Annotated in this window: 58 protein-coding genes, 2 tRNA genes and 1 other annotated feature (1 of these 61 running past the window's edge); of the genes, 8 read left to right on the top strand and 52 right to left on the bottom strand. The window is 32.0% G+C overall.

The window, feature by feature from the left end; all coding sequences use genetic code 11:
- The 22 genes from ptsG to GXK57_RS17590 all read right to left on the bottom strand — a co-directional run.
- Positions 1-143, bottom strand: the 5' end (the start) of a protein-coding gene (gene ptsG / locus GXK57_RS17695; RefSeq protein WP_160678884.1) for a glucose-specific PTS transporter subunit IIBC. The gene continues 1,897 nt to the left of window position 1, outside the view; only the first 143 of its 2,040 coding nucleotides appear in the window; its start codon is at positions 141-143; its stop codon lies off the left edge, out of view.
- Between the two features lie 230 nt (positions 144-373).
- Positions 374-1,225: a PRD domain-containing protein gene (locus GXK57_RS17690; RefSeq protein WP_160678882.1), complete on the bottom strand. Its 852-nt coding sequence runs from the start codon at positions 1,223-1,225 to the stop codon at positions 374-376.
- Positions 1,226-1,649: 424 nt separating this feature from the next.
- Entirely contained in the window at positions 1,650-2,012 is a 363-nt protein-coding gene (rplL, locus tag GXK57_RS17685) for a 50S ribosomal protein L7/L12 (protein WP_128211263.1), read from the bottom strand.
- A gap of 50 nt (positions 2,013-2,062) precedes the next feature.
- Positions 2,063-2,566, bottom strand: a complete 504-nt coding sequence (gene rplJ, locus GXK57_RS17680; protein ID WP_160678880.1) for a 50S ribosomal protein L10 — start codon at positions 2,564-2,566, stop codon at positions 2,063-2,065.
- A 38-nt stretch (positions 2,567-2,604) separates the two neighbouring features.
- Positions 2,605-2,731: a sequence feature (ribosomal protein L10 leader region), on the bottom strand.
- 42 nt (positions 2,732-2,773) lie between these two features.
- Positions 2,774-3,463, bottom strand: coding sequence for a 50S ribosomal protein L1 (rplA, locus tag GXK57_RS17675; RefSeq protein WP_128211261.1), 690 nt, complete (start codon positions 3,461-3,463; stop codon positions 2,774-2,776).
- A gap of 58 nt (positions 3,464-3,521) precedes the next feature.
- Positions 3,522-3,947 (bottom strand): 50S ribosomal protein L11, encoded by a 426-nt coding sequence (rplK, locus tag GXK57_RS17670; protein ID WP_128211260.1) that lies wholly within the window; start codon positions 3,945-3,947, stop codon positions 3,522-3,524.
- 72 nt (positions 3,948-4,019) lie between these two features.
- Positions 4,020-4,541: a transcription termination/antitermination protein NusG gene (gene nusG, locus GXK57_RS17665; protein WP_128211259.1), complete on the bottom strand. Its 522-nt coding sequence runs from the start codon at positions 4,539-4,541 to the stop codon at positions 4,020-4,022.
- A 39-nt stretch (positions 4,542-4,580) separates the two neighbouring features.
- Positions 4,581-4,814 (bottom strand): preprotein translocase subunit SecE, encoded by a 234-nt coding sequence (secE, locus tag GXK57_RS17660; RefSeq protein ID WP_128211258.1) that lies wholly within the window; start codon positions 4,812-4,814, stop codon positions 4,581-4,583.
- Between the two features lie 34 nt (positions 4,815-4,848).
- Complete coding sequence (gene rpmG / locus GXK57_RS17655; RefSeq protein WP_128211257.1) at positions 4,849-4,998, bottom strand: 50S ribosomal protein L33; 150 nt, start codon at positions 4,996-4,998, stop codon at positions 4,849-4,851.
- A 164-nt stretch (positions 4,999-5,162) separates the two neighbouring features.
- Positions 5,163-6,359: an elongation factor Tu gene (gene tuf, locus GXK57_RS17650; protein WP_128211256.1), complete on the bottom strand. Its 1,197-nt coding sequence runs from the start codon at positions 6,357-6,359 to the stop codon at positions 5,163-5,165.
- Between the two features lie 61 nt (positions 6,360-6,420).
- Positions 6,421-6,496 (bottom strand) — tRNA-Thr (locus tag GXK57_RS17645).
- Between the two features lie 97 nt (positions 6,497-6,593).
- Positions 6,594-7,232, bottom strand: coding sequence for an RNA polymerase sporulation sigma factor SigH (gene sigH / locus GXK57_RS17640; RefSeq protein WP_160678878.1), 639 nt, complete (start codon positions 7,230-7,232; stop codon positions 6,594-6,596).
- A gap of 298 nt (positions 7,233-7,530) precedes the next feature.
- Positions 7,531-8,403 (bottom strand): 23S rRNA (guanosine(2251)-2'-O)-methyltransferase RlmB, encoded by an 873-nt coding sequence (gene rlmB / locus GXK57_RS17635; protein WP_243156464.1) that lies wholly within the window; start codon positions 8,401-8,403, stop codon positions 7,531-7,533.
- Positions 8,404-8,431: 28 nt separating this feature from the next.
- A complete protein-coding gene (thyX, locus tag GXK57_RS17630; protein ID WP_202127742.1) occupies positions 8,432-9,196 on the bottom strand; it encodes an FAD-dependent thymidylate synthase in 765 nt (254 codons plus the stop codon).
- 376 nt (positions 9,197-9,572) lie between these two features.
- Positions 9,573-9,989 (bottom strand): ribonuclease III domain-containing protein, encoded by a 417-nt coding sequence (locus GXK57_RS17625; protein ID WP_160678874.1) that lies wholly within the window; start codon positions 9,987-9,989, stop codon positions 9,573-9,575.
- Positions 9,990-10,037: 48 nt separating this feature from the next.
- Complete coding sequence (locus GXK57_RS17620) at positions 10,038-11,846, bottom strand: penicillin-binding transpeptidase domain-containing protein (RefSeq protein ID WP_160678872.1); 1,809 nt, start codon at positions 11,844-11,846, stop codon at positions 10,038-10,040.
- 161 nt (positions 11,847-12,007) lie between these two features.
- Complete coding sequence (locus GXK57_RS17615) at positions 12,008-13,261, bottom strand: glutamate-5-semialdehyde dehydrogenase (RefSeq protein ID WP_279285516.1); 1,254 nt, start codon at positions 13,259-13,261, stop codon at positions 12,008-12,010.
- A 212-nt stretch (positions 13,262-13,473) separates the two neighbouring features.
- Entirely contained in the window at positions 13,474-14,586 is a 1,113-nt protein-coding gene (proB, locus tag GXK57_RS17610; protein ID WP_160678870.1) for a glutamate 5-kinase, read from the bottom strand.
- Between the two features lie 392 nt (positions 14,587-14,978).
- Entirely contained in the window at positions 14,979-16,376 is a 1,398-nt protein-coding gene (gene cysS / locus GXK57_RS17605) for a cysteine--tRNA ligase (protein WP_160678954.1), read from the bottom strand.
- Positions 16,377-16,414: 38 nt separating this feature from the next.
- Positions 16,415-18,127, bottom strand: a complete 1,713-nt coding sequence (locus tag GXK57_RS17600) for a proline--tRNA ligase (RefSeq protein WP_160678868.1) — start codon at positions 18,125-18,127, stop codon at positions 16,415-16,417.
- Positions 18,128-18,599: 472 nt separating this feature from the next.
- A complete protein-coding gene (ispD, locus tag GXK57_RS17595) occupies positions 18,600-19,283 on the bottom strand; it encodes a 2-C-methyl-D-erythritol 4-phosphate cytidylyltransferase (RefSeq protein WP_160678866.1) in 684 nt (227 codons plus the stop codon).
- Between the two features lie 19 nt (positions 19,284-19,302).
- Positions 19,303-20,412 carry a PIN/TRAM domain-containing protein gene (locus GXK57_RS17590; protein WP_160678864.1) on the bottom strand — a complete coding sequence of 370 codons (1,110 nt, stop codon included), beginning with the start codon at positions 20,410-20,412 and terminating at the stop codon, positions 19,303-19,305.
- A gap of 366 nt (positions 20,413-20,778) precedes the next feature.
- Here GXK57_RS17590 and GXK57_RS17585 point away from each other — a divergent pair, with 366 nt between their 5' ends.
- Entirely contained in the window at positions 20,779-21,177 is a 399-nt protein-coding gene (locus GXK57_RS17585; RefSeq protein ID WP_160678862.1) for a DUF1573 domain-containing protein, read from the top strand.
- Positions 21,178-21,445: 268 nt separating this feature from the next.
- Here GXK57_RS17585 and disA read toward each other — a convergent pair whose 3' ends face one another.
- The 5 genes from disA to GXK57_RS17560 all read right to left on the bottom strand — a co-directional run bounded on the left by disA (position 21,446) and on the right by GXK57_RS17560 (position 27,147).
- Positions 21,446-22,510 carry a DNA integrity scanning diadenylate cyclase DisA gene (gene disA, locus GXK57_RS17580; RefSeq protein WP_160678860.1) on the bottom strand — a complete coding sequence of 355 codons (1,065 nt, stop codon included), beginning with the start codon at positions 22,508-22,510 and terminating at the stop codon, positions 21,446-21,448.
- Between the two features lie 16 nt (positions 22,511-22,526).
- Positions 22,527-23,888 carry a DNA repair protein RadA gene (gene radA, locus GXK57_RS17575; RefSeq protein ID WP_160678858.1) on the bottom strand — a complete coding sequence of 454 codons (1,362 nt, stop codon included), beginning with the start codon at positions 23,886-23,888 and terminating at the stop codon, positions 22,527-22,529.
- A 436-nt stretch (positions 23,889-24,324) separates the two neighbouring features.
- On the bottom strand, positions 24,325-25,092 hold the full coding sequence (gene nagB, locus GXK57_RS17570; protein WP_160678856.1) for a glucosamine-6-phosphate deaminase: 768 nt from the start codon (positions 25,090-25,092) through the stop codon (positions 24,325-24,327).
- The gene (locus tag GXK57_RS17565) at positions 25,089-25,811 is read right to left on the bottom strand and encodes a GntR family transcriptional regulator (RefSeq protein ID WP_160678854.1); all 723 of its coding nucleotides are present in this window, start codon (positions 25,809-25,811) and stop codon (positions 25,089-25,091) included. Before GXK57_RS17565 ends, nagB begins: the two co-directional genes overlap by 4 nt.
- A 61-nt stretch (positions 25,812-25,872) precedes the next feature.
- Positions 25,873-27,147, bottom strand: coding sequence for an MFS transporter (locus GXK57_RS17560; RefSeq protein WP_160678852.1), 1,275 nt, complete (start codon positions 27,145-27,147; stop codon positions 25,873-25,875).
- Positions 27,148-27,447: 300 nt separating this feature from the next.
- On the opposite strand from GXK57_RS17560, the gene GXK57_RS17555 reads away from it, so the two are divergent.
- Positions 27,448-27,675, top strand: coding sequence for a glutaredoxin family protein (locus tag GXK57_RS17555; RefSeq protein WP_128211240.1), 228 nt, complete (start codon positions 27,448-27,450; stop codon positions 27,673-27,675).
- 217 nt (positions 27,676-27,892) lie between these two features.
- Here GXK57_RS17555 and GXK57_RS17550 read toward each other — a convergent pair whose 3' ends face one another.
- The 3 genes from GXK57_RS17550 to GXK57_RS17540 all read right to left on the bottom strand — a co-directional run bounded on the left by GXK57_RS17550 (position 27,893) and on the right by GXK57_RS17540 (position 29,862).
- Entirely contained in the window at positions 27,893-28,702 is an 810-nt protein-coding gene (locus tag GXK57_RS17550; RefSeq protein ID WP_160678850.1) for a hypothetical protein, read from the bottom strand.
- A gap of 310 nt (positions 28,703-29,012) precedes the next feature.
- Positions 29,013-29,321 (bottom strand): hypothetical protein, encoded by a 309-nt coding sequence (locus tag GXK57_RS17545; RefSeq protein ID WP_160678848.1) that lies wholly within the window; start codon positions 29,319-29,321, stop codon positions 29,013-29,015.
- A 70-nt stretch (positions 29,322-29,391) separates the two neighbouring features.
- Positions 29,392-29,862: an NUDIX domain-containing protein gene (locus GXK57_RS17540; protein ID WP_160678846.1), complete on the bottom strand. Its 471-nt coding sequence runs from the start codon at positions 29,860-29,862 to the stop codon at positions 29,392-29,394.
- Between the two features lie 229 nt (positions 29,863-30,091).
- Here GXK57_RS17540 and GXK57_RS17535 point away from each other — a divergent pair, with 229 nt between their 5' ends.
- The 3 genes from GXK57_RS17535 (at position 30,092) to GXK57_RS17525 (ending at position 32,693) form a co-directional block, all read left to right on the top strand.
- On the top strand, positions 30,092-30,520 hold the full coding sequence (locus tag GXK57_RS17535; RefSeq protein WP_160678844.1) for a CBS domain-containing protein: 429 nt from the start codon (positions 30,092-30,094) through the stop codon (positions 30,518-30,520).
- A 243-nt stretch (positions 30,521-30,763) separates the two neighbouring features.
- Positions 30,764-31,330, top strand: coding sequence for a sigma-70 family RNA polymerase sigma factor (locus tag GXK57_RS17530; protein WP_160678842.1), 567 nt, complete (start codon positions 30,764-30,766; stop codon positions 31,328-31,330).
- On the top strand, positions 31,323-32,693 hold the full coding sequence (locus GXK57_RS17525) for a DUF4179 domain-containing protein (RefSeq protein ID WP_160678840.1): 1,371 nt from the start codon (positions 31,323-31,325) through the stop codon (positions 32,691-32,693). Before GXK57_RS17530 ends, GXK57_RS17525 begins: the two co-directional genes overlap by 8 nt.
- A gap of 41 nt (positions 32,694-32,734) precedes the next feature.
- Here GXK57_RS17525 and lepB read toward each other — a convergent pair whose 3' ends face one another.
- The 11 genes from lepB to GXK57_RS17470 form a co-directional block, all read right to left on the bottom strand.
- Positions 32,735-33,319 (bottom strand): signal peptidase I, encoded by a 585-nt coding sequence (lepB, locus tag GXK57_RS17520; protein ID WP_243156463.1) that lies wholly within the window; start codon positions 33,317-33,319, stop codon positions 32,735-32,737.
- Positions 33,320-33,544: 225 nt separating this feature from the next.
- Complete coding sequence (locus tag GXK57_RS17515; protein ID WP_243156462.1) at positions 33,545-35,329, bottom strand: M3 family oligoendopeptidase; 1,785 nt, start codon at positions 35,327-35,329, stop codon at positions 33,545-33,547.
- A gap of 399 nt (positions 35,330-35,728) precedes the next feature.
- Positions 35,729-37,099, bottom strand: coding sequence for an MATE family efflux transporter (locus tag GXK57_RS17510; RefSeq protein WP_160678838.1), 1,371 nt, complete (start codon positions 37,097-37,099; stop codon positions 35,729-35,731).
- 28 nt (positions 37,100-37,127) lie between these two features.
- Complete coding sequence (locus GXK57_RS17505) at positions 37,128-37,934, bottom strand: TrmB family transcriptional regulator (RefSeq protein WP_160678836.1); 807 nt, start codon at positions 37,932-37,934, stop codon at positions 37,128-37,130.
- A 528-nt stretch (positions 37,935-38,462) separates the two neighbouring features.
- Positions 38,463-39,923 carry an NADP-dependent glyceraldehyde-3-phosphate dehydrogenase gene (locus tag GXK57_RS17500; RefSeq protein ID WP_160678834.1) on the bottom strand — a complete coding sequence of 487 codons (1,461 nt, stop codon included), beginning with the start codon at positions 39,921-39,923 and terminating at the stop codon, positions 38,463-38,465.
- On the bottom strand, positions 39,923-40,153 hold the full coding sequence (locus tag GXK57_RS17495) for a glutaredoxin domain-containing protein (RefSeq protein WP_160678832.1): 231 nt from the start codon (positions 40,151-40,153) through the stop codon (positions 39,923-39,925). Before GXK57_RS17495 ends, GXK57_RS17500 begins: the two co-directional genes overlap by 1 nt.
- Positions 40,154-40,157: 4 nt before the next feature.
- Positions 40,158-41,096 carry a thioredoxin-disulfide reductase gene (gene trxB, locus GXK57_RS17490; protein WP_160678830.1) on the bottom strand — a complete coding sequence of 313 codons (939 nt, stop codon included), beginning with the start codon at positions 41,094-41,096 and terminating at the stop codon, positions 40,158-40,160.
- A gap of 495 nt (positions 41,097-41,591) precedes the next feature.
- Entirely contained in the window at positions 41,592-44,060 is a 2,469-nt protein-coding gene (locus GXK57_RS17485) for an ATP-dependent Clp protease ATP-binding subunit (RefSeq protein WP_160678829.1), read from the bottom strand.
- An 11-nt stretch (positions 44,061-44,071) separates the two neighbouring features.
- Entirely contained in the window at positions 44,072-45,109 is a 1,038-nt protein-coding gene (locus GXK57_RS17480; protein ID WP_160678828.1) for a protein arginine kinase, read from the bottom strand.
- An 11-nt stretch (positions 45,110-45,120) separates the two neighbouring features.
- Positions 45,121-45,639 carry a UvrB/UvrC motif-containing protein gene (locus GXK57_RS17475; RefSeq protein ID WP_160678827.1) on the bottom strand — a complete coding sequence of 173 codons (519 nt, stop codon included), beginning with the start codon at positions 45,637-45,639 and terminating at the stop codon, positions 45,121-45,123.
- A 19-nt stretch (positions 45,640-45,658) separates the two neighbouring features.
- Entirely contained in the window at positions 45,659-46,114 is a 456-nt protein-coding gene (locus tag GXK57_RS17470; RefSeq protein ID WP_160678825.1) for a CtsR family transcriptional regulator, read from the bottom strand.
- 195 nt (positions 46,115-46,309) lie between these two features.
- On the opposite strand from GXK57_RS17470, the gene GXK57_RS17465 reads away from it, so the two are divergent.
- Positions 46,310-46,942 (top strand): MBL fold metallo-hydrolase, encoded by a 633-nt coding sequence (locus tag GXK57_RS17465; protein WP_160678823.1) that lies wholly within the window; start codon positions 46,310-46,312, stop codon positions 46,940-46,942.
- A gap of 207 nt (positions 46,943-47,149) precedes the next feature.
- On the opposite strand, the gene GXK57_RS17460 is transcribed toward GXK57_RS17465, so the two are convergent.
- The 10 genes from GXK57_RS17460 to GXK57_RS17415 form a co-directional block, all read right to left on the bottom strand.
- On the bottom strand, positions 47,150-48,784 hold the full coding sequence (locus tag GXK57_RS17460) for a methyl-accepting chemotaxis protein (RefSeq protein WP_160678821.1): 1,635 nt from the start codon (positions 48,782-48,784) through the stop codon (positions 47,150-47,152).
- A gap of 383 nt (positions 48,785-49,167) precedes the next feature.
- The gene (locus GXK57_RS17455; RefSeq protein ID WP_160678819.1) at positions 49,168-49,338 is read right to left on the bottom strand and encodes a 4Fe-4S binding protein; all 171 of its coding nucleotides are present in this window, start codon (positions 49,336-49,338) and stop codon (positions 49,168-49,170) included.
- A gap of 98 nt (positions 49,339-49,436) precedes the next feature.
- Positions 49,437-49,640: a heavy-metal-associated domain-containing protein gene (locus GXK57_RS17450; protein WP_160678817.1), complete on the bottom strand. Its 204-nt coding sequence runs from the start codon at positions 49,638-49,640 to the stop codon at positions 49,437-49,439.
- An 11-nt stretch (positions 49,641-49,651) separates the two neighbouring features.
- Entirely contained in the window at positions 49,652-50,557 is a 906-nt protein-coding gene (locus GXK57_RS17445; protein WP_160678815.1) for a stage 0 sporulation family protein, read from the bottom strand.
- A 1-nt stretch (position 50,558) separates the two neighbouring features.
- The gene (locus GXK57_RS17440) at positions 50,559-51,488 is read right to left on the bottom strand and encodes a DNA polymerase III subunit delta' (RefSeq protein ID WP_160678813.1); all 930 of its coding nucleotides are present in this window, start codon (positions 51,486-51,488) and stop codon (positions 50,559-50,561) included.
- Between the two features lie 15 nt (positions 51,489-51,503).
- Positions 51,504-51,833, bottom strand: coding sequence for a cyclic-di-AMP receptor (locus GXK57_RS17435; RefSeq protein ID WP_128211215.1), 330 nt, complete (start codon positions 51,831-51,833; stop codon positions 51,504-51,506).
- Positions 51,834-51,924: 91 nt separating this feature from the next.
- Positions 51,925-52,569, bottom strand: coding sequence for a dTMP kinase (tmk, locus tag GXK57_RS17430; protein WP_160678811.1), 645 nt, complete (start codon positions 52,567-52,569; stop codon positions 51,925-51,927).
- A gap of 56 nt (positions 52,570-52,625) precedes the next feature.
- Positions 52,626-54,044: an aminotransferase class V-fold PLP-dependent enzyme gene (locus GXK57_RS17425; RefSeq protein WP_160678809.1), complete on the bottom strand. Its 1,419-nt coding sequence runs from the start codon at positions 54,042-54,044 to the stop codon at positions 52,626-52,628.
- Positions 54,045-54,057: 13 nt separating this feature from the next.
- Positions 54,058-54,276 (bottom strand): sigma factor G inhibitor Gin, encoded by a 219-nt coding sequence (locus GXK57_RS17420; protein ID WP_160678807.1) that lies wholly within the window; start codon positions 54,274-54,276, stop codon positions 54,058-54,060.
- Positions 54,277-54,471: 195 nt separating this feature from the next.
- On the bottom strand, positions 54,472-54,984 hold the full coding sequence (locus tag GXK57_RS17415; RefSeq protein WP_160678805.1) for a hypothetical protein: 513 nt from the start codon (positions 54,982-54,984) through the stop codon (positions 54,472-54,474).
- A 271-nt stretch (positions 54,985-55,255) separates the two neighbouring features.
- Between GXK57_RS17415 and GXK57_RS17410 the strand changes: the two genes are divergently transcribed.
- Positions 55,256-56,200, top strand: a complete 945-nt coding sequence (locus GXK57_RS17410; RefSeq protein WP_160678803.1) for a magnesium transporter CorA family protein — start codon at positions 55,256-55,258, stop codon at positions 56,198-56,200.
- Between the two features lie 172 nt (positions 56,201-56,372).
- Entirely contained in the window at positions 56,373-57,290 is a 918-nt protein-coding gene (locus GXK57_RS17405; RefSeq protein WP_160678948.1) for an LD-carboxypeptidase, read from the top strand.
- A 242-nt stretch (positions 57,291-57,532) separates the two neighbouring features.
- Here the strand turns inward: GXK57_RS17405 and GXK57_RS17400 are convergent.
- Positions 57,533-57,607, bottom strand: a tRNA-Cys gene (locus tag GXK57_RS17400).
- Between the last annotated feature and the right edge of the window lie 64 nt (positions 57,608-57,671).

Raw genomic sequence — 57,671 nt, 5'->3', positions numbered from 1 at the left:
TTTAATGCAGGCACTAAATTTAGGAACTGAGGATTTCTAAGCATGTTACCAAAAGCTAGTAATATACCTGCTGCTGGAAGAAGTGCAACTGGAAGCATGAGAGCTTTTCCCACACGTTGTAAAACGCCAAAAATTTTCTTCATTTTAATTCTCCTTTCATTTTGCGACATCTAAACATCAAATATTTAATCCTTTTCAAATAAGGTATTAGTATTCAAAACTTATTATATTATAAAGAATATGTGTATAAATATCCAGCATTAATGCAGTAACATTTATTTTTCCTTCATAAGAATAATAGACCCAAATCTATTGCAATAACAACATTAAGCAATAAACTTAGGTCTTGCCTGTACACTCAGTAACAACCCTTTTATTCAATTTTAGAACGTATTACACTAATAACTCTATGTATATGTAGACTCAAATATACAAGTTCGTCTTCCATGACTTCATAATTATATTTATTTTCTACAAAGGTCTTTATCTTTAAAGAGCATTTATATGCCTCTTTGTGTTTTTGCCTTACTAAGTCTAAAAACTCACTATCAGTCTTTCCATTCTTTTCACTAGTTACTATTCTCTTAGCGAAAAACTTCAAGTGAGTTAACAACCTATCATAATTCAAATCGTCTTCTATAAATTCTACAGAAAAATAATACCTTATTATATTCAATACATCTCTTACGATATTGGTTAATATATAAGATTCACCAATATTATCTGTATAACTAGCATTTACTATATGAAGTGATATAAACCCTGACTCATCTATTGGCAACGATGTATTTAGTCTCTGATTAATATACTGCACAGCCCATTGACCTATTTCATATTCTTCCTTATGAACTCTTCTTATTTCTACCAACAAACTATTTTGAACAACTATATCATTAGCAAGTCTTTTTATAGCAAAAGCTATATGATCAGCTAAGGCAACATATATATGATTATCTAATTTACGTTTCAATTTCTCTTCAGCTTTTTTTACTATATCTCCAGTAATGTGTATAATCTCTATCGGTATCTCCTCGATAAGTTTCTTAAACTTATCGCTATCATTAGGATTATCCATTATAAATATCTTTTCTATTTTACTTTCTTCAACTTCTTGACCTATTTTTTTCTTAAAAGCTAATCCATTACCCATGAGAATTTTTTCTCCTCTGGTTTTGGGATCTACAGTAATTACAACATTGTTATTCAATATTTTTTCTATTATCATAGATTACCCCACTTTCACTTTTAGTATAATTTAGAAAGATAAAATTAATACCTAAATTAAAATCAACTATCAATATGTAATAGTTTACTTTAATTTAGGTATTGCCTGAATATCAGTAACAATCCATACATATTATATATAAGTATATTAACTGTTATAAACATATCACTGGACATTAATTTTGTCAACAACTAGTTTAAGCTATATATTTTATGTAAAAAACAACAAAAAACTTTTTCAGTAAGCTTTTTTTGTTTAGTTGCCTTTTCCAATGTATATAAATCAATCAAATGAGTTTTACACTATATATTGTAAAGTCTATCACAAGCTTTTGATATTACTAGATTTATTTAATAAAAAAGCTTATAGTTTGCTAATACATTAAATAAAGACACCGCTTTATAGCAGTGTCTTTAGTTAAAAACTACTTTATTTCTACAGCAGCTCCAACTTCAGCTAACTTAGCTTTCATAGCTTCAGCATCTTCTTTTGAAACGCCTTCTTTAAGTGTCTTAGGAGCTCCGTCAACTATTTCCTTAGCTTCCTTTAATCCAAGACCAGTTATTTCTCTAACTGCCTTTATAACCTTTATCTTTTCAGCACCAGCGCTAGCTAATACTACGTCGAATTCAGTCTTTTCTTCTGCAGCAGGAGCAGCAGCGCCACCAGCAACAGCAACAGGAGCAGCAGCACTAACTCCAAATTCTTCTTCACAAGCCTTTACTAATTCATTTAATTCTAAAACAGTCATACTCTTTATAGCTTCGATTATTTGTTCCTTATTCATGTTTCGCACCTCCGAAATTTTTCAGTTAATTTATATTTAGTTCTTCAAGATTATTCAGCAGATTCTGCTTCTTTCTTGTCTTTTACAGCATTTAATAAGTAAGCAAGATTTGATAGTGGAGCCTTGAAGCTTCCAAGAAGTTTTGCAATAAGAACTTCTTTTGATGGTATTGATGCAAGTTGGTTAACCTTATCTTGATCAAATATAGCTCCATCAACTATACCAGCTTTAAGTTCAAGCTTCTTATGAGTTTTAGCGAAATCAGCTAAAATTCTTGCAGGAGCCGTAACATCTTCGTATCCAAATGCTATTGCAACTGGTCCTTCAAGATATTGAACAATACCTTCATGACCTAGTTCTTTAGCTGCTAATGTAACCATAGTGTTCTTATAAACCTTATATTCTACACCAGCTTCTCTTAAAGCTTTTCTTAATTCAGTATCTTCTTCAACTGTCAAACCTTGATAGTCTGCAAGAATAACTGATTGAGCTTTCTCTAACTTTTCTTTAATTTCAGCAACTTTTGCTTCTTTTAATTCTCTATTCTTGTTCATTACTGTGTGTCCACCTCCTCACAGTTTACAACTGCTTTATATAAATAAGAAAGGTCTTTCCGCAGACATACGAAAAGACCATTACATACTGTATTGGAACCCTCGGTAGGTTGTTTTACGTTACGCATACGCACCTACTATCTACGGAAATATATTCTCTTTTAACAACAAAAAATATTATACTAGATTGAACCTATTAAGTCAATACTATTCTAAAACTTTTGTTGGGTTAACTTTAACTCCAGGTCCCATTGTAGCTGAAAGTGAAACAGACTTAACGTATTGTCCCTTTGCAGCTGATGGCTTAGCCTTTATAACAGCTTCCATTAATGTGTGGAAGTTATCTGCTAACTTTTCTACACCAAATGAAGCCTTTCCTATTGGACAGTGAACAATAGCAGTTTTGTCAACTCTATATTCAACCTTACCAGCTTTAATTTCAGCTATAGCCTTAGCAACATCAAATGTTACTGTACCTGACTTAGGGTTTGGCATTAATCCCTTAGGTCCTAAAACTCTACCTAATCTACCAACAACACCCATCATATCTGGAGTAGCTACTACTACATCATAATCGAACCAGTTTTCGTTTTGGATTCTTGAAACTAATTCTTCAGCTCCAACGAAATCTGCTCCTGCTGCTTCTGCTTCCTTAGCCTTATCGCCTTTAGCAAAAACTAATACTTTCACGCTTTTACCAGTTCCGTGTGGAAGAACAACTGCTCCTCTAACTTGTTGGTCAGCATGTCTTGGGTCAACCCCTAATCTTACATGAATTTCTATAGTTTCATCAAACTTAGCTTTAGCAGTTTTTATAGATAATTCTAAAGCTTCTGCTGGTGAATATAATGCGCTCTTATCAACTAATTTTGCGCTTTCTACGTACTTCTTACCCATTTATATAAGCCTCCTTCGTGGTATTAACGGTAAGTACCTCCCACCGATTTAGTGAATATTATTCTTCAACAACTACACCCATACTTCTAGCAGTACCTGCTATCATACTCATAGCAGCTTCTACTGATGCTGCGTTTAGGTCTGGCATCTTTAATTCAGCTATTTTTCTAACTTGTTCCTTTGTTATCTTACCAACTTTAGTTCTGTTTGGTACTCCTGAACCGCTTTCTAATCCTAGCTCCTTCTTTATAAGAACGGCAGCTGGAGGAGTTTTAAGAATAAAGCTGAAAGATCTATCTTGATATACAGTAATAACAACTGGTATTATAAGACCAGCTTTATCAGCTGTTTTTGCATTGAATTCCTTACAGAATCCCATAATGTTAACACCGTGTTGTCCTAATGCTGGACCAACTGGTGGTGCTGGTGTTGCCTTTCCTGCAGGAAGTTGTAATTTTATCATTCCTGTTACTTTCTTAGCCATGAGTTATTCCTCCTATACTGTGGTAATTTCGGACTTACGCCCTCCCACTTGATTAAGACGTTAGTCTGATTATTAATCTAATTTTTCTACTTGGTGGAAATCAAGTTCAGCTAGAGTTTCTCTGCCAAACATGTCAACCAAGGCCTTAACCTTGTGCTTTTCTAGATTTATTTCTTGAATTGTCGCCATAAAGTCTTTTATAGGACCAGAAATAATCCTAATCGTTTCTCCTACCTCTAAGTCGATATCCACTGGAGTTTCATTTACTCCCATAGATTCTACCTCTTCATCGGTAAGCGGAACTGGTTTTGATCCAGGTCCAACAAATCCTGTGACTCCCCTTGTATTTCTAACAACATACCAAGAGTCATCAGTCATAACCATTTTTACTAACACATATCCCGGGAACTTCTTTTTCTGAGTTACTTTTTGTTTACCATCTTTTTCTTCAATCACTTCTTCCATAGGAACTTGAACGTCCTGGAAAAATGACTGTAGGTTTCTATTTTCAATGGCTTTTTCAAGGTTAGCTTTAACCTTATTCTCATAGCCAGAATATGTGTGTACTACGTACCATCTAGCTCTTTCACTCATAATTTATCAGATGGATATAAATCCATCCAAACCTCCCTTTTATTTCTTAAGTTTGAAAATTAAATCAAAGAGGTTTTGTAATATAAAGTCTACTCCGCCTACTAGTACCATGTACACTAGAGCGAAAATTAATACTGCTATAAACGCCTTCTTTAATTCGTCTTTGGATGGCCAAGTTATTCTAGTAACTTCTGCCTTAACCTCTCTTAAAAACTTAACTAAGCCTGCTTCTTTTTTAGATTCAGGTTGCTTAACCTTCCCATTTACAGCCATAAGTTCACATCCTTAACAAAGTGTATAAAATAAATTACTTTGTCTCTCTATGAAGAGTATGCTTCTTGCAGAACTTGCAGTACTTCTTCATTTCTAATCTATCTGGGTCGTTCTTCTTGTTCTTCATTGAATTGTAGTTTCTTTGCTTACATTCTGTGCATGCTAAAGTTACTTTCACTCTCATGATCTGCACCTCCAGTCAAATAAATAATGGGCATAAAAAAATAAAACTCGTTTAAACTATGAGTTTGTTACTCAATAAACTTATCATAAATACATCATTGTGTCAAGAAACCATGACTATCTAAAGGACTAGGTTATTTAACCCAGCCCTTATTTATAGTATTATTATTTAGCAATAATGCTAGTAACAACACCTGAACCTACAGTTCTTCCACCTTCTCTTATAGCGAATCTTAATCCTTCATCCATCGCTACTTGAGTTATTAATTCAACATTCATATCAATGTGGTCTCCAGGCATAACCATTTCCATTCCTTCTGGTAACTTGATTGAACCTGTAACGTCTGTTGTTCTGAAGTAGAATTGTGGTCTGTATCCATCGAAGAATGGTGTATGTCTTCCGCCTTCTTCTTTCTTAAGTACGTATACTTGACCTACGAACTTGTCATGTGGATTTACTGATCCTGTCTTAGCTAATACTTGACCTCTTTCGATGTCTGTTCTTTGAACACCTCTTAATAGAGCTCCTATATTATCTCCTGCTTGTGCTTCATCTAGTAACTTTCTGAACATTTCTATTCCTGTTACTACTGTCTTTCTTCTTTCTTCTGAAAGACCTATTATTTCAACTTCTTCACCTACATGTAGTATTCCCTTTTCAACTCTTCCTGTTGCAACTGTTCCTCTACCTGTGATTGTGAATACATCTTCTATTGGCATTAAGAATGGCTTATCTGTTGCTCTTTCTGGTGTTGGGATATAGCTATCTACTGCATCCATTAACTCAGTTATGCATGCTGTTGCATCTGCATCTGTTGGGTTTTCTAATGCTTTTAATGCTGATCCCTTTATTACTGGAATGTCATCTCCTGGGAAGTTGTACTCGCTTAATAGTTCTCTAACTTCCATTTCAACTAATTCTAATAATTCTTCGTCATCAACCATATCTGCTTTATTTAAGAATACTACTATATAGTCAACACCAACTCTTGATGCTAGTAGTATATGTTCTCTTGTTTGTGGCATTGGGCCGTCTGCAGCTGATACTACTAGTATAGCTCCATCCATTTGTGCTGCTCCTGTTATCATGTTCTTAACATAGTCAGCATGTCCTGGACAGTCAACGTGAGCGTAATGTCTGTTTTCTGTTTGATACTCAACGTGTGCTGTGTTGATTGTGATTCCTCTTTCCTTTTCTTCTGGTGCCTTATCTATTTCGTCATACTTAAATGCTTCTGCAAATCCCTTGTTTGCTAATACTGTTGTGATTGCAGCTGTTAATGTTGTCTTACCGTGGTCTACGTGTCCTATTGTTCCGATATTTACGTGTGGCTTATTTCTTTCAAATTTAGACTTTGCCATTGTATGTTCCTCCTTTTTTAAATTGATAAACTTTGCCTAGCGTTTTGTATATTCCAAAAAATGGAGCTCACGAACGGGATCGAACCGTCGACCTCCACCTTACCAAGGTGACGCTCTACCTACTGAGCTACGTGAGCAGTTTTATATAATATATTTATAATTGTTATATAACATATACCAATTATAAAGTTTACTACCATTATTTTTTTTTGTCAATATTTTTTGTATTTTGTATTATTTAATATTTAAACATTTTTCTAATTTTCTCTTAACCCTTTGAAGAGCATTGTCTATGGACTTCGCTTGCCTATCCAAATCACAAGCAATCTCCTGGTATGATTTTCCATCCAGGTAAGACATGAGAACTTCCATTTCCAGATCTGAAAGCACCCGTCCCATCTCTTTTTCTATATGAAGCATTTCTTCTTTACTTATTATTAATTCTTCAGGATCTGTTATCTTAAGCCCAGACAGCACATCCAGTAAAGTTCTATCAGACTCTTCATCATATATGGGCTTATTAAGGGAAACATAGGTATTAAGAGGAATATGTTTCTGCCTAGTTGCAGTTTTTATTGCTGTTATTATTTGTCTAGTGACGCATATCTCAGCAAATGCTTTGAAAGAGGTAAGCTTTTCAGGATTAAAATCTCTAATAGATTTATATAATCCTATCATACCTTCTTGATATATGTCTTCCTTGTCTGCTCCTATAAGAAAATATGATTTTGCCTTTGTCTTAACAAAATTTTCGTATTTATTTATAAGATATTCCTGTGCATTAGTATTGCCATTTTTAGCTCTAATTACTACTTCCTCATCAGAAATTTCTTTAAATTCACTTAAGCTACCATCCTTACCTCTTGCCTCCACATTATCCCCCCTTAAAACGCTGATGCTACTTACATAATTATAAAACAGTCAATCTTTCTAAGTCAAGTAAATTCAACGATTCCTGAGTATTTTCTCAACTTCTTCCAGTATTTTTTCTTCCAGGCTATCTTCCAAAAGATTCTTTTACTTCAATTTATTGCTCTAAGACTTTTTCTTATATTAAGTTCTATAGATAATATTTAATTATAAAACTCAAAAAATATTTCTTTTTTAATTTACTTAGAAATATAACTTATTGCCTATTCCAAATTACAGTTACTGGGAAAAATTTCAACTTTTATTTTGAAAGCCTTGATTTTAAAATCTCGTACATCATTATCCCACCTGCAACTGAAGCATTTAAAGAGTTTATCTTTCCAACCATAGGTATCTTAACTAATTTATCGCACTTATCCTTCGTAAGTTTAGACATTCCTCTGCCTTCACTTCCAATAATTAAAGCACATGGCCCCGAGAAGTCAGTTTCATATGAATAAGAATCCCCATCTATCTCAGCACCATAGACCCATATTCCTAACTCTTTAAGTTCATCTATAACAGTGTTAATATTCGTTACCTTAGCTATCTTCATATGTTCAATAGCACCAGCAGCAGCCTTGTATACTGTGGCAGTTACTCCTACATTCCTTCTTTTAGGTATTATTATCCCATGAACACCTGAAAGCTCTGCAGTTCTTACTATTGATCCAAGGTTATGTGGATCTTCCAACTCATCCAGTATTACTATAAAAGGTTTTTCACTCTTCTCCTCAGCATATCTCAAAATATCCTCTACTTCTGAGTACTTAAATGGTGTAACTATTGCAATAACTCCTTGATGAGCCCCAGTTTCACTTATTGAGTCAAGCTTTTTTCTATCTACTTCTTTTATAACTATTTTCTTTTCTCTTGCTATAGCTATAACTTTATTAATAGACCCTTCCATATTACCGCTGGCTATCAATATTTGTTCTATAGTTCTATCTGATTTAAGCGCTTCTATTACTGCATTTCTTCCCTCAACTATATCTTCTCTAATAGGAGCATCTGCTTCTCTGCGTTCTTCTCTTACATTCTTTTTATTACTCTCAACTTTATCATTCTTTATTCCCTTTTTATAATCGCTTTTAAATTCATTTCTGTTATTACTTCTGTTCATCCTTTGAGCCATTATGTATTTCACTCCTTAACACATATTTCTATTTTTCTAAATATTTTTGCCTAACTTCAGTTATTTTACCACAAGTCATTTTTCCCTCAGGGCAAGCTCCCGACACACAATTAGGACCAGCTTTCTTAAATAATGTCGGGCAAACGCTCTTAACCTCTTGTAGCATCCTATCTGCCATTTCTCTTATCTCCCATTGGGCTCTATTGCAGCATCTGTGATGGAAAAAGTTCATCAAACTTCTAGCATTCATAGTGAATACTAATTTAGTCTCACATGCATTAGGGAATACATATCTGGCATCCTCAATAGACTTTTTCTCAGCACTCTTATCATCTATTCCATCTTTTATATACTTATCTTTTAAAATGAAAACAAGTTTCTCGTAGGCTCTTTGACTTTCTTCCATTGCATTTATATATATAATCTTTGCAGTTTCATTTTCTTCTATGCTTGGAGGTATTATGTATTCAAATTGTGATAACTTAACATACCTCTGACTTTGCTGAGAGTATGAAGCTATTCTATGTCTAACTAACTGATGACTTAAACTTCTTGAAACCCCTTCAACCGCAAAAGTAAATGATATATGTTCAATAGGAGATTCATGACCTATTGAAATAAGCATATTTAAAAACTTTTCTGTATTTTCATTATTTAGATTGTCCATTATAGAATCAATACCAACTGAACTATAACAAAGTTTTGCTGCAGATGCAATAACTTTCTCAGCATCTGGTGTATGTTGTATTAACTTAACTTTTAAACTCAAAACTTTCACTCCTCTTACGGACATAACTATAGTAGAGAAACTTCACTTAATCATATATCTTATTAGAACTTCTCTCTATTTTATATCCAATACTATTAATTTTATATTACAAACTCTCAATCTTTATCATCACTTATATAAAACAATGAACTACAATAATATATAAACACTAAATAAAATTAAAAATCCTTTATAGTTTTTCAGACAGTAAAAAAGTCGCTGAAGCGACCTTCTTTAGTGATTTTTTACTAATATACCTTTTGCTTAACGCATGTAAATAAATAATTAAAACATTAAAAATTTATATAAAGTTTTAATTATATATTTATATAAATATATAGTAATCATGCGGGTTTCAGTTAATTAACAAATACAAAATCCTACATGATTACAGTATTATTTATATATTAATTATATCTACACTTCTATTCAAAACAAAAAGCAATCTATCCTTATCACCAATTAAATACAAATATCCAACCAAAGCTTCAAAACCAGTGGCTGCTCTATACTCTATAACATCAGCATTTTTAGGTACTGTTCCAGACTTGGCATTTCTTCCTCTTTTGAAGATATATATTTCATCTTCATTAAGCTCTTCTTCCAGTACCTTCATAATTTCACTTTGTCCGTGAGCTTTCACATAATGAATTGCTTTAACATGAATCTTATGGGCCGATAATTCTTTATTACTATTTAGTATATAACTTCTGATAAAAACTTCATAAACCCCATCTCCAACAAGTGCTAGCTGAAGTGGGTTTAGTCTTCTAGCCTCTTCTTTAGTTAACTTTTTTATAAGCAAATCTTCTATCATTATTTCTCCTTTATATCATAACTTTTATATCATAACTTTTTAAAATGATTACTTCTTAGTAGGATCAAAACCTATTGCATTGAATATTTGTTGGAACAAATCACGTGCAACGGGAGCTGCAACTTCTCCCCCCATGTGTTCTGGTCCTTGTGGCTCATCAATTGTTATCAACAAACTGATTTTAGGGTCGTTATATGGAGCGCCTCCAATAAATGAAGCTATTTGCTTATCCTCATATCCTTTTTTATTAGGATTAGGTTTTTCAGCAGTTCCAGTTTTTCCTGCTACACCATATCCATCTATATATGCAAGTTTACCTGATCCCTTGGATACTGTTTCTTCTAAAAATCCGGCCATTGTATTAGCAGTCTTTTGACTAATTACTTGTCTACTATTCTTTTCTTCATAGTTAGAAACTACCTTTCTGCTTCCATTTGCATCAACTTCTGAAAGATTTTTCAAAAAATGAGGTGTAGTATATACTCCATTGTTAAATATAGTATTTATAGCTCCTATGAGTTGTACCATTGATGCAGCATCTGTCTGTCCAAATGATATTGTAGCAAGATCAATATTACTCATTTTTTCTGTAGATTTGACAATACCTGTTGTTTCTCCAGAAAAATCAATTCCTGTCTGTTTACCAAATCCAAACTTAGATATATATTCATTCATCTTTGCTTTTCCCAATCTTTTCCCTAACTCTATAAATCCAGGATTACAAGAATTCTTTAATATATCAACTAGATTTTCAGCTCCATGTCCATCATGCTTCCAGCAGTCTATCCTATGCCCATCAACAATCGCATAACCAGGATCAAAAAATTGATCATCTCTAAAGGTTTTTCCCTCTTCTAAGGCAGCAGACATTGTAACTATCTTAAATGTAGAACCTGGCTCAAAAGCATCACTTACTACTCCGTTTCTAGTTATCTGATCAAATTGCTTGCTGTCCTTAATACCCTTGTTAGGTTCGTTAGGATTGAAATCAGGCTTATTGACCATAGCAAGAATTTCCCCAGTCTTAGGATTGGTTACAATTATCCTAACACTTTTCGCCTTATTATCTGTCATTGCTTTTTCTGCTATCTTTTCGGCAACGTATTGTATTCTAGAATCTATGGTAGTAGTTAGGTCCTTACCATTTATAGGCTGTGTATATACTTGATCAGAGTAAGGAAGCATCTGAGCCTTTCTATCAACTTCAGTTATACTTATCCCTGGAACTCCAGTAAGATCCTTATTGTAATATTGCTCTAACCCGTATACTCCTTTGCCATCTAAGTCTACTCCTCCTAACACTTGAGCCAAAAAGTTATTATTTGGATAATACCTATTAGTATCATTTTCTATAAGGACAAAATTATATCTCTTAACATCTCTTAACTTTTTTATTTTATCAACCTTATCCTTTTCAACTTTTCTCGCAAGAGGTATACCTCTTAGATAAGCCCCTTCCTTGTTAGTTTGCTCTAAGAACTTTCTCACTTCATCTTTATCTTTTCCTAATATCTGAGCAAAGTTACCTGATATATCATCAAGAGTTTCTTTAACTTTTTCAGTGTCTTTGCCTCCTTTGGCAAGTGCGTACTTATGAACTTCCTCTAAATCCAAGCTTACCTTGTACACATCTCCACTGGTTGCAAGCAAATCTCCATTAGTATCCAATATACTTCCTCTCTTAGGAGCAATAGTTTGCTGATATGAGGTTTGTGACTCAGCCTTGGCTACAAGAAAACTCTTTTTAACAATCATCAAATATCCCATTCTAAAGAATAAAACAAAAAACATAATTGTAATAATTCCTATAACCACAAAAGGTCTTCTTGTGTTATCAATAGTATTTTTCTGCTTCATCATGAACCTCCCAATAACTCATAAATATATATAATCTATCATTATATTAAAAACAGCATTTTTTTATTACTACTCTATTTTAAATCATATTATAGATTTTTTATATAAAAATTTATAGAGTAGCATACGCTACTCTAATAAAATTAAAAACTTATTCAAATTTATTCCCTAATTTGTCCATCTCCATAAATCAAATATTTATAAGATGTTAGCTCTTTTAATCCCATTGGTCCTCTGGCATGAAGCTTTTGGGTTGATATTCCTATCTCAGCGCCAAACCCAAATTCTCCTCCATCGGTGAACCTTGTAGATGCATTAACATAAACCGCTGCCGCATCCACTTCCTTTAGGAACCTCTGAGAATTTGTATATTTTTCAGTTATTATTGATTCAGAATGCTTTGTACCGTATTTATATATATGCTCTAAAGCTTCATCTAGGTCACTAACAATTTTGACAGCTAAAATTAAATCAAGATACTCTGTGGACCAGTCTTCTTCAGTTGCCTGCTTACAGTTTATTAATCTCACCGTTTCTGAGCAACCTCTTAGTTCCACTTTTTTATCCTCAAGCCTCTTCTTAAGGTTAGGCAGTATACTCTCAGCAACTTTCTTGTGGATAAGAATAGTCTCTATAGCATTACACACTCCAGGTCTGTGTGTTTTTGCATTTACAATTATCTCTATAGCCTTTTGTAGATCAGCACTGTCATCCACAAATACATGGCAGTTTCCAACTCCAGTTTCAATAACTGGTACAGTAGCGTTCTCTACAACCTTCTTTATTAGACTAGCTCCACCTCTAGGTATCAACACATCTATATAAGCATTAAGCTTTAGCATTATATCGACAACTTCTCTATCTGTTATATCAATAAAATTCACTAAACCCTTAGGAAGTCCACTCTCTTCTGCAGCCTTAGCTATTATCTGAGATATTACTATATTTGAATTGATAGCTTCAGACCCTCCTCTAAGGATACAGCTGTTCCCACTCTTTATGCACAAGGCGGCAGCATCTACAGTAACGTTAGGCCTAGCCTCATATATTATACCAACCACTCCCAAAGGCACTCTTATCTTTGATATCTTAAGCTCATTATAGGTTTTAAAACCCTCTATCACTTCACCAACAGGATCTTGTAACCCTGCTACATCTTCAACAGCAGAAGCCATTGCTTCTATTCTACTCCCATCTAATAAAAGTCTATCTAATATAGCCTTTGATAATCCCTTCTTCCTTCCATTATCTACATCTTTTTGGTTTTCTTCTATTATTCGTTTTGCATTTTCTCTAATTGCTTTTGATATATTTAAAAGGGCTTTGTTCTTGTCTTCCGTGCTGACATTTGCCATAAATCTTGCTGCCTCTTTTGAAACTATCCCTTTATTTATCATATATTCTTTGTAATCCACTGTTTAAACCTCCTTATTTATAATTCTGTGTTTCCATTGCATACTATTTTATTGAAGTTATTTATAATGACACTTCACTATGTTTAATAATATTGTTGAAATTCAGTGGTTATGAAGAAGATACTGTTCGAGCGAGCTAATAGCGCAGGCTCATTTAATTATCATCTGATTGACCGCTTAATCTCAACAGGGTAATTTAACATAGTGTCTATTTAAAATAAAGCCATATTATTTACATGAATAATTTCATCATAATGCTTATAACCTAATATTTCTTCAATATGCTTTGTATCTCTTCCAATTATTGAAACTAGATCCTTAGAGTTATAGCTAACAATACCATGCCCTATCTTATTTCTATTACTACCTAGAATGCTTACTACATCTCCTTCATCAAACTTTCCTTCTACTTCTAGTATTCCTTTAGGCAGGAGACTTTTGTGATTTTTTAATGCATCTTCCGCTCCAGCATCTATAACAATATTGGCTTTTGGAGATGCTTCGTAAGCTAGCCAATGCTGCCTTCCCTTCATAGGCTTTGTTTTACCTTGAAAATAAGTTCCTATATTCTCACCATTTACTGCTCTTGTTATGCTATCATTTAAAGCACCATTACATATGATCATTGAGACCCCTGATGAACTGCATATCTTTGCAGCATGAAGCTTTGTTATCATTCCACCAGTGCCAAGCCTAGAACCAGCACCTCCAGCATAACTTTCAATTTCTTCTGTTATACACTCTACATAATCAATTATCTTTGCATCTTTATTATCTTTTGGATTGCTATCATACAAACCATCTATATCAGATAAAATTATAAGAAGATCTGCATCTACAAAAGATGCCACCATTGCTGAAAGGCTATCATTATCACCAAACTTTATTTCATCTACAACTAAAGCATCATTCTCATTCACAATAGGAATAGCACCTATATCTAGTAAAGTGAAAAAGGTATTTCTTCCGTTTAAATATCTCTTTCTATCTCCTATATCTTCTCTGGTCATAAGTATCTGACCAGTTACCTTGTTGTACTCTGAAAATAGCTTCTGGTACATATGAATTAAAGTTACCTGCCCCACTGCCGCACAAGCCTGCTTTTCTGGTATAGTCTTAGGCCTTTCCTTATATCCCAAAGCACTAGCCCCAGTTCCTATGGCACCAGAGGTAACTAATACAACCTCTAATCCTCTATTGTGCAAATCAGCAATTTGCCTAACTATATTCTCCATCTTGACCAAGTTAAGATTTCCATTATCATATGTAAGAGTAGAGGTTCCAACTTTAATTACAACTTTTTTGATATTTTCTAGACTTCTCACAATTATTCCCCCATTCCTGCATCTTTAATATAATTTAAAAGAATCTGTCTTTTAAGAACTCATATAAAACATTAACTCAAGCCATATACACATATTTATCCTAAATTATATTTGCTATAAGCTACTAAAGAATAAGAAAGTCTCTGAAGCGACCTTCTTCAGTGAGCTTTTTTGCACATCTGCCTTTCCTAATATATATGAGGAAAATCTGGCAGGCGAATAAGACTTTTTTTGTTCACCACAAACAGCTGCTATAAAGCCTTGATTTTGCTATACTTAGCCAGCATCTTTTGTATAACTAGTCTTAATAATAAAAAAACTTGTAGCAAAGAAAACCTTTTATGCTCTTCAATGCTACAAGTCTAAAACATACACTATATCAAACTAAAATACTAAAGTTTTTTCCACCTTACACCCTGAGGTGTATCTTCAAGAACTATACCTCTTTCTTTTAGTTCATCTCTAATTTTATCTGCTAATGCCCAATCTCTATTTTTTCTAGCCTGCTGTCTTTGTTCAACTAATTGCTCTATCTCATCTTCTAATGATATCTTAGTTGATTTTTGAAGCATTCCTAAAGGTCCTCCAAGCTCTCTTATAAGCTCCAAAGCCCTTGTTATAGCTTCTTTTGAAGAAATTGCTGATATATTAGTATTTATATCCTTTATCAAATCAAAGATAGAAGTTATAGCATCTGCAGTATTAAAATCGTCATCCATTCTTTCTATATACTTATCTCTATGTTTGTTTAAAGAATCTAAATAAGCTTTCTCGTCTTCATTAGCAACCTCTAACTTAACTTCATCGAGTAGATTTTCTAAATTGGCTATAGTATTATATATTCTTTCAACTGATGCTTTAGCAGATTCCAATAACTCTTCACTAAAATTAAGCTGCTGTCTGTAATGAGCTGATAACATTAAAAATCTTATTACATCGGCTTCATATGCATCCAGTATCTCTCTAGCAGTAAAGAAATTGTTTAGTGATTTAGACATCTTTACATTATTTACATTAACAAAAGCACTATGCATCCAATAGTTTGCAAATGGCTTTCCTGTAAGAGCTTCACTCTGAGCTATTTCATTTTCATGATGTGGGAATACTAGGTCTGATCCACCTGCATGTATATCTATTGTTTCCCCTAATATCTTCTTTGCCATGCAAGAGCACTCTATATGCCACCCCGGTCTGCCTAACCCCCAAGGACTTTGCCAACCTGGCTCACCAGGCTTTTGAGACTTCCAAACAGCGAAATCCATAGGATCCTGCTTTCTTTCATCTACATTAATCCTTGCTCCAGCTTGCAGATCCTCTATATTTTGACCTGATAGTCTTCCATACTCAGTGAACCTCTTAGTAGAGAAGTAAACATCTCCATCTACCTCATATGCATAACCTTTTTCAATAAGCTCACTCACAAAACTAACTATCTCTTCCATATACTCAGTTGCTCTAGGATTTACAGTGGCTCTTTCTATGTTAAGAGAATCTGCATCTTGATAATATTCTTTTATATATCTATCTCCTAACTCTTTTACTGTAGTTCCTTCTGCATTAGCTTTATTTATCATCTTATCGTCTATATCAGTGAAGTTTTGAACAAACTTGACTTCATAGCCTCTATATTCAAAATATCTTCTAATAGTATCAAACACTATAAAAGTTCTGCCATTGCCTATATGAAAAAAGTTATATACTGTAGGTCCACAAACATACATTCTAACCTTATTTTTTTCAATAGGAACGAATTCCTCTTTCTTATTATTAAGAGTATTATATATTTTAATCATCGACCTTCTCCTTTCTCTCTTATTAATCAGCTCTACTAAACATGCAAACCAGCTTCATCAAATTGTTTTTTTACTGTATTGTACACGTCATCTATATTTATTACATCTATGTCTTGAGAATTTCTAAGTTTAAACTCTACTTGGTTTTCAGTAATTTTTTTACCTACTGTAATTCTCATTGGGATTCCCATTAGATCTGCATCTTTGAACTTAACTCCAGCTCTTTCATTTCTATCATCCAATATAACATCAATACCTTTTTTTCTTAAGGCCTCATAAAGATCATTAGCTACTTTAACCTGAGCCTCATCCTTTATGTTTACAATTACTACAGATACATGATATGGTGCTACAGAAAGTGGCCATACTATTCCATTCTCATCATGGTGTTGTTCTATTATAGATGCCATTGTTCTAGTAATACCTATACCATAGCATCCCATAATAAATGGTTTCTGCTCTCCATTCTCATCTATAAACTTAGCATTCATAGAGTTAGAGTACTTTGTACCAAGTTTAAATATATGTCCTACCTCAGTACCTCTTGATATAGTTATTGGATTTCCGCAATGTGGACATTTCTCACCTTCAGTAATGTTTCTAAAATCTCCTACAGTACCTTCAAAGTCTCTTCCATAGTTTACATTTTCAATATGATATCCTGTTTCATTTGCTCCAACTATAAAGTTATACATCTTAGCAACTTCTATATCAACCAAAAGAACTTCAACGTTTATTCCTATAGGACCAGCAAACCCGATTTGTGCTTTAGTAGCCTTGAAAACAGCATCACTGTCAGCCATATCTAAATTAGTAACTCCTCCTAAAGCGTTTGCTACTTTAGTTTCATTTACTTCTCTATCTCCTCTTACCATTACTGCAACAATTCTTCCATCAGCATTGTATATAAGAGTTTTGGCAAATTTCTTTTCTGTTGTATTAAAGAATTTAACTAATTCTTCTATAGTTCTAGTATTTGGAGTCTCTATTTTCTTTAATTCCTTTAGTTCCTCATTTTCTGCTATATCTGGAGTTGGAGCTGCTTTCTCTATGTTAGCAGCATAATCACAGCTAGTGCAGAAAACAACATCGTCTTCTCCAACCTCTGATCTTACCATGAATTCTGCTGAGTTTGATCCTCCAATCGCACCAGAATCAGCCTCTACACATTTAGCGTCTAAACCACATCTATTAAATATATTTACGTAAGCCTTGTTCATCTTATTATAAGATACATCAAGTCCAGCCTCGTCTTTATCAAAGCTATAAGCATCCTTCATTATGAACTCTCTTGATCTCATAATACCGAATCTTGGTCTTCTCTCATCTCTGTATTTTGTCTGAATCTGATAAAGATTTATTGGCAATTGTTTATAAGACTTTATCTCATTTCTAGCTATATCTGTAAAAACTTCCTCATGAGTTGGTCCAAGACAAAAGTCTCTTTCATTTCTATCCTTAAGTCTGAACATCTCAGCTCCATAAGCATCCCATCTTCCTGATTCTTGCCATAATTCTGCTGGTATCATTGCTGATGCTAAAAATTCTTGAGCACCTGCGCTATCCATCTCATCTCTAACTATATTTTCTATGTTCTTAAGCACTTTAAGGCCTAATGGCATATAATTATATATCCCAGAAGCCATCTTTCTCATCATTCCAGCTCTAAGCATAAGCTTATGGCTGTCTATTTCAGCTTCTGCAGGTACTTCTCTTAATGTAGAAACTAACATATTTGACATTTTCATTTGCGTATCCTCCCTATGTCTTTAAAAAATATTTTTCATATTTATAAACCTTTACTAGGCTATATTTAGCTACCTTTTCTGAACCTATGTTAAGAATATTACAGGAGCCTTAATTTCTCCTTTTTACTCTTTCTCCAATATATACGTACTTATCTGCAACGTTGGCTTTGATATAAGCCCCAAAAAATAAAAAAAGCCCGCCCTATGCTTAGGGCGAACTTATATCGCGGTACCACCTAAATTTGTACTCAAATAATAATAACGGTATTAGACCGATAGTTTTTGCCTACAACTCAGAAGCGGGTTCAAAGCTGGTGAAAATCTTGCAGCCTAGGATTTTCTCTCTGTAAGTTAGCCCTTACTATTCTTCATCAATGCTTTGCAATATTAAATTTGCTTAATTTATTATAACTTCTAAAAAAAAGTGTGTCAATATCCCAAATCCATTGATAAAATCCATATTCAATGCTGATTATTCTTTATTTACAAAGCCTTCTGCAAGTATCAAATCCTCAGGAGTAGTTATTTTTATATTCTTATAATCACCTTCATATAAAAACACCTTATTATAAAACATCTCAAAAGCCATAGTATCATCTGTCACAGGAATATTTGCATTCCTTATCTTCTCATGACAGTCTTTTATCATTTTATATTTAAAACATTGAGGAGTTTGGACTGCAAATAATGTATTCCTATCTGGTGTTTCTATAGAAAAACCATCATTTCCTTTTATCTTTATTGTATCCTTAGGCGTAACTCCAGGTGCTGCTGCACCAAAATCTTCAGCATATTTTATTCCTTTTTCTATTATAGTGCTAGTAACGAAGGGCCTAGCTGCATCATGAATTAATACTACATCACAATCATCAATAGAATTTAATCCATTATATACAGAATCCTGTCTTTCTGCTCCAGCCTCAACAATTGTTTTTACTGGAAGATTAAACTTTTCAACTATTTGACTTTTACAATACTGGATTTCATCTTTTTGTGTAACCAAAATTATTTCATCTATTTGCTTACACTCTGCAAAAGCTTTAATAGCATAATATAATATTGGTTTTCCTCCAATATTAATATATTGCTTAGCCACATCCGTGCCCATCCTCTTACCTTTTCCACCAGCTACTATAACTGCACTAACCCTTGCCATATCTTAAACCTCTCTACTTCTAAACTACTTCTTTTTGTTTTGCGAATATCATTCTTCCTGCAGCAGTTTGTAGCACAGAAGTAACCGTTACATCAATGTTTTCTCCAATAAATTTTCTTCCGCCTTCTACTACTATCATAGTACCATCGTCTAGATATGCAATTCCCTGTCCTGATTCCTTACCATCCTTAACCACAGTTATGGTCATATCTTCTCCAGGTAAAACAACTGGCTTTATTGCATTTGCTAGTTCGTTTATGTTAAGAACTGGAACACCTTGAAACTCCGCAACCTTATTTAAATTATAATCATTAGTCACAACTTTTCCACTTAATGTCTGTGCAAGTTTTAAAAGCTTAGAATCCACTTCTTGAATATCTGGAAAATCACCTTCCCAAATTTGAACCTCTATACTTAGTTCCTTTTGAATCTTATTTAATATATCTAACCCTCTTCTTCCCCTATTTCTTTTTAAAGAGTCTGAAGAATCAGATATGTGCCTAAGTTCATCTAGAACAAAGCTTGGTATAACTAGAGGACCTTCTACAAAACCAGTTTGACATATGTCAAATATTCTTCCGTCTATTATTACTGATGTATCTAATACCTTTGGATAACCTTTAAATCCATGCTTATTCTTCTTGTCCTTACCTGAATTTCTTTTAAGTCCATCAAATAAAGCTATTATATCGTCTCTTCTTTTAACCGAAATGTCAACTCCAATTACTAAAGCAATAAGGTTCACAACTATGAACACAACCTGAGCCAATATCTCATGTATTTTATTTAGCACCCCATTTAGCGGCAACATGAATAATGAAGCTATTATAAGTGAAACTATGGCTCCTAACGCACCGAATAAAATTTCACTAGCAGTTAATTTCTGCATACTGCTTTCTATGGCATCTATAAGCTTTGATGTCCACTTGTATAGAAATGGAGAAACAATAAAAAGTATAAGTCCGAAAACAATAATAAATAAAGCGTAGAAAATTAGCGCTACTATAGGCATCTTTATAGAAGAAAAATGGTTTGATATATAATTCGTGTTTACAACCGCACCTGCTATAAAATACCCTACTACCAATCCAATTATGGTAAATGTCAATCTAAAAAGCTTTTTTACCAATAAATTCACCTCCTACTATTAAGTATTTCCATTATATTGAAATACATTCTTGAAAACAACATTTTTTTATAAAATCCTTTAAACAATTATAACATATAGTTAAGGAAAAAATCACTAATGGGGTTTTCATTAGTGATTTTTTTTATGTATTAGGCTATTTTTAATGTATACGGCAAAATTTTATAAAAACTAATAGCACAATAAAACTTTCTATAAATTACTATATAAATACCCCCTATAAAAAACAATATCTATGATTTAATATAATATCTAAGGATGAGCACATCTTACTTCATTGACAAAATAATCTGAAAATATTTATAATTAAATTAAATACAAACTAAATTATCAAGAGGAGTGATACCGATGAAGGACGTTATATTCGATGATTTTCAAAATGCTGTACAGGAATCACTACTAAGACACAAGAGCATTCTTGATATCCTCTCCAAATATCAAGAGTCTAATGCTAGAGTGAATAGAGCTGTGGCTAAAGCTGTAACTAATTGTGGTTGCGTAAAAATCTCTGCAGATAAACAATGCCTTCCTGAGGAAGACGATTCTATAGATGTCTTAGACAAATGCCTAAAAACACATCTAAATGGCGAACTATGCGAAAGTTGCAGAGAGATAATAGAACGAGAAATCGGAAATAATATTTTCTATCTTACCTCACTTTGCAATACTTTAGACTTAAACCTTTATGATATTTTAATAAAAGAATATGACAGAATAAATACTTTAGGAAAATTTACTTTTAGATAGCTATGATATTATTTATTTCCTAATTAAAACATCTTATGACTATAATTTTCTACATTTTTTTATTTTTAATACATCTTAAGATGTAATTAACTTGTAGATTCAAATACTTATTTTGATTAATATCATGTCTACATTTGAATAGGTCTTAAATGTTTGACATCATCATTCTATCGTAGTTAATAAGATAAGATACTTTATTAAAATCTCTATAGTAAACGTTAACTTAAATATTATATAAAAAGTTAGCAGGATTAATCCTGCTAACTTTTTATAGTTGCTTATTTAGAGATACTTGCTCCTTAATTCTTCTAAGTCCGTTTCTAATAGCTCTTGCTCTTGCTTCTCCTATGCCCTCAACCTGATCTAAATCATCTGTAGTCGCCTCAAGTATAGCTGTTAATTCCTTAAAGTGCTTAATAAGATTCTCTATTACACTAGCTGGAATTCTTGGAACCTTATTTAATATCCTATAACCTCTTGGAGAAATCAACGTATCAATTAGTGGCACAGATACATATCCAAGTAACTTTCCTATCATATCGAGATCTAAAAGTTCCTCTTGGCCTAATTTTTGAAGTTCTTTATATATTTCATTGTAATCCATATTAATTTTACAATAATCTCTAATAAGCAATATACCATCCTGCTCAATATTTTTTATAAGTTCATTAAGCTGCATGGAAATAAGCCTGCCTTCGTTGCCAAGCTCAACTATATATCTCTCTATTTCTCCAACGATTCTCATGACCATTTCAGTTCTTTGAATAGCCGTAACCACATCAAATAGAGTTACTAGATCTTGAAACTCAAGTAAGTTTAAGTTATTAATAACTCTATCAAGTACAGAAACATACTTTTCAAGTGTTTGAACCGCTTGGTTAGCCCTAGCTAGTATGACACTACTTTCTCTTAGTACATACTTTATTTCTCCCTTATATATTGTTATTATATTTCTTCTCTGAGAAATAGCTACCGCTATAGTTCCAGTTTGCCTTGCTACCCTTTGAGCTGTCCTATGTCTTGTTCCCGTTTCAAAAGTTTGTATTGAAGAATCAGGCACTAACTGTGCATTAGCACATATAATTTTTTTGAGATCCGAACTTATCACTATTGCACCATCCATCTTAGCAAGCTCGTAAATATAGGATGGTGAGTAGTCAGAATTTATGGTAAACCCTCCATCGACTATCTTCATTACTTCCTCACTATTATTAAGCAGTATAAGTCCACCAGTTTTAGCTCTAAGTATATTCTCAAGACCTTCTCTAAGTTGTGTACCTGGTCCAACTATTTTTAAAATATTTTTTATTTCTCTATCATTTTCTATTCTCATACTCATTCACCCGCCATCAGAAAATCTTACTTACTGCTTCTTTTAAAGTTCCAACCCCAATTACCTTTAGTCCTTGCTTATTTAGCTTATCTACATTTCTAGATGGTACTATTACATTGGTAAAACCCATTTTTTCAGCCTCATTGACAAGTCTATCACAATTGTTTATTGGCCTTATTTCTCCAGTTAGCCCCACTTCTCCAATAATCATAGTTTTTTCCAAAGCGCATGCTGTACCTTTAGAAGATGATATCAGTGCTAATGCTATTCCTACATCTGCAGTAGTGCCTTCTATTTCAAGCCCACCTACTACATTCACATATACATCACTATTATAAAAAGGTATCCTTAGCTTTTTCTCAAGTACTGCAAGTATAAGACTAAGCCTTTGATTGTCTATACCAACAGCTGTTCTTCTTGGCATAACAGCCTTCGTCTCAGTTACTAATGCCTGAATCTCCACGAGTATTGGCCTAGTGCCTTCCATAAGTCCTACAACCATTGATCCCTCTTGATTATAGCTAGTATCTTCTAGAAACATTCTAGACGGATCATATATTTGCATCAGTCCTTCTTCACTCATCTCAAAGACACCTATCTCACTGGTTGTTCCAAATCTATTCTTCATAGTTCTAAGTATTCTAAACTCTTCAGTTCTTTCACCCTCAAAAGAAAGTACTGTGTCTACCATATGCTCCAGAACTCTAGGACCTGCTAATTCTCCCTGTTTAGTTACATGAGCAACTATAAATAGAGGTATGTTATTATTTTTACCAATTCTCATTATTACATTTGAACATTCTCTAACTTGAGAAACACTTCCTGGAGCAGAAGTAACACCTTCCTTATAAACGGTTTGTATAGAGTCTATGATAACGAATATTGGTTTTATATCCTCTATATATCTCTCTATTATATCTAAACTAGTTTCTGATACTATATACAAGTTTTCCGCATCAACTCCTAGCCTATCTCCTCTTATTTTAATTTGTTCTTCCGACTCTTCACCAGAAACATAAAGAACTTTTCCATACTTTTGAGATATGTTATTTGCTGATTGAAGAAGAAGTGTCGACTTTCCTATACCAGGGTCTCCAGAAATAAGAGTAAGAGAGCCTTTTACAAGTCCTCCTCCTAATACCCTATTTAACTCAACTATCCCAGTATCATACCTTTCCTTTTCTCCAGACTTTATTTCCTTTATCGGCTTAGGTACACTATTAGTTTGTCTAATAGGTAGTGAAGTTCTTTCAGGTTTTGCTTCTTTTATTTCCTCTAACATGGAGTTCCATGAATTGCACCCAGGACAACGCCCTAACCACTTTGGCGATTCATACCCACATTGCTGACAAACATATAGAGTTCTAATTTTAGCCATCATATTCACCTACTATTTCATCATTTACACTATATATTAATATTCTTTCATTATTAGCAAAAATATAATCCCTATTTATATTAACATAGATTTAAAATTGAGTTTTAATCAATATTAAACATTATATAATATTATGATATATATGTTAAAGTATGTCATGAAAATTATTTTTTACATATATAATTTCAAATAAAACTTTTGTTCTAATCTCCTACTTTTCTGCGCAGTTATCTTTCCAAATACATATGAGGAAAATCTGCAGGCAAATAAGAATTCTTTTTACTGTTTAACCTAGATAGCTGTTCTAAGCACTTTAAATTAATAGATTAATCTAATAAAAGGCTTTATACTTTCTAGACAATAAAAAAAATCGATATTGCATCCTTAGCATTATCGATTTATTTCTACTATATTGTATCCATATTTTTGTTTAGGATTAAAATCCTGAAGGACTTTTAATGCAATCTTCTGAGTGTAATGATACAAATTTAGCCGCTGCTTCGTCAATTACGATGACCACATCTCTATGCATCTGAAGCATTGAAGCTGGAACCTCTGTAGTTATCTTCCCACTAACAAGCTCTTTTACTACTTCAGCCTTGTTTTCACCACTAGCTAAAAGAACTATCTTCTTAGCTTTCATTATTCCACCAATACCCATTGTTATAGCTTTTCTTGGTACTTCATCTATTGATTTGAAAAATCTTGAGTTAGCTTCAATTGTATCCTTTGCTAAAATTGTTTGATGTGTTCCCATATATAGATATTCAGCAGGTTCATTAAAGCCGATATGACCATTACTACCTATTCCAAGTAACTGTAGATCTATCCCACCAAGTTCAGCTATTTTTTTATCATACTCCATACATTCTAACTCTATATCATCAGCCAATCCGTTAGGAACAAAAGTTTTGCTTTTATCTATATTTATATAATTAAACAAGTTATGGTCCATGAAGTATCTATAGCTTTGTTCATGTTCACCACTTAGTCCTATATACTCATCTAAGTTTATACTTGTAACCTTGGAAAAATCAACTATTCCGTGCTTATTTAACTCTATAAGTTCTTCATATAAGCCTTTTGGAGTACCTCCAGTAGCTAGACCTAGAACTGCTTCTGGTTTACTATTTATAAAATCACTAATCTCTTTAGCTGCAACTTTACTCATTTCTTCATAGTCTTTAGTTACAATTAATTTCATCTAAACTTCCCCTCTCGTGTTGAGATATCAACTTCTAATAAGAACTTATCTGATCTGTAGATAGATTCTTCTACAAAAAGTATCTTCCCATTTTTAGTTATAGTCTTTGAATATATATTAAGTAAAGGAACGTTTTTGTCTACTTTAAAAAGTTTTTTATAATAATCGTCCATAACAACTGCTTTTATAGAGGATTGCGAATAATCTATAGTATACCCAAATCCCTCTAGTATCTCAAAAAGAGAACCTTTAAGCAAATCTTCATCTATATAGCCACAGTAGTCGCAAGGTATATAAACTATTTCATTTGCAATATTTTCTCCATCTACTATTCTCATTCTATCTATTCTATATAACTTATCAAAAGGAAATAGCTCTTGCATATCTTCTGGCGTATCCATTATTTCAAAGCCTAGAACCTCAGTGCTAAGATTTCCTCCAAGCTTTCTTATTATATTAGAAAAACTCATCATATCTTTTTGCTTGACTTTTGGCTCGCAAACAAAGGTTCCTTTTCCTTTTTCTCTTATGAGTATTCCCTCTTGAACAAGCTCACCAAGAGCCTGCCTTATTGTCATTCTACTTACACCATAGCTCTCTGAAAGTTCTCTTTCACTATCTATGCATTGTCCAACTTTCCATACTCCATTGGCTATTTTCTTTTTAATATCTTCCTTAAGCTGATAATAAACTGGTATAGGACTATTCTTATCTATCATTCCCGTTCCTCCTAATTTAATTATATTATAATTTTCTTAACCTGTCTAGACCACTATACAACTATACTATTATTTCTTTCTCTGCTTTTACTCCATAATCTAAAAATGAAAATGATTTATGAAATACCACTGTTGCAATTATATACATTATAGCAGTTATTATATAAGGAATCTCGTAGCCATGAGGCAAACTAGACATTATAATTCCCCCAAGCGCAGTACTAATTGCTCTGCTAACATTACTGAAGATATTATTTACACTTGCAAACATTGATCTTTCTTCTCCTTCAATAAGTTCCATAGTTATAGTTCCAACCACTGGCCCAGACATATTCATAAGCCCGTTTCTCATAAATAGAGCCATTGCTACTATATACAAGTTAGGCGGCAATGCTATTAACAGCAAAAATGGTATTGATACTATCTGGCATAAGTTTATGGTTTTTACTCTACCAAATTTTTTTGACATAGCTGGAGTCAATAAACCTCCAAACCCCATTGCGAATTGAGCTAATGCCATAATTAAACCTATCTGAGCTGTTGATGCATTAACCTTATACTTAAGATACACGTTAAAATAAGGCACTACAAGACCTGCTCCAAAACCTATTATGGAGTTATAAAACAATAATCTTAAAGGATATTTATCTAATGATAACCTAATTATGTGCTTAATAAAATCCTTTGTATTTTCTTTTGTATTTACTTCCTCTATGGATTTTATCTTAAGTATAAATATAGCAGAAAAAATCCCAATAACACCAGAAGCTATAATTGAATACCTTAATGAGTTAATGCCACCAATTACACCTTCTAGGGTTCTTGAAATTGAGCCGAATGCAAAGTAACCTACCATAGTAGAAAATACATTTGTGGAAAATACATAGCTAAATAACTGAAGTCTTGTCCTCTCATTACTGTTCTCCATTAAAAATGGTCCTTCAGATACCACTATAAAAGCATTTACTAAACCTTGCATTGCTGAAAGCAACAATACAATCCAATTGTTACTTGTTATTCCCTGCAATATAATAGTAATTGGTATTATAAACATAGCAATTACTAACCCCTTTTTCTTGCCAATTTTCGAAACTATAATTGCACAAGGAATAGCTCCTAAAGCTATTGTAATAGTCTTTACACTTAGTATTACTCCTAAGAACCCCTCACTCATTCCAGCTTCCTTAAGATAAATTCCTTGAAGCATACTAAAGGCACCATTGCATATATAGAAAAATACTATAGCCAAAAGATACAATAAAGAGTTTCTATTATATAATCTTTTCTCATAGGTTATCCTTCTTTTTACTTTCTTTAGCTCTTTTAATAAAATCATGGTTTCCTCCTTATATTACTCACTCTATTACTAAACCAAAAATAATTATACTACGAACACAGATTATTGTGAAAAAAAATTTATCGATTAATTATTTGAAACAAGTATATTATTTCTCTATATTCAAACCCTAATATCATCAATTCGTTTTTATGTATTAATGAATTACATTAAATGTAAGCATAAAATGAGTTGATTCATATATTATATGGATTATATTATTTTTATATTGAAGAATATACCCTCATGAGGTATAATGTATTTAGATAATAATTATTTGTTAATAAGGAGTGAAATATTATGGTAAAAGTATATACAACTAATTCATGCCCATGGTGCGTTAAGGCAAAAAGCTACTTAAAATCACAAGGAGTAGACTACGAAGAATTAAACGTACAAGAAGATTTAAGTGCTAGAGAAGAAATGGTTAATAAATCAAGACAAATGGGAGTTCCTGTTCTAGATATCAACGGTACAGTAATCGTTGGATTTGATAAACCTGCTATAGATCAAGCATTAAGTCTATAATAAAAAAGTCTCTGAAGATAATATTCTTCAGAGACTTTTTTTGCGCATCTGCATTTGCAAATGCACCTATGAAAAACTTGGCAGACTAATAATATCTGTTTACTCTAAACAGATATTATAAATCCTTGATATTAATATTTAGCACCAGAAAATTTTCACAATTATCTACAGTAAATAGCTGAGAGCATCTTACATAAAAGACACTCTTGGCTATTATTTAACTATTCTTAACATGTTCATGATTTCTTAAATGATTTATACAGTATTCATGATTTCCTTGACAGCCAGAGCAATATCTAAACTCTATATTAGGATCATCGTTATCTGTTATACCACAGACTTCACACTTATGTCTCCACACTAGCTTAATGTTTTTGTTTTTAATCTTTTTCTTGAAATCTTTCTTACTATTAAATGAGTAACCAGTATTTTTACCTCTATATAACATATCCTTGCCAAAAAACACAAAGAAATTTATTAGTGCAGCAATTATAGAAAGTTTTACACTAATATCTCCTTGGATAAAGGAAATAGCTAAAAATGCCGCATCAAGCCATGCCAAATATTTAATCTTAATTGGTAACACAAAGAATAATAATATTTGATAATCTGGATATGTGTAGGCAAAGGCTAAGAACAAAGATAAGGTTAAATAAGTTCCAGTGACAGCCCCTCCTGTTATAAAACCAGCAATTATAGTCCCTACTATCCCTAGCAAGTAATAGAAGTTAAATCTAAATGCTCCCCATTCGCTTTCTAAAGCTGAACCTATCATATAATAAAAATATAATACAAATATTATAAAGATAGGTGATGAACTTGGTGGTATGAAGATGAAAGTTATAATTCTCCATACTTCTCCCTTTAATATAAGACTAGGTATGAACATAAGCTTAAATGTAAGCATACTTGTTCTAAATAAATATTCCATTAAATATACAATTAAGTTAGCTATCACTATATAGAACATCAAGTTCTTAATAGCGTATCTACCAAACTTTCTTTCCAATTTATCTAACCACTTCACCCCAAAACCTCCTTTAATTATAACCAATTATTTGCATGCTAAAATCAATCTCCATATTATAGATTATAACCAGTTAACTGTTATTTAACTAGTATTATAAAAATACTCCAATACTAAAATCCTTACTTTTCAATCAAGGCAATGTAAATCTATGTGCCTCAACTAAATCATCTATGGGTGATTATATATTAAATAATAATAGATAATATATTAAAAATAACCCCTGTTTTAGGGATTATTTATTTAACAATATACTAAGGATCACTTGTTTTTAGAATAATAATACGAAAATAAATATCAACCGACATAATTATTTCTTCAAATATCTACCTTTAGCAACAAACGCTAAAGCTACTGTAACTATATATATAGACATTATTATAATTGCTAATATTATGGTTGATAACGTGGAATAAAAATTTATAACTCCTGTAATAAATAAAGCTACACCGATTACTATATTTTGAATCCTCAAAAATTTAATAAGTTCATCTGAAATCTTCTTATATCTTTTAAAATTAGATAGATTTTTAATTTTTTCATCGGAAGCCTTAAACCCTGTAAATACCAACATAGCTCCAAACACAATTAGAAAACCACTAAAAACAGCATTTTCCACAAACTCAGCTCCTTATCTTTTAGTTATGAAATATCTACTAAATTATAGAATAAAAGCTTTACAATAGCAATTAATTTGTATCTCCCAAATAAACAGCTGTCTTTTGTCCTATTGAGATCTTTTTAATTACATCCTTTAGAGCTGATGGATATATTCTATGATTACTCAAATCATCAATATCAATCCATTCAGAGCCAAGCTGCATATTATCAGGCACAGCTCCCATAGTAGGCACATAATCATTGTTTATATTACACCTGAACATAAACTCAACTTGGTGTAAGTCCTTATCATACTCTGCAAACTCGTGATTTTTACCTATATACTCACGTATCAATGCTAGATCATATATCTGTATTTTTGCACTTTCTCCTAACTCTTCTCTGCACTCTCTTTTTAAGGTGTCAATAAAGGTCTCACCAGGTTCCTGCCCACCTCCAGGTAGTAGATACCAGTAACCTTCTTTATCTTCTAGCTTTATAAATAAAACCTTGTTGTTTTCTATTATTAGAGCTTTTACTGAATTTCTAATCTTATTCATTATATCCCTCCTAAGATCTACACTACTAAAATAATAGCACTAAAGCAAAAATCAATAAATATTATAAAAAACTTTTACATTTATATAGTTATTATATACTACCTAAAATATTGGATATTAATATTCTAAAAAGCACATCTGTTAATTGTTCCCTAATAATTTTTATAGTTATTTTTTATTTTTTAAGGAAATACTAATGTTGAAATTTAATTAAAGGTAGGTGTTTTTTATGAAAGCAAGAGATGTAATGAGCAAATCTTTAGTAAGCGTAGCACCTAATGATACTGTAGAAAGAGCTGCTATCCTAATGAAAGAATACAATATCGGCTCAATTCCAGTATGTTCTGGTGATAGACTTGTAGGTATAGTTACTGATAGAGATATAACTTTAAGAGCTGTTTCCTCTGGTGCTGATACTACACATGAAACAGTTAATAGTGTTATGACAAACAACCCTGTAACAGCTTCACCTGATATGAGCGTAGAAGACATTTCAAGAATAATGAGCCAACAACAAATAAGAAGAATTCCAATAGTAGAAAATGGAAGAGTAGTTGGAATAGTAGCCCTTGGCGACTTAGCTACAGAACCAAAAGCAGATGAAAAAGCTGGCCATTCACTAAGCGATATATCTCAACATGGTAATTCAGGCTTCTAAAAACTTAAAATATTAACTAAAAAATCACTGAGTTTATTTACTCAGTGATTTTTTGTATGCACTTATAATGATAATAAAGTATTTTTACAAATTCTATACTCAGAATGTAAGGTATTTTTAAAAATATCTTTGGCATTGAAGTTGTACATCTTTATGTGTATTTATTATAAAATATAAATTGTTAAATTTTACGAGAGATTATAATATATAGCTTCGTAGTTATATATGAAAGGAAGGTGCAATATGAAAATCACTAGTGAGAACTTTATAGATCAGCTAATTAAGAAGAATCCTTCTGCACTAGACTACGTTGTTGACAACTATTCAAATTTGATTTTTAAGGTAATAGTCTCTGTAATCGGAATAGACCATAGGGAGGATTGCATGGAATGTTTGAATGACGTATTGCTAAAGATTTGGAATAATATAACCTCATACAAAGCAAAAGAAGCAAAGTTTACTTCATGGTTAATTGCAGTTAGTAAGTACAATGCCATTGATTATAAAAGAAAGCTGTCAAAGTCGAAAAATAACTGTGATATTGATGATGTAAGCATCATAGATGAAAAAAGTACTGAATCAGAGATACTAGCTAAGGAAAGTAATAAAGAGATTTTAGATATCATAAGCACCATGTCTTACCCTGACAAGGATATCTTCATACGAAGGTATCTTATGGGTGAGAGCATAAATGAAATATGCTTGGCCTTAAATTTATCCAGATCTTCTGTAGACAATAGAATATTTAGAGGGAAGAAGCAGTTAAAGAAACAAATAAATGACTTTTATGGAGGTATCATAAATGAGTGATAATATATATGAAATATTAAACTCCTCATTTTTTGACGAAGAGGATTATGAAAATATAGATGCAACTCTTACTGACATAGAGATAAAAAATATTAAAAATAAATTTAGAAAAAAGCTCAAAGCTAATAATAAAAAGAAATATGCCTATATAGCGGCTTCTATGGCGCTTATAATAACTATCGGAACTTTTTCAGTAAAACCTGCTTTTGCTGATCCTTTTATCGAAAGCATTCCATTAATAGACTCATTATACGAAAAGCTTGGATATTATAAAGAATTTAAAGATTTCTCTAGTTATATAGGTTTAAGTCAAGAAAAGGATGGATATAAATTCACTATAGACAAACTTATGGCTGATGATGAAAATGTTATGGTAGCACTTAGAATCTTTAAGCCAGGATTAAATAAAGATAAGAATGATAAAAAAGCAAATGATTTTGATATTTCTCCATTAGTATCAAATGGTAATCTTATATTTATGAGTGCCGATAACAGTTCTACTATACTTGATGACGATACTATATTGATAGTATCTAAACTTGAGGTTGCACCAGCTAAGAAGGTTCCTAAAAGATTGGATATGAACTTAGTTATAAGAAACCATGACATTCCTAATTTATACGTAAAATTTTTAGTTCCTGTATCTAGAGAAAATACCCTAGAAAGTACCATATCCAAAAATAATCCGGGGAAAATAAAGTTAGGCAATATAGATACTGTAAAGATTAATAGATTAAAAACAAGTCCTTTAAACACTTCAATTAAGTTTTCTTTAGAAAAAGGTGATAAAGATCCCATTGATTTCGAATTCTATTTATTTGATGATAAAGGAAGAATATATAATACCATTACCTCAAGGTCTGACGATAGCGGCTATTATATAACCGATTTTACCAAAGTTGAAAAAGATGCAAAAAAACTTTACATTTCCGCCTCATTAACTAATAGATCTGAGGTCATTAAAGACGATAAGCGAGTAATTTCAACTCCTGAAGAGTTCCATAAAGCTCATGACTTATACACATTAAGAAGCTTTCACGTAGATAATATAGGCACTATAAAAATAAATAAAATTGAAAAAAACTCTGATAATATTAAATTTTACTTTAACCTAGATGATCCTAATAATCTATTAAAAGCTTACTACCCTATTAATCTAGCTGAAAAACATGGAGATGAGCTTGAAATGTATATTCATCAAGATTACACTAAATTCTATAAAGATACTAACTCAAAGGAAAAAGACTCCTATATCTTAGAATATGATAATATTGATAATACTAAAACTTATGGATATAACGTATCCTTCCCATTTTATAAGACATTATCTCAAGGCGCTCCATTAGAGATTAACTTAAAATAAAAACAAACCACTGAGAGTATACCCTTTCAGTGGTTTGTTTCTTACTTTATAGTACTTAACTTATCTAAAGGCCATATTCTAAGTCGGGCTTTTCCTTCAACCTGATTTTCGTCGATAAGACCAAAGGATCTACTATCTATACTAACCTCTCTGTTATCACCTAGCACAAACAGTTTTCCCTTTGCTACTTTTAGCGGGAAGTTTATCTGCTGCTTTTCTGTATTACCTTGAGCATAATCCTCAGATAGTTTGTTACCATTAACATAAACAGATCCATCTCTAAGATCAATTTCATCTCCTGGTACTCCGATTACACGTTTTACTAAGCGTATATCCTTATGGTTAAGTAAATCATCTAAAAATATCTTAAAATCTGCTAAAGCCTTATCCCTACTTTTATCTTCTAAGAATATCACTATATCTCCTCTTTTTGGTTCTTTAAAATCGTAAGTTATCTTATCTATAAGTAGTTCTTGACCATTTTCAAGTGTATTTTCCATTGATTTTTGTTGCACTTGTACCATTGCAAAAACTTTAGTATCAAGTATGGTTACTAAAATAAGAGCGCCTACTATGGGATAGACCCATCCCATAATCTCTTTAAATAATTTCTTTTTATTGATCATACATCCTCCCATACTTAAATATGACTTTTCTAGAAATGGACTATGGAGCTTAAGTGATATACAAACAGGTAAAATCACTTAATATTATTTTACCCCATTTACTTAATTTTACAATACCATTTATTGTGTTGTTACTAAAACTATTTTTAAGTTCTTTTACTAAAGACTGAAATAGATTAAAGTGTATCTAACCTTTAAAACTCGATATTTTAATAGTTTTAACGGCTACCTTGATATATTACAAAACTTCTCTATATCCCTTTTTACCATGTCTATAGATCCCTTCCAGAAGGACTCATCATGTAAATCTATTCCTATATATTTAGCTACATCATAAACATTAGCCTTACCTGTTAACCTAAGAACTTCATTATACCTTTCTACAAAGTTACTTCCTTCTTCTATATAAAGTTTGTATAAACCCTTAGAGAATAAAAGGCCAAAAGCATATGGGAAATTATAATAATTTCTTCCTACATAGTAATAGTGAGGCTTATGCACCCAAGCATATGGATCTAAGGTTTCCTCTAGTATTGCCTCTCCATAAGCTTCCTTCTCCGCCCAAAGCATTAAATCTTTTAATTCCTCTAAAGACAATTCACCATCTTTTCTTCTCTTAAATACTTCATCCTCAAATAGGAACCTTGCATAAATATCCACTATTACACTAGCGCAGTTTACAAGTTCTGCTCCTAATATAACCAGAGCTTCCTCCTTATTGGCAGTTTCTAAAGCTGCATTTCTCACAATATTTTCAGCAAATATAGATGCAGTCTCCGCAAGAGGCATAGGATATGATGAGTTCAGTATGCTTTCCTTCTGTAATACATATCCGTGGTAGGCGTGACCTAATTCATGGGCTATAGTGCATACATTTTTAAAGTTTCCATCAAAGCTACAAAGAACTCTGCTCTCCTTTATGAAATGTAAGTTATGACAGAAGGCACCACTTCTTTTCCCATCCCTTACCTCCGCATCTATCCACCTATTGTCAAAAGCCTTTTTAGCAAGGTTGCCCATTTCTTCTGAAAATGATGAGAAATGCTTTACTATAAATCTTTCAGCTTCATCATAGCTAAAAGACATATCCTTCTCTCCAACTGGAGCCATTATATCATAATAAGGAAGCTTACCCTGGTAGCCTAAAAGCTCAGCTTTCTTAAAAAAGTACTTTTTGAAGTCTACTAAGCTTTCCTTCATAACTTTAAGCATAACATTTAAGGTTTCTTCATCCATTCGAGAGTTTTCAAGAGTCATCTTAAGCGGTGATTCATATCCTTTTAGCTCACAAATAGTTAATACTTCACCTTTTATACCATTTAGCGAAGCTGCAACTCCCTCTGCTATACTATCATTACTTTCCAACTCAGCATAAAAAGCTTTCTTTCTTAATTCCTTATTATCTGAAAATAATAAGTTTTTCACCTTAGTTATAGCCAGCTTTTCTTTCTTTCCGTCTATCTCAATCTCTACCTTATGATTTGATGTCAATTGATTTTTAAGCTTCAGCCAGGCGCTAGAACTAGTTAATCTCATTTTGGATATAGCAACTTCTTCTTTTTCACTTAATATATGCTTGTTTTCTAGAACTATCTCTTTTAGATAAAATTCATGCTCTTTCAATAAGTCAGAAGCTCTTATTATCTTATCTAAATCTTCTAAGCTGCTTATCCATTTTGCAAACTTAACCTGTGCTCCTGTTATCTTTGTTTGCTTCTTTTCTATCATACCTAAATACTTCTTTGCTTCTTCATTCTTTGCATCTGCTGAAAAACTTAGGCTGGCAAAGCTGCTAAGCCTTCCCTCTAAACCAATATATTCTTTTATTAGATTTATATAAGTCTCTAATTTTTTTATAGGTTCATCATTATCCTTAAGGTCATTTTCAGCCCATGATATAAACTTTTCTATACATTGATCAAATAATTTCATATCATTTCTAAAATCTTCACCATTAAATGAAGAATATAATTCCTTTAAGCTCCACTTCATCTTTTCATTATTATCCATATTAATTATTAGCACTAAAGAGTTCTTTTATGGAAAGTTAATTTACTAACTCTATAAGTACTAATTTACACCTCTTTCCTAATTAAAAATTCTTTATTATTAAATATTATTTATGAAACTTAAAAATCCTTCTATAAACTTATTAAATTATTGAATATATTATGTTAATTAAGTTTAAAGTTTTACTCATCTACCAGAACTTCTTAACCTATGTAAAGAAATTCTGATAGGCTAATACGATCTAGTTCTTACTGTATTCTATAACCATCTATTCGTAAATGCCGAAATTATTATACTTAGCTTACAAATAAGTTATAATTTCCTTTGAAGTAAAAAAACATGCATATAAGGAACTTCCTATTTATGCATGTTTACTATATTAATATAAGCTCATACTAACTAACTTTCCTGACTTATCATTCCTTTTTTAACAAAGGCCATACTTTCCCACTTTCTTGATCTCCATCTCCATAACATCAACACTCCTCTAAACCATTCGTCACAAGCAAAGGCAACCCACATCCCTGCAAGTCCTAGACCAAGTTTTATGCCTAATAGATAGGATAAGGTAACACTAACTCCCCACATGGAGCAAATCCCCATGTAAACGGGGAACTTAACATCTCCAGATGCTCTTAGAGAATTTATAACAACCAAATTGAAGGATCGTCCTGGTTCTAAAAATACGTCTATTATAAGAATAATCCCACCTACAGCTAGTATCTTAGGATTTGATGTAAATATACCTAAGGCCTGATTTCGGAAGACTCCAAATATTAATGCTATAGAAAAAGCTGTTGTTAATGCAAGCTTCAAACTGTGTATACAGGTCTTATACGCCTTCTCATTTTCCTCAGCTCCTACAAGGTGCCCTACCAATATCTCAGTCCCTTGTCCTATTGCCACGGAGAATAAATATGCAAACATTACTATATTTTGTACATAAGCTTTAGTTGTTAATGCCTCATTTCCCAAAAAGTTTATAAAATAAGTTATAACTAGTTGAGATACATTGTATGAAAGCTGCTCTCCTGCTGTTGGTACCCCTATCTTTAAAAGATCCTTGACTATCTTCTTAGGAAATGGCGTTAGATTTTTCAAACTGAATCCTCTTTCAACATTTCTAAATACTACAAAAAGCATTATGATTAGTCCAACAATTTTACTTATATTAGTTGATATAGCCACACCTGCAACTCCTAAAACAGGAATTCCAAATGCACCAAATATAAAGATATAATCTAGGATAACATGCAATACATTCATGCCTATGGTTACATACATAGATATTTTAGTTAATCCATGACTTCTAACTATAGCAGTACAAGTCATCATAACTGCCTGAACAAATAAGAAACCACCAACGATCTGAAGATACTGAGATGCAAACTTCATGAGCTCAGGTCTTATTCCCATGGTACTTAAAATCCCATGTGCAGCAAAATACATTATTGCACTCAGCGTTAGCCCAAATATCAAGTTTATTATTAATGACACTGTAGCAACCTTAGAGGCCATTTTCTTATTGCCAGCACCTAGGTTCTGAGCTATAAGTACAGAAGTACCTGTAGATAAAATTCCAAACATTATGTTCATCATGGATATTAACTGATTGGATACTCCAACAGCAGCAACTGAGTTATCAGAATATCTGCTTAACATAAGTGTGTCTACACTACCTAGCAACATAAATAACAAGGTTTCTATAAAAATAGGCCATGTTAAGTTAAATACTGTCATTTTACTTTTTGATGCTTTCTTCTTGGTCAAACTAATCATCTCCGCTTCAATACTTATACTATCTATCTTTTTTACTTTTACAAACCGATGATCCCATCTCAAAGCCACTATTAATCAATATATCACTGGTAACTAAATTCTTATTGTATTTATCCTTAAGCTTTAAAAGATAAATATCATGGTGTATATGCTCAGATATTATTGAAACCATCAATGAATTTTCTGTAACTGTGCCAAGAATATCCTCATCATTAGTTTCGTTAGCTATAAGTGCCTTTTTATTATCAACTATCATCATCCACCTTCTGCCATCATAAAAGATACTCTTACTCTCGTGATGATAGTATTCCAAATCTAGTCCTTCCACATCAAGACTCTCGAAAGAGAAAACTATTATTCTAATGTTCCTCTCTATAAGCTTTTTCAGTTCTTCTTCAAATAACTTTAATTCAAAGGTAGTGGATATATATACTTCACTTTCTGCTTCCACTAATAGTTTCTTCGTAGTTTCAATAAAGTTAGAATATCCCTTCATATTCCAGTATTGATCATCTAGTTCACTTCTTTCCATATTACTTAAGGACTCTTCTAAAATCTCTATAGAGTTCTGATAATTGGCTTTTATATTATTTATTAAAGTATCCGGGGATTGAGCTTTATAAATCGTAGGCTCTCCAGATAACATCAATACATTTCCTCTCTTATATAAACTCTCTAAGCAGCTGTATACAGAGCTTCTGGATATATTAAGCAATTTGGATATCTGTGATCCATTTAACTGACCATTCTTAAGCAAACATAAATAAACTTCAGCCTCAGTTTTCGTAAAATTAAAATCTTGTAATTTATTAATTATATCGTTCATACCTACTCCTGTTTCATTATAAAAACTTTTGTTTTTATTTATATATTATAAAATCTGAATTACTTAATAATTATCTATAATATAGTTGTCACTAATGAAGATGTATAATATAGTGTAATCTCAATAGCTCAATGATAAATATATAATTTTGTAAATATATTAATCTATACCTATAAAACAATATACTCTTATATCTTTTCACATCATATCATCAATGTTGTACTTATTGTACAACATGACTTTTAGTTAGTCAAACACTAATTAATCAATAAAAAGGTTAAGTTACCAATGTTATCGGTTCAGCATAGCCTTTAATAGTATATTATTGGACTCATTTGTAATGCTGAGTGTGCTATGTAAACTAACTATTATAATAAAGATATTTTTAGCATCTTACTTTTTGAAACAAATAATATGAAATTATGAAAAGCAAAAAAGCCAAGGTATATATCCTTAGCTTTTTCATTTAATCTTAAATAAATATATTTTAGATTAATAATAATATTATACTACTTGTATCTATACATACTACTCAGCTAGATTTATTACTATAGCCTTTGGCCTGCTCATAGCTTCTATAGAGTATCTTATTCCTTGAGTACCTATACCTGAAGACTTAACTCCAAGGAATGGGAAGTGATCTGGGCCTCTTTCAGTCTTATTATTGACTTGAACAGTACCAACCTCAAGTTTTGAAGCTATATAGAAAGCTGCATTTATATCTTTAGTAAATACTGATGATTGTAATCCGTATTCTGATGCATTTGCTATCTTTATGGCTGCATCTCTGTCACTTATTCTTATTATAGGAAGTACTGGTCCAAATGGTTCTTCCCATGCCAATCTCATATCTACATTTACATTATCATATAAAGTAGGATATATTAAGTTTCCTTCTCTATTGCCGCCAATTATAAGCTTAGCGCCTTTTTCTTCTGCTTCTCTCATTAAATCTTCTACATAGTCAGCAGCTTTAGTATCTATAAGTGGAACTACGTCTACTTGATCATGTTCTAAAGGATTACCAACCTTTAATTCTGATATCTTAACCTTAAGTTTTTCTATTAGTTCGTCTGCAACAGACTCCATTACTAATATTCTCTTAACAGCTGTACATCTTTGACCTGAATATGAGTATGCACCTGCTATTATATTCTTAACAGTAAGATCTAAGTCAGCATCTTCTAAAACAATAGCAGCATCTTTTCCACCAAGTTCCATAAGTAATGGTTTCATAGCTGTTATTTGCGAAATATGCTTACCAACCTCTGTACTTCCAGTGAAGTTTATGAAGTCTACATGATCATGAGTAACTGCATAATCCCCTATTTCACTACCTCTTCCTGTTACTGTATTTAAAACACCTGCTGGAAGACCTGCTTCTTGGAATGCCTTTGCTAAATACAAAGCTGATATGCTACCTTGAGTTGCTGGCTTTAATACAACAGAATTACCTGCAACAACAGCTGGAGCTATCTTTGATGCTGATAAATTTACTGGATAGTTAAATGGTGATATAGCAAGAACTACTCCTAAAGGCTCTCTAGTTACTACTGATATCTTATTTCTATTAAAACCTGGGAATGGATCTGAAGGAATAGATTCACCTTCCATGCTCTTAGCTGCATCTGCTGTAAATCTTATATAATCAGCAGTTCTTGTAACCTCTGATACAGCACTCTTTTTATCCTTTGCAACTTCTCTCACCATTATATTTGCTATTTCTTCTGCCTTTTGATCTAATATATCCGCAGTCTTATAAAGAATTTCAGCTCTTTCATTTAGAGGAACGTTTCTCCATGATAGTTGGGCATCACTGGCATTTTGTATCGCAGCATCAACCTCTTCTTTGCTCATTGCTTGAACTCTTCCTACTATTGAATCATCTATTGGTGATTTTATATCTATAAGCTTCTTTGTATTTGTTTCAATCCACTTACCATCTACAAGGTTCTTATAAATCTCCCCATTACGTATATCATTAAACATTATCTTACCTCCAATGCCCTATCAATTTTTTCTCTATCAAAACCTACTATTATTTGTCCGTTAATATCTATAACTGGTACAGTTCTTTGGCCAGAAACTTCATATACCTCATTTCTGTACTCATGCTCATCAGCTACGTTTATTTCTGAATATTCTACTCCTTTTAACTTGAAGTAATCTTTAGCCTTTACACACCATGGACACCATGATGTAGAATATATTTTCACCATATTACTAACCTCTCTTTGCTTCTAATATATATTTTTCTGCATCTAAGGCAGCTATAGTTCCATCAGCTACTGCTGTTGTAATCTGTCTAAATTGCTTTTCTCTTACGTCTCCAGCTGCATATACGCCTTTTATGTTTGTTCTTGTGCTTTCATCTGCTAGAATATATCCTTGAGGTGTAAGCTTTACGTAGTCCTTAAAATGACTTGTCTTTGGTTCAGTTCCTATATATCCAAAAATAGCATCCATTTGAATTTCTTTTTCTTCGCCTGTATTTGTATTCTTTATCTTAGCACTTTCCATAAACTTATCTCCAGCTACATCAACTAGATCCCAGTTATACATAACTTCTATCTTAGGGTGATGTAGTACTTCCTCTAGAGTTGCTGCTTCTCCCTTAAAGTAATCATATCTTCTAATCATAACTACTTTTGAAGCGAACTTTGTAAGGAATAAAGCTTCTTCTAGAGCTGAGTTTCCTCCTCCTACTACACCTATTACCTTTCCTTCGTACATAGCTCCATCACATACTGCGCAGTAGTGTATACCCTTTCCTGAAAACTTTTCTTCATTAGGCACAGGAATCTTTTTAGGAGTTGCCCCTGTTGCTATTATTACTGCTTTTGGTTTATATATATAACTAGTTGTTTCAACTATTTTCTCTTCATCTGAGAAATCAACTCTTTCAACTAGATCAAATTCGTCTATTGTTGCACCTAATTCCAAGGCCTGTTCTTGCATTAGATCAGCAAGCTTTCCACCCTCTATAGATTTAAAACCTGGATAGTTTTCTATGGAATAACTAGTTCTTACCTGACCACCTACTATAGCATCTTCTAAAAGTACCATATTAAGTTTAGCTCTAGATGCGTATATTGCTGCTGTTAATCCTGCTGGACCTCCACCTATTATCATTAAATCAATTATCTTCTCACTCTTAGCCATAGTTTTCCCTCTTTCTGAATAATACTTACTTCCGTTTTAATTACCCCCAAGGGGTATCTTTAATATTATTATAGCACTATATATTCATTTTGCAACAAGTTTTTAACAAATAATAATTATTTATTACACTATACTCCTCTAACTATAGTTTTTTATTAAATTAAGTTATTATTCATATTTTTAAATCGCTTAACAACAACAGCATTTATATCCTCAATCTTTTGAACATAATAAAAATAAACCAAAGACTTCACTTTGCTTGGCAGGAGGTTATTATAAACAAAAAAGTAAAAACCGTAGTCTATAACTATAGGAATCTAATATCTTAATTTAATCCCTATATATAAACTACGATTTTTAACTTTAATTTATTCGTTTATATAGATGTACCACTTCATATAAAATTTATATTTTGTAAATATCCTCTAAGAACCTAGCATTGTAATTAAAATATTTTCTTGATTAAAATGCTACACCATCAATACAAAATATAATTTAATTAGTTTCTTCTTGAGCCACTACGCTTGGAGTAAACTTCAAATCTCCATCCTCTGCAGTTACTTTAACACTTTGACCCCTCTTTATATTTCCTTTAAGCATTTCTTCACTTAATTTATCTTCAACACTCTTAGTTATGACTCTTCTCAAAGGTCTTGCACCATAGGTTACATCTTTACCCTTTTCAACAAGAATCTTTTTACTTTCTTCATCAAATTCTAAATGTATGTCTTGTTCGTCTAATCTTTCTGTAACTGAGCTTACCATAAGGTTGACTATTTGTAACAAATCTTCCTCTTGTAGTCCATGGAATACAATTGTATCATCAATTCTATTAAGGAATTCTGGTCTGAAAGTCTTTCTAAGATCATCCATAACATTTTCCTTCATTTTTTCGTATTCTGTTTCGCTCTTATCTTCATCCATGCCAAATCCTATTGTTTTTTGCTTTTTAATTGTATGAGCGCCTACATTGGAAGTCATTATTATTATTGTATTTTTGAAGTTAACAGTCTTACCTTTTCCATCTGTAAGTCTTCCATCCTCAAGTATTTGTAATAATATATTAAATACGTCTGGATGAGCTTTTTCAATTTCATCTAGTAATACTACTGAATAAGGTCTTCTTCTTACAGCTTCAGTAAGCTGGCCACCTTCATCATATCCAACATATCCTGGAGGGGAACCTATAAGTCTTGATACTGAATGCTTCTCCATATATTCTGACATATCCACTCTAACTGTATTGTCCTCATCTCCAAACATAGCCTCAGCCAATGCTTTAGAAAGCTCAGTTTTTCCAACTCCAGTAGGTCCTAAGAATATAAATGAGCCTATAGGTCTATTAGGATCCTTTAACCCTACTCTTGCTCTTCTTACTGCTCTAGCAACAGATTTTACTGCCTCATTTTGTCCTACTACTCTCTTATGGAGTATTTCTTCAAGTTTTAATAATTTCTCTGATTCAGTTTCTGTTAGTTTTTCTACTGGCACCTTGGTCCATTTAGAAACTACTGATGCTATTTGCTGCTCTCCAACTATATGAGTTTGAGCACTACTTTGAGTAGTCCAATTTGTCTTCATATGGTCTAGTTTTTCTCTTAACTTCTTTTCTTTATCTCTTAACTCAGCAGCTTTTTCAAAGTTTTGAACTGCTATAGCATCTTCTTTTTCCTTAGTTGCCTTTTCAATTTCTTCTTCCATCTCTTTAAGATCTGGAGGAGTAGTTAAGTTTTCAATTCTAACCTTAGCAGCCGCTTCATCTATTAAGTCTATAGCCTTATCTGGCATAAATCTATCAGTTATATATCTATCTGAAAGATTAACAGCAGCTTCTAGAGCTTCATCTGTTATCTTTACTCCATGATGGGCTTCATACTTATCTCTAAGGCCTTTTAATATTTGTAATGTTTCAGATTTTGAAGGTTCTCCTACATTTACAGGTTGGAATCTTCTTTCAAGAGCAGAATCTTTCTCAATGTACTTTCTATACTCATCAATAGTTGTAGCTCCTATACATTGAATCTCTCCTCTTGCTAAAGCAGGCTTAAGTATGTTAGATGCATCTATAGCTCCTTCAGCGCCACCGGCACCAACTATTGTATGAATCTCATCTATAAATAACAGTACATTTCCTGCATTCCTAATCTCTTCCATTACCTTCTTTAATCTATCTTCAAATTCACCTCTATACTTTGCACCTGCTATCATAGAGGTTATATCCAATGCAACAACTCTTTTTTCCTTAAGTATCTCTGGAATGTTTCCTTCAACTATCTTTTGAGCCAAACCTTCCGCTATTGCAGTTTTTCCTACTCCAGGATCACCTATTAAGCAAGGATTGTTTTTTATTCTTCTACACAAAATTTCTAAAACCCTTTGAGTTTCTTCGTCTCTTCCAACCACAGGATCAAGCTTACCTTCTATAGCCATCTCAGTAAGATCTCTTCCAAACTGATCTAGATTAGGTGTCTTATGATCTGTTTTTCTCCTTTGGGGACTGTCAGATTGACCACCTTGTGATACAGGCTTTCCATTAAAGCTACTAATTATATCTGCTCTAAGTTTTTCAAAGTTAACATTGAGATTATTTAAGATAGTATATGCTACACCTTCGTTGTCAGCTATTAAAGCAAGAAGTATATGCTCTGGACTTATATAGTTATGTCCTAAATTTCTAGCTTCCACTAAACTATTATCTAAAAGTCTTTTGGTTCTTGGAGTTAGTGGTATCTCTCCTGAAAAGTACTCAACCTCACCTTCTCCAACATATTGTTGTATCAGCCTACCTACTCCATCTACATTTACATTATAGGCGTTTAATAACTCTTTACTTTTTCCCTCATCCATTAGTATTCCTAATAGAATATGCTCAGTACCTATATACCCATGTTTATATTTTTTAGATTGTTCTCTAGCATTCATTAAAACTTTTTGAGCTCTTTCTGTAAATCTACCAAATAACATGGTGTCACCTCCTAATTATTAATTTTTCTAAATGCCTCTCTAACTAATTTACCTCTCTCTATATCCCGTTCTCTTTCCGACAACTTTCTTCCTACCTTAAGTTGAAGTGAAGCTGGTTGAATGGATACAAGCAAGCTGTTCAAAAGTTTTTTATCTACATCATTTATTATTGACATTTCCACACCTAATCTTACGTATGAAAGAAGTTCTAAACATTCTTTTGAACTTAAAATAATTGCATTCTTTAGTATTCCAATTGACCTATATATTTTATCCAAAATTTCGTATTCATAACTAGCTCTTAATGATTCTCTCGATTTTATTTCTTGAGCAACTACTTGAGATACAACTGCTTGGAGATTAGTAATAATCTCTTCCTCCGTAACTCCAAGAGTAACCTGATTTGATATTTGATATATATTGCTATCTGCATTTGACCCTTCACCATATAGCCCTCTTATGGTCATACCAACTTGAGCTAGACCTTTTATTAATCCATCAATTTCTTTATTCATAGTAAGCGCAGGTAAATGAATCATAACAGAAGCTCTCATACCAGTACCCAAATTTGTAGGGCAAGCTGTTAGATAGCCGAACTTTTCGTCAAAGGCATAATCTAAATACTGTTCTAGCATATCATCAAGTTTATTAGCCTCATTATAAGCTTCCCTAACATTGAATCCTTTTGTTATGCATTGAAGTCTTATATGATCTTCTTCATTTATCATTATGCTCATAGTTTCATCTTTATCTACTAAAAAAGCTGTCTTCTTATAAGATTTCAATAAATTAGGACTAATAAGGTGTTTTTCAAAATAACTAGTTGACACATTGCCACTACTTTCCCACAGCCTTATAGTAGTAAACTTTTCTCGATTATCTTGGTTTAAATAAAAAGCTCCTTCAATTCTGTCAACATTCTCTCTTCCAGCAGTTTCATCCATTCTATTGGTAAAAGGTATTTTCTTAAGATTTCTTGCTAATCTAACTCTAGAACTTATAACTATTTCATCATTACTAGTTTCAGCACCATTAATCCAGTTATCCATAAAGCATCCTCCTATTCTCCCATACTTTCTTGAAGTGACTTTATTTCATCTCTAAGAACAGCCGCTCTTTCGTATTCTTCTCCAAATATAGCTTGTTGTAGCTCTTCCTTTAGTTTTACCAGCTTTCTTTTTTCTATGAAGTACTTTCCAGCCTTTGTAGGAACTTTCCCCATATGTTCCATATCACCTTGTACTCTTTTTATTACGGGGTTAATAGAATTTTGGAAGTTCTTATAGCATTCACTACAACCTAAAAGACCAGTTTTTTTGAATTCGTTATATGACATTCCACAGTTTTCACAAAGCACTTCATTCTTCTGAGCCCCTTGAGATGCCTTATTAACATAATCCACCAGACCACTTAATAAGTTTTGGAATGAGAATTCTCCTAAGTCTTCAAATGGATTTAAAGGAACTTCCATAGATTCATTTGCACACTTGTCACAAAGATTCAATTCTTTCTTATCACCGTTGACCACTTTTACAATATGAACACTGGCTTCTCTTTCTCCACATTTATCACATAACATAAAGAATACCTCCCTTACTTTAAGATAATAAAACCACAACTAGTGATCTTAATATATCAGCTCTAACCTTATTTCTATTTTCTACATTCTGAAGAGTTCTATCATTAATAGTTATTTTTATAAGTTCCATTTCTCGCTCATTTATAATATTTAAGTCATAAAGACTTTCTAAAATAGCTATCCCATTGTGATAAGTAATACTATCTCCTATACTTGAGCTTATTATTTCATAAATCTTATCTTTTGTGTCATAAGTAATTTTTTTTATAACTATGCAGCCTCCGCCACCTCTTTTACTTTCAATCAAATATCCTTTATCACAAGTAAATCTAGTAGTTAATACATAATTTATTTGCGATGGAGCACAAGAAAATTTATCTGCTAACTCATTTCTCTGAATTTGAAGTTCTTGATCGCAGCTTTGTTCAAGTAAGTTCTTTATGAATGCCTCAATTATGTCAGACAATCTAGCCACCAAATCACCACCTTACTTTGACTTTCTTTGACCTTGAATATATATTATTATTTTTTTATTTCAAATTCAAGTGATAAGTATTATTAATTAACAAAGCTATTAACAGAAAATTAAAGCAATTCAATTTTATTTGTGTATAACCATTTTTTATGGTTATAATAAGGCTATAATAGTCAAATTTAAGGATGTGATTTTATGGAAATAATTAATCTAGGCCACGCTTCTTTCTTAATTAAAAACTCTGTTGGCAAAAGGTTATTATTAGATCCTTTTCCTAACGATATTGGATATCCTACCTACGAAGACAAAGTTGATCTAATAACAATAAGCCACAAACATTTCGACCACTGCTATATCTCTCCCTCTAATATTGATACAAAAGTTATAGATACTTTAGGGATACATGAAGAAGAATTTTGTACAATACATGGAATAGCTAGTCACCATGATAAAGAAAATGGGTTAAAGCGAGGTCCTAATATTATTTATATTATTGAAATAGATAACTTTAGAATATGTCACTTAGGAGATTTAGGACATACTTTAAATGAAGGTATGCTAGATAGGATAGGTAAGGTTGACATTCTCATGGTGCCAGTAGGAGGTAATTTCACAATTGATGGATTAGAGGCTGCAGAAATTACAAAGTCTATAAATCCAACCTATGTTATCCCTATGCATTATAAGACGCCTAAACTTACATTTGAGTTAGATGGTCCAGAAAAGTTTTTAACAGCTATGAAAAATGTAAAGAAAGTTTCATCTAATTGCTTTACTCCTGAAAAAGATATCCGTTCTACTAATAATGTAATTTTTCTAACTTACTAATTAGATCCTACTGTAATTATCGGTTTTATACGAAAAGCATAAAAGTTCTTAGATATATTATTATATTTCTAAGAACTTTTACTTATATATATGTATTTTAAAATTAAAACTTTTAATTAAACTATGTTTAAGATATTTATAAAATCAATTTCGGCTCTATTTAAATCTGAGTTTTATAAGTATTTTTTAATATAGAGTTATTTTTTATTATTCAACCTTAAACCTGTTTACAAGAGTAGTCAAAGATGCAGCCATGCTATCCAATGTCTGCGCCGTAGCTGTAAATTCCTGAACTGTTGCTGTTTGCTCTTCTATATTTGAAGCCACTGATATTGTACTTTCAGATATATTTTTCGCCTCTTCTGTAACTATTTCTATTCTATTTTTCACATTATTTTTAGCATTAAGAGTTTCTTTAAGTTCTGTATTACTATTTTCTATGGTAGTAGAATTATTCAATATTCCAGAAACTATATTCTTAAAGGACTCTATAGTATCACCTAATATCTTTCCTTGCTCGCTTATCTTAAATGACACTTCTTTTGCACTATTGGAGACTTGTTTAGTATCTCCTGTAATACCTGTTACTATATTATTAATATTCTTTGAAGAGTCTAGAACTTGCTCAGCTAAAGTTCTTATCTCATCTGCAACTACAGCAAAACCTCTTCCTTGTTCCCCAACTCTTGCAGCCTCTATTGCCGCATTTAAAGCAAGTAAGTTAGTTTGCTCGGCCACATCGTTAATAACTAGAGTTATAGATGAAATATTACCTACGCTTACATTAAGCTTAGATAAAGTATTTTCTACCTCTTCAAACTTATATCGTATTTCTTCTATTGATTTAGCTAATTCTACAATTTTATCTTTTCCATCATCTGCTTTATGCTTTATCTCCATATTTCCACTTAGTGCTAAACTTAGATTTGATTCCATTGTCTTTAATCTTTCTTCTAGCTCTATTAAGACCTCATATGATTCATCTAAGTTATGGGATTGTGTGTTAACTCTATGTGCAGAATCTGTCATAGCTTCTGCTATGCTACCATTTGAGCTTGCCATTTGCTCACTTGATGCAGCTACTCCTTGTGAAGCTTCAGCAAGATTATTGGCTGAAGCCTTAATCTCTAAAACCATCTCTTTTATATGCTCCAAAGTGTCTGCCATTATACTAGATAATTTACCTATTTCATCTTTAGAAGAAACCCTTACACTTGCTGTGAAGTCTCCCTTCGCCACACGATCTAAAGACCCAAGCATATGCTTTATCGGGTTAACTATGCTTCTAGCAACAAATCCACCTATAATAAAAGCAACTATTTGAATTACTATGGCAATAACCAGCATGCTTATAATGAGATTACTAATATCCTTTTGAGAATTGCTCATAGGAATACCAAGTTCTATTACTCCGACTACGTTATCATCATTTTTGATAGCCATTACTGACTGAAGCATAAGTCCTTTATCTTTATCATTTATTTTATAAGAGGTTGTTTCTCCTGTAGAAAATACCTTCTCAGCATATTGATCTTTTTTTTGCGATCCAGTTTCTGAATCAATAGTACTAGCCACATACTTATAATCCTTATTTCTTATACCTATGTAACTTATGCTAGAATTTTTATATTTTCTTGTTAACTCCTGAAGATAGCTTGAATCTTCAGTAGTATGTCCATTTAAATTAATTAAAAATTGTTCAGACATCAAAGCTGTATCTTCCATAGCTTGATTCTGTATTACGGTTGAAGTCCTGTAGCCATATACAAGTGTATAGATTATAGAAAATAATAAACACACTCCCCCAAAACTTAAGCTTATCTTCCGTCTAAGTGATTTCATGTATTTGCCCCCTTATTTCCTTGTTTATTAACAATTTTAAACAATATCTGCAAATACTTCAATGGTTGCATATATATTTTTCTATTTTCTATTTAATTTAGTATAATTTCACATTAAAAAGGCTATTTTTTGATAATCTGATACTAATTGCTTATATATATGCATCATTTACAAGAACATAATTTATATATATCTTATCACCCCTTATTATTATTATTATTATTATTATTATTATTATTGGGCATGCATAAATTAATAGTTGAAGTTGAATACCTATAATGATTTTTTATTGATCCTATAATGCTAACCCACTTTATTTTATTAATCGGTTATTTTTTGCAATAAAAAAAAGGCCACCTAAAGGTGGCCTGTCCAACTTAAAACTAGTCTTGAACTGGTGCTCCTACTGGGCAAACATTAGCACAGTTTCCACAGTCGATACAAGAATTTGCATCTATATCGAATTGTGTATCTCCTTGACTAATAGCATTAACTGGGCATTCTGCAGCGCATGCTCCACAGCTTACGCAAGCATCTGTAATTTTATATGCCATAACAAACACCTCCTAAAAAAATGTGGTGTACAAACACCACATTTATTTTAACATGTTTTAATTGATTTTAAAAGACTTTTGTTGTTAGTTATATAACTTTACAGTACAATATATCCTAAATCTTCAATAGAAGTTATTATATCATCAAGTTCTACGAAGTAATTATCGTAGACTATATTGACTTCTCCTTTTTCCTTACTTATCTCACAAGCAATGACACCTTCATTACTTGAAATAGCTTTTTTTATTTTGATTATATCCTCAGATGACTTCATGCTAGGAATTCTTATTGAAGATTTCATATTTTACCTCCTTAATTACCACTAAACAAGTCCTTTATCATTTTCTTATCTACATCATCATCAAGTTCTAACTTAATATCGCTTTCATCAACAGTTCCTTCATATCCTCCGGATATAAGTTTTATATCACTAATTTTAAATTCTTCTATAAAATCTTCTTCTCCTCTAAATAGCTTAACCTTAACCTTCTCTTTAACAACAGAATTAGAAACAACTTCTCCTCTTCCTAAATCAGTTTCAACAACTGAACCAATCTTAGGAAGTCTCTTTCTTATATCTTCATAGGTGTTTTGCTCGTAGTTAAGACAACACATAAGCCTTCCACATATTCCTGATATCTTAGTAGGGTTAAGAGAAAGATTTTGCTCTTTAGCCATCTTTATTGAAACAGACGCGAAATCTCCTAAAAAGGTTGAGCAACATAGAGGTCTTCCACATGGTCCAAGTCCACCTATCATCTTGGCCTCATCTCTTACCCCTATCTGTCTTAATTCAATTCTTGTCTTAAATATAGTTGCAAGATCCTTTACCAGTTCTCTAAAGTCTACTCTACCATCTGCAGTAAAGTAGAATATTACCTTATTGTTATCAAAGGTATACTCTACGTCTATGAGTTTCATATTTAGTTTATGTTCTGTAATTTTATCAAAACATACTTCAAAGGCATGCTTTTCTCTGCTTTTATTATCCTCATGCCTTGCTATGTCCTCTGCATCCGCTACTCTTAAGACACTTTTTAAAGGTGCTACTATTTCACTCTCATCTATTTCCTTTGGTCCTATAACACATTCTCCAAACTCTATACCTCTTGCAGTCTCTACTATAACATTATCTTCTTTCTTAACTTCAATATCATTTGGATTAAAATAGTATATCTTACCTGCTTTTTTGAAACGTACTCCAACGACTTTAATCATATTAAACCTCCAGTAGGCTTATCATCATAACATTAAAGGTCATCTGAGGATTAGTATTACTTCTTAAGTTAATTCTAGTTTCATCTATAACTCCGATTATTCCCCTTAACTTTTTGTAAGCCATCATGTTTGATAAGTCCTTAATGTCTTCTAGTTTATCTCTATTTATTATATATGTAACATCTTGTAGTTCCTTATATATAATTATATCCCTTACAAAGGATATTATAATCGTAAAAACTTCTTCTTCTTTCCCATCATATTTAGACAGAATTGGTTCATACTTTAGTATTATATCTTCATTATGACTATTTATGTCTCTCATTAATTGTAAGACCATATTTCTTATTTCTTCAAAACCGCTGTCACCTATGAACTTTTCAGCTTTTCCTGGTATTCCCTCACTAAAAGAAATTAAAGTTTTTTTAAGTTCTTTATCTATACTAGGATATTTATTTTCAATAAACATTTCTATTTCTGCTTCTTTCAGTGGAAATAGCTTATGTACTTGGCACCTAGACTTTATCGTATCTAGTATAAGTTCTGCACTCTCACATAATATTATTATATATACTCCTTTTGGTGGTTCTTCTATTGTCTTAAGTAATGCGTTCTGTGCCTGCACAGTCAACTTATTACCTTCATATATTATTATTACCTTCTTATCATCCTCATAAGGCTTCTTGTTTACCTCTGTGATAATACCTCTAACTTCATCTACACCAAAAGAACTCTTATTAGTTCTATAATTAACTATATCAATATATTCTTTAAAATCAGTCTTTCCCATTATCTTAAAAGCAAATTTTTTAGCTAGTATGCTCTTTCCTATTCCGTCCTCACCTATTATTAAATGAGCGTGGGAGAGTGCATGTTTTTCTATACTTTTATCAAAACGCTTTATGATTTCACTATGTCCTATAAAGTCCAATGCACTCTCTCCTTTTTATATTTTCACAAATTTATCTACGTCTACTACAAATACTGTTGCCCCACCGACTTCAACTTCTACTGGATATGGTATATAAACTCCAGTTGTTCCAGCCATAGGAGATGGCGATGACACTACCTGCTTTCTTGTCTTACAGATTTCTTCAATAAGATTTATAACTACATCAACTCTCTCTTTCTCAACACCAATCATCAATGTAGTATTACCTGATTTCAAAAAGCCTCCTGTTGTGGCAAGCTTAGTTACTCTAAAGCCTTCATCTGTTATTCCGTCAATTAAATCCAAAGCATCATCGTCTTGAACTATTGCAATAACCAACTTCATAAAAAACACCTCCCATAAATTTTATTGAATATATTGCAAGTTTTTATTATTCTTTATTTTATCACAATTAACTAATTTTGAATAGAATTAGTTAAATATATCCTTTTTTTTCGAGAAAAGACATAATGCAATTAATAACTTGATCTTTTACCTCTTCTAGGGATTTTGAAGCATCTATTATTATAGTACTTTCATCATAATTTTGAGCTAAAATATGGTATGCTTCTGCAACCTTTTCATGAAATTCTATACTTTCTAGATCTAATCTATTAATTTCTCTTTCATCGTTACTATGTATTCTTCTTAGCCCTACTCTAGGATCTAGATCAAATAGCAGTGTTAAGTCTGGCATATACTCTTCAATTGCAAAGTTATTTATGTTCATAACCTGTTCCATACCCAAACCTCTTGCATAACCTTGATAAGCTAATGAAGAAAAAATAAATCTGTCACATATAACTACCTTACCTGCTTTAAGAGAAGGTATTACTTTTTCAATTAAATGTTGCCTTCTAGCTGCTGCATATAACAGGGCTTCTGTCCTTCCATCCATCTCTGTATTTTCTTTATTTAAGATTATATTTCTTATCTGCTCAGAAATAGATATACCGCCTGGCTCTCTTGTAAATATATATTCTATGTTAGTATTTTTGAACACACTCTCTATTTCTTTAATTACAGTGGTTTTTCCAGCTCCTTCTGGCCCTTCGAATACTATAAACAATCCCTTTTTCATCCTACTCACTCTTTCTTTTAACGTTATATATTTCATATTGTATAATCTATTTTATATTATCTAATTACTTTTATACACCCTTCTTCAACTCCAAGTACTGTTAAGCCATTTTTAAGGGCATTTTTTATAACTAATATGTGTTCTTTATCAATCACTTCACCAATTATAAGCATAGGAACTCCTGGTGGGTATGGTATTATATTATCACCAGCCATCTTTCCTTCTGACAATTCTAATGATATAACTTCCTTTTCACGTAGAAATGCATCTCCTGGAATAATTCCTTGTTTCGGTAATCTTGCAAAGCAGAAAGACTTTTCTCTATCTTCAATCATATTTAAATCTATATTTCTAAGGGTTCTTACTAGTAACTCAAAATCTGCCTCAGTATTAAATGGTGAACATATCAATACAACATTATTTTCACCACTCATTTCTGCTTGAATCTTATTAGTTCTAAGTACCTCTAATAATTTATGCCCACTTAAGCCTTCTTCTAAGCATAACACTATCCTGCTTTCATCTAAAATAGTTTCTGATTCATTTATATAGTTCTTATCAAAAACCTTAATATATGAAAGATCTTTAATATCCCCCTTAAACTTGTCCAATTTTATAAATAGCTTCTCATAAGCTACTTGCCCCTCATATTCGAGAAAAGCCCTACTATAATCCATAGATGCCATTAATATATAGGAGGGGCTTGTGCTTTGAAAAACCCCAAAATAAAAATCTGCTTTCTCTATCAACGACTTGTCATTTACATGTAAGAATGATGTCTGAGTTAAACTTGGTAATGTCTTGTGAGCGCTCATTACAACCATGTCTGCACCTAAAGTCACAGGACTTTCGGGAAGCCTTTTATGCACACCAAAATGAGCACCATGCGCACAATCAACTAACACCTTTATATCCCTCTTATGACATTCATCAATTATAAACTTTAAATTACACCCAACTCCATAATAATTAGGATAGGTTATAATAATTCCCTTTATATCTCTATGCTCACTTAAAAGTCTAGTAAACTCTTTCAAGTCTAAAGTTAGCGGTGCTTTAAGCATTGTATTTAAAGTGTTATTTAAATATACAGGCCTTAACTTTCTCATAATTAAACTATTCATTATGGATCTGTGGCAATTTCTTTCAACAAGAACTTTGTCCCCCTCCTCGAAACATGAATAGCTCATTATAAGATTTCCTGATGTGCTTCCATTGACTAAAAAATAAGACTTTTCACTTTTATATAAATCACGCAATTTTTCTAGAGCTTCTTTTAGCACACCTTCTGGCTTATGAAGATTATCAAGACCTTCCACCTCAGTTATATCAGCAGATAAAAGAAACTCATTCAAGTTAATATCTAAAAACTCCGATTTAAATCCCCTGCCACTTTTATGACCTGGCATAGAAAAAGGAGCATTTTCTTCATCTACATATAATTTCAACGCTTCTACCAGCGGAATCTTGTTCATAAATACCTCCTTATTATAAATACTCACTTTTCTCACAACTGTTTTTTATAATATGAGGAGTAAGTTGTTTTTTGATACAATTCATGTAGTATTTATAAAAATCTGTGTCTGCATCACACTCTACTAGATTTTCTTCACAACTTCGGCAAATCTTTTTACCGCATATTATTATACCATTTTCATGAGCTTTTCCACATACTATGCATTTATTTTTAGCATATATATTATTCATAACGAATATTACCTCCATAACTTATATGTTATTTTGATTTTTAACTCATATAGTATATTTTATTCAATACAACAAATAATCTTAATTTGTCCACAATAAATATTTTACAAATAAATCAAGAACTTACTTTCATAATGGATATTATGAAATAAAAATAAAAGTAACCAGGGACGTACTAACGTCTACCTGATTACTTTAACTTACCATAACCTCTTTATATCTGGCACTATATATTTCTAATTTATTTACTAAGTCTTCGCTAGGTTGAAAAAAGAACTTTTTATATTTATTGTCATCTCTATATATACAACAGTATGTCTTTATGCCAAATATACTACCTATATAAAGCTTTCTTCTATTAATAGGATACCTTTTAGGTGCAGATACTATTCCACCTAAAAAAACTATATCCTTTAGTTTTATATTCTCTAAAGTTACTTGCTCAGCTGGATTAACTCTGTGAATTATAAGCTTATCAGCTACTATTGAATATTTATAAGAAGTTCTACATCTAATAAATTGAAATCCAACAAAACTAAGCGTCAATAAAATCAATACGGGATCGATAATTATATTAATCTTATGATTATATAATAAAACTTTTTCACTTGAGTTTGATAAAACAATCATTAAACATAATACTACTATGCTAATTACTATTGAAGAAGCTTTTCTTCTTGCTACAAACTCTTTATGCATCGTACCCATAAAATTATTCCCCCATCATATAAGCTAATAATACACCATAGTGATTATACAACCATTTTACTTTTTTATCTATTATCTTTTATATTAAATATTAGCTTTTATATCAATATACTAAGCTTAGTTATATATATGCAAGGTTATTCTCTAAGATACTCATGATTACTTAATTTCTCTAATGTATGATATAATAAAATTGATATTTAAATTTTTATTGATTATTATATTCAAAGTTGTTTTACTACATTATACACCAAGTTGGAGGTATCCTTAGATGATTCAAATATATAAATCAGTAAGTGAGCTTGACCCTACATTAAAAAATCTAGATAATATTGAACCAGGTTGCTGGATAAACTTAGTTGCTCCTTCAGATGAGGAACTTATTCTTATATCAAAAAAAACCTCCGTTCCAATTGAATTTTTAAGAGCGCCTTTAGACGACGAAGAAACCTCTCGTATAGATATAGAGGATAATAATATGTTAGTTATTGTAGATATACCTTTTACAGAAATGGAAGATAACTCATTAACCTATGATACATATCCTCTAGGAATTATACATACAGATAAAGAGCTTATAACCGTTTGCTTAAAAAACTCAAAGATATTAACTGATTTTACCTATGGAAAGATAAAGTCATTCTACTCTTTTAAGAAATCTAGATTTATATTGCAGATTCTAAATAGAGTATCTACATACTATCTTATATATTTAAGGCAAATTGACAAAAAAAGCCTTATGATTGAAAAAAGACTACATAAATCTATGAAAAACAGAGAACTGATACAATTACACTCTTTAGAAAAGTCCCTTGTTTACTTTTCAACCTCTCTTAAGTCAAATGAAATAACTCTTGAAAAGATGCTTAAATTAGAGATAATGCAAAAGTATGAGGAAGATAAGGATGTTTTAGAGGATGTTATAATAGAAAACAAGCAAGCTATCGAAATGACTGAAATATATAGTAATATACTAGCAAGTACCATGGATTTCTTTGCATCTGTAATATCTAATAATCTAAATATAGTAATGAAAGTATTAGCATCAGTAACTATACTATTAGCAATCCCAACTATAATGGGTGGAATATACGGCATGAATGTTAGATTACCTCTTCAAGATAGTCCCTATGCTTTTCATATAGTTATGGGAGTTACAATGATAATCGGTGTTATAGTTGCTGCACTACTTTATAAAAAAGATATGTTTTCTTAAATAACACTTAACGCGCTTCAATTACAGATCAGTACTATATATAACTCTACCATTTTAATTAAAAATATAAGTTTATTATCAAATGGTACATATATGATTAATTATAATATAATAATTAAGAAATTTACTAAAGAGGACTAAGTAGTCCTCTTCTATTTTGGAGGTGTTTATCATTCTTGCTAAAGGAATTGAATTTGGAAATACAATAGGCATAGTATCACCTGCAGGTTGTGACGATACTGATATCATTAAGAAAAAAATATCAGATTTTAAAAGCTTAGGCTTCAAAGTAAAAGTTGCTGCTCACGTATTTGATAAGTATGGATACTTAGCAGGAGAGGATAAAGATAGGGCAACTGATCTAATGAACATGTTTATAGACGATGAAGTTGATGCAATTATTTGTTTCAGAGGCGGCTATGGAAGTGCTAGAATGCTTCCATATATAGATCTCAATATTATAAAAAAACATCCAAAAATTATTTGTGGCTTTAGTGATATAACCTTGATTCTTAACTATCTGTATAAGAAAATAGACCTTGTAACCTTCCATGGTCCTATGATAAAATCCAATTTTTCTGATATAATCACAAAAGAATATTTCTTTAATGCTACCATGAATAAATCCGCCAATTATCAAATCGACTTAAACTCATTTGATGATATAAAAATTTATAATTCAAAAAATATAAATGGCAAATTGGTGGGTGGCAATCTAAGCTTACTCTGCAGTAGTATAGGTACTCCCTTTGAAATTGATACAAAAGACAAAATACTTTTTATAGAAGATGTAAATGAAAAGATTTATTCTATCGATAGAATGCTTACTCAACTAAGTCTTTCTAATAAGTTATCTGACTGTAAAGGCTTTATATTAGGACAGTTTACTGCTAATGAAAATGATATGAAAGAACATAACTTTACATTAGAAGAACTCCTTTATGAAAAAATAGTCTCTCTTGGGAAGCCTACAATTATTAACTTACCTTTTGGTCATGAATATCCTAATATTACTCTTCCAGTAGGTGGATCTGTTAAAATAGATTTAAATGAAAATCTAATCTCTCCAAGCAAATCATTCGTAATATAAATTTATAAACAAAATAATCAACAGAAATATAATTAATCAACAGTAGTTATCCACAAAAACTGTGTATTATTTTCATATTTCTGTGACTAACTTTTCATTATTCTGAATTTTATAAAAAAAACATCACTTTTTTCTATACTTATCCACAGATTGTATAAGTTTTTACCTATGCCTTATAATTATTAAAACTCTTTAATAAAAAATAGAAGTCTGTAAACTATTTGTTTACAGACTTCTACTTTTGGAGGCGCCACCCGGATTTGAACCGGGGGATAAAGGTTTTGCAGACCTTGGCCTTACCGCTTGGCTATAGCGCCATACTATAAAAATAAATGGTGGCCAGACCAGGAATCGAACCAGGGACACGAGGATTTTCAGTCC

This window comes from Clostridium sp. C8-1-8 (assembly GCF_009928445.1).
GTDB lineage: Bacteria > Bacillota > Clostridia > Clostridiales > Clostridiaceae > Clostridium_AR.
Note: the sequence above shows the minus strand (reverse complement) of the source record. Positions and strands in the feature narration are given on the sequence as shown.

What these genes read in the sequence shown, in the direction of transcription:
- GXK57_RS17690 (WP_160678882.1), bottom strand. Translation starts at nt 1,225, where the DNA reads ATGATAATAGAAAAAATATTGAATAACAATGTTGTAATTACTGTAGAT.
- rplL (WP_128211263.1), bottom strand. Translation starts at nt 2,012, where the DNA reads ATGAATAAGGAACAAATAATCGAAGCTATAAAGAGTATGACTGTTTTA.
- rplJ (WP_160678880.1), bottom strand. Translation starts at nt 2,566, where the DNA reads ATGAACAAGAATAGAGAATTAAAAGAAGCAAAAGTTGCTGAAATTAAA.
- rplA (WP_128211261.1), bottom strand. Translation starts at nt 3,463, where the DNA reads ATGGGTAAGAAGTACGTAGAAAGCGCAAAATTAGTTGATAAGAGCGCA.
- rplK (WP_128211260.1), bottom strand. Translation starts at nt 3,947, where the DNA reads ATGGCTAAGAAAGTAACAGGAATGATAAAATTACAACTTCCTGCAGGA.
- nusG (WP_128211259.1), bottom strand. Translation starts at nt 4,541, where the DNA reads ATGAGTGAAAGAGCTAGATGGTACGTAGTACACACATATTCTGGCTAT.
- secE (WP_128211258.1), bottom strand. Translation starts at nt 4,814, where the DNA reads ATGGCTGTAAATGGGAAGGTTAAGCAACCTGAATCTAAAAAAGAAGCA.
- rpmG (WP_128211257.1), bottom strand. Translation starts at nt 4,998, where the DNA reads ATGAGAGTGAAAGTAACTTTAGCATGCACAGAATGTAAGCAAAGAAAC.
- tuf (WP_128211256.1), bottom strand. Translation starts at nt 6,359, where the DNA reads ATGGCAAAGTCTAAATTTGAAAGAAATAAGCCACACGTAAATATCGGA.
- rlmB (WP_243156464.1), bottom strand. Translation starts at nt 8,403, where the DNA reads ATGGCTCAAAGGATGAACAGAAGTAATAACAGAAATGAATTTAAAAGC.
- thyX (WP_202127742.1), bottom strand. Translation starts at nt 9,196, where the DNA reads ATGTCCGTAAGAGGAGTGAAAGTTTTGAGTTTAAAAGTTAAGTTAATA.
- GXK57_RS17625 (WP_160678874.1), bottom strand. Translation starts at nt 9,989, where the DNA reads ATGATAGAAGATTTGCTTATAAAAAAGTTAACTAAAGAAGAGGCTAGA.
- GXK57_RS17620 (WP_160678872.1), bottom strand. Translation starts at nt 11,846, where the DNA reads ATGAAGCAGAAAAATACTATTGATAACACAAGAAGACCTTTTGTGGTT.
- GXK57_RS17600 (WP_160678868.1), bottom strand. Translation starts at nt 18,127, where the DNA reads ATGAAAATGTCAAATATGTTAGTTTCTACATTAAGAGAAGTACCTGCA.
- ispD (WP_160678866.1), bottom strand. Translation starts at nt 19,283, where the DNA reads ATGGCAAGGGTTAGTGCAGTTATAGTAGCTGGTGGAAAAGGTAAGAGG.
- GXK57_RS17585 (WP_160678862.1), top strand. Translation starts at nt 20,779, where the DNA reads ATGAAGGACGTTATATTCGATGATTTTCAAAATGCTGTACAGGAATCA.
- disA (WP_160678860.1), bottom strand. Translation starts at nt 22,510, where the DNA reads ATGAGAATAGAAAATGATAGAGAAATAAAAAATATTTTAAAAATAGTT.
- radA (WP_160678858.1), bottom strand. Translation starts at nt 23,888, where the DNA reads ATGGCTAAAATTAGAACTCTATATGTTTGTCAGCAATGTGGGTATGAA.
- nagB (WP_160678856.1), bottom strand. Translation starts at nt 25,092, where the DNA reads ATGAAATTAATTGTAACTAAAGACTATGAAGAAATGAGTAAAGTTGCA.
- GXK57_RS17565 (WP_160678854.1), bottom strand. Translation starts at nt 25,811, where the DNA reads ATGATAGATAAGAATAGTCCTATACCAGTTTATTATCAGCTTAAGGAA.
- GXK57_RS17560 (WP_160678852.1), bottom strand. Translation starts at nt 27,147, where the DNA reads ATGATTTTATTAAAAGAGCTAAAGAAAGTAAAAAGAAGGATAACCTAT.
- GXK57_RS17555 (WP_128211240.1), top strand. Translation starts at nt 27,448, where the DNA reads ATGGTAAAAGTATATACAACTAATTCATGCCCATGGTGCGTTAAGGCA.
- GXK57_RS17540 (WP_160678846.1), bottom strand. Translation starts at nt 29,862, where the DNA reads ATGAATAAGATTAGAAATTCAGTAAAAGCTCTAATAATAGAAAACAAC.
- GXK57_RS17535 (WP_160678844.1), top strand. Translation starts at nt 30,092, where the DNA reads ATGAAAGCAAGAGATGTAATGAGCAAATCTTTAGTAAGCGTAGCACCT.
- GXK57_RS17530 (WP_160678842.1), top strand. Translation starts at nt 30,764, where the DNA reads ATGAAAATCACTAGTGAGAACTTTATAGATCAGCTAATTAAGAAGAAT.
- GXK57_RS17525 (WP_160678840.1), top strand. Translation starts at nt 31,323, where the DNA reads ATGAGTGATAATATATATGAAATATTAAACTCCTCATTTTTTGACGAA.
- lepB (WP_243156463.1), bottom strand. Translation starts at nt 33,319, where the DNA reads ATGATCAATAAAAAGAAATTATTTAAAGAGATTATGGGATGGGTCTAT.
- GXK57_RS17515 (WP_243156462.1), bottom strand. Translation starts at nt 35,329, where the DNA reads ATGGATAATAATGAAAAGATGAAGTGGAGCTTAAAGGAATTATATTCT.
- GXK57_RS17505 (WP_160678836.1), bottom strand. Translation starts at nt 37,934, where the DNA reads ATGAACGATATAATTAATAAATTACAAGATTTTAATTTTACGAAAACT.
- GXK57_RS17500 (WP_160678834.1), bottom strand. Translation starts at nt 39,923, where the DNA reads ATGTTTAATGATATACGTAATGGGGAGATTTATAAGAACCTTGTAGAT.
- GXK57_RS17495 (WP_160678832.1), bottom strand. Translation starts at nt 40,153, where the DNA reads ATGGTGAAAATATATTCTACATCATGGTGTCCATGGTGTGTAAAGGCT.
- trxB (WP_160678830.1), bottom strand. Translation starts at nt 41,096, where the DNA reads ATGGCTAAGAGTGAGAAGATAATTGATTTAATGATAATAGGTGGAGGT.
- GXK57_RS17485 (WP_160678829.1), bottom strand. Translation starts at nt 44,060, where the DNA reads ATGTTATTTGGTAGATTTACAGAAAGAGCTCAAAAAGTTTTAATGAAT.
- GXK57_RS17480 (WP_160678828.1), bottom strand. Translation starts at nt 45,109, where the DNA reads ATGGATAACTGGATTAATGGTGCTGAAACTAGTAATGATGAAATAGTT.
- GXK57_RS17475 (WP_160678827.1), bottom strand. Translation starts at nt 45,639, where the DNA reads ATGTTATGTGATAAATGTGGAGAAAGAGAAGCCAGTGTTCATATTGTA.
- GXK57_RS17465 (WP_160678823.1), top strand. Translation starts at nt 46,310, where the DNA reads ATGGAAATAATTAATCTAGGCCACGCTTCTTTCTTAATTAAAAACTCT.
- GXK57_RS17460 (WP_160678821.1), bottom strand. Translation starts at nt 48,784, where the DNA reads ATGAAATCACTTAGACGGAAGATAAGCTTAAGTTTTGGGGGAGTGTGT.
- GXK57_RS17455 (WP_160678819.1), bottom strand. Translation starts at nt 49,338, where the DNA reads ATGGCATATAAAATTACAGATGCTTGCGTAAGCTGTGGAGCATGCGCT.
- GXK57_RS17450 (WP_160678817.1), bottom strand. Translation starts at nt 49,640, where the DNA reads ATGAAATCTTCAATAAGAATTCCTAGCATGAAGTCATCTGAGGATATA.
- GXK57_RS17445 (WP_160678815.1), bottom strand. Translation starts at nt 50,557, where the DNA reads ATGATTAAAGTCGTTGGAGTACGTTTCAAAAAAGCAGGTAAGATATAC.
- GXK57_RS17435 (WP_128211215.1), bottom strand. Translation starts at nt 51,833, where the DNA reads ATGAAGTTGGTTATTGCAATAGTTCAAGACGATGATGCTTTGGATTTA.
- tmk (WP_160678811.1), bottom strand. Translation starts at nt 52,569, where the DNA reads ATGAAAAAGGGATTGTTTATAGTATTCGAAGGGCCAGAAGGAGCTGGA.
- GXK57_RS17425 (WP_160678809.1), bottom strand. Translation starts at nt 54,044, where the DNA reads ATGAACAAGATTCCGCTGGTAGAAGCGTTGAAATTATATGTAGATGAA.
- GXK57_RS17420 (WP_160678807.1), bottom strand. Translation starts at nt 54,276, where the DNA reads ATGAATAATATATATGCTAAAAATAAATGCATAGTATGTGGAAAAGCT.
- GXK57_RS17415 (WP_160678805.1), bottom strand. Translation starts at nt 54,984, where the DNA reads ATGGGTACGATGCATAAAGAGTTTGTAGCAAGAAGAAAAGCTTCTTCA.
- GXK57_RS17410 (WP_160678803.1), top strand. Translation starts at nt 55,256, where the DNA reads ATGATTCAAATATATAAATCAGTAAGTGAGCTTGACCCTACATTAAAA.